Here is a 57,671-nt window from a genome sequence, read left to right as displayed (position 1 = left end):
CTCGGACTTTCTGTAGTGCATTCCATTGTCAATGATCTTTCCGGCAATATTCACATGGAAAGCGAGGTAGATCGCGGAACCACCTTTACCATTCATTTACCGATCAGCCTGCAGCCAAGCACAAAAAAGGCGGTCATTTCGGAAAAGATTCTCTACGGGAACGGTGAACATCTGATTTGGGTGGATGATGAGGAACCTCTCGTCTCCATGGGGTGTCAGATGCTCTCCTCACTCGGATATAAGACAACCGGGTTCACCGATCCGGAGCAGTGCCTGCAAGCCGTGCTGGAATATCCCGACCGGTACCAGTTGATCATCTCGGATTACAATATGCCCAAGCTCAACGGACTGGACCTCTTGGAGGCCATTCGTTCCCAAAAAATCAACATTCCTTTCATCCTTTGTTCGGGGTTCAGCGAAGGAATTACACCTGAGAGTGCACGGGAAAAAGGCCTGCACCAACACCTTATGAAACCTGTACGTAAGTACGATATAGCGTTGAGCGTTTATCAAGCTCTTCGAGATACATTCTCAGAACAATCTGCTTAGCATTCTTTTCAAAATCGTCACCTCCAATGGTTTATTGAAATGTGTTATTTGAGAGGTGGCTCCACTCCTCTTGCTGTATCCGTTGCTGGGCACTACTGTTCTTTTTATGAGAACAGATAAACTTTGTTGCACCTATTAGAGCCCAGGCAATGCATCTGCTTAAATTTCACATAATCGGTCACCAGAGCTTTCCCAACACCTCATGGATCGACGTCGGTGAGGGCGTAAATATCCTGGCGACCTCAACGATTCAACAGGCTCAGGTTTTACTGGAGGCACTGCAAGCCATCAACCCTCCCTACGATTGTCGACAGGTTGAACCGTTTGCCGATTTCCCTGCCTACAGCCAAATCCATCCCTATAAGCGCAAGATCATTCCCTCCAAAAAGACCGCGGCCATTGCTATTTATACGGCAGACCCGGCTCTGGTCCAAACCCTGGCCACCATCGATCCGCTTTACTTCGAAACTGACCGGATTGAGGTGGGACGCCGCCGGGATTACAGCCGTTGGATGAATTTCGTCGAGTTGCCTGCATCGGCCCGTTGGAAGGAGATTTACGAGGTCCTGCGCCCCCTTCTTTCCCACATTGCTCCAGAGGCAGGCCCCTGGCGAGACCGCTTTCAGGAGATGATCCGTTTGTGGCAGGAGACCGATCGGCTCCGGGGTGAACGGGCGCATCAGTTGAGTATTCACTTGCGGCGCCTGCGGCCCTTCTTGCCCCCACAATATCACGGCCAGCTTAATTGGTGCTGCCAACGGGTTGATCTTGCCGCCCATTTCCTCCAGGCCAAGACAGTGGTTGCGACTAGCTTACCAATTTTTTATGCCCTGCCGCCAACCAACCGGGCTCATACAGTCAGTGTTCCGCTTACCTTTCTCGCCAACAGGTTGGGCGAACGATTCCAGGAGAAATTAAAGCTGGAACGCACCGTTGGCAGGCTCAATCGTCAGTGGCAAGCTGGTCAAGCCGGGATTCGCCTGGAAGTGGACGCGGAAAGCGGAAGGCCTGTCATTCGTTCCAACAAATTCCATGAGTTTCATGATGGGGACGGGCCAATAGCTGAAGGCGTTCTCGCTTCGTTCATGCAGGGGGTTGCCCTGCTTCATCAGGTCGTCTATGGCTGTGATCCGATTTTTCTTCTAGACCTGCACCGTCTCCACCTCCCCATTCAAGAGCCCTCTTATAGGCTCGAGCAATTGCACCGGATCTGTGACCAGTTCCAGTGCCTCATCGTTCCGGATCAGGCCTTGCTTGATGTCTGCCACGATCCTCGTCGCTCAGCATGGGCGAACTTCCCCTGGTTGCATATTGCTGCTGCCCCATTTTGAATGGGGCATTGGGGTAGGGGCAATTCCTCTGTGAGTTGCCAATAAAAAGCCCCTGGCAGAAAATACGCAATTCCCTTCCCCCAGGAAAGGAGTGGAACGCCCCCCCTTCTCTCCTGTTTACTCCCCGTCAGGAAAACCGCTAGCCGTGCCGACATTCCCTCGCATTAAGATTTCGAATTTCCGCTTTAATTATCCTTTTCCCTGACTTTGAGTGGTTGACGAAATTTGATATTTCTGTGTTGTGCTGAAATCTTCAAAAATAGGGTACCAACTGGTAAAACCGAGGACATCGGAAGTTCAGTTGAAAAAAGCAGTTATTCGAGATTCCCGACAATAATACCGACAGCTAGAGACGTAATTGTTTCATTGCCAACAAAAATGCATCAACAAAACGGCAAACTTGCTTTCTGTTCGAGCCAGCAACCCCTCCTTCGATTTTTTTATCTACCGAATAAACCTATATAAATAGAACTCAACCTTCCACATGGTCTTGTTTTTGCTTTAGAAGCGTTGTTTTTTGTGATATATAACGCCTCGCTTCGATATGAACCACGTCATGATCTCACTTGAGATCGCACCAAGTACTCTATTTTGCCAGACGTTATCCCTGAAAAGAACAACGCGGCGCTACTGCTTGCTGGATATGGCATTCCATGTGCTTTTTTTTACTCGGCGTTATTCATTTTAAAAATAGCGATTTTCAGTATAATAAAAAACTTCACCAAGAGTAGGACGAATGAGAGAAAAGATGCAACATTTGAGGACGGCCACGGTTGCCATGATGGTTTGTTCCGGCACGCTGGCGGTTTCCTGTCAGGATATTCTGGCCGAAAGCAACACAACGGAGGGCAGCGAAACTTTAAATTTGGAAAAAGAAAAACAGCAGTCCCTTGACGTCGATACCGTGACGCTGCCTTCATTGTGGATTGAGGACCAAATCATCATGGCAGATCCCAATGTTGTGGACAAAGATGGCCTCGAGATATATGGCGGAGCAGCACAATTGAATCCCTATGCAGCCATTTCAATGTTGCCCGGTGTCGACATCAGAAGTGGCGACGCCTACGGCATGTCGCTCTCCCACCGTATCAGAGGCAAGGCGGACAGGAACATTGGCGAGACCTTGGAAGGGTTGCCGCTCAAGGGGATTGGGCCTGGCGGTGGTCTGAGTACCTTGATGGATTTGGAGAATCTCGAATCGATCACGGTTGAAAAAGGTGCGATCGACGTGGACAGCGGGCTGGGCTACGGTAGCGATAACGGCATGGTCGACATGCATATCCTTCAACCGAAGGAAATGGCGGGATTACTTGTTCAACAGTCCTTTGGCACAGAGGATTTTCAGCGCAGTTTCCTCCGGGTCGATACCGGCACCATCAAAGATATTGCCAAGCTTTTCGTCTCTGGATCGTATACCGATGCAGAAAAATGGAAAGGGGCCGGTGACGCGCCGGATGGGAGGGAAAACGGAGCCTTTGGCCTGGCAAGCCCTGATGATCACACGGTTAAGTGGAGCATCGACGGCGTCTATAACAAGCAAAAAAGCTACAACTACAGGTCGTTGACCTATGCCCAGTCCCAGAATTTATCTCAATATTATACCTACGACTACAACGAAACCATAACCGGAATTCCTTCGCAGGACTCTGCCTACTACGGCTTTAACTACTCCGATTTCACAACCTGGACCCTCATCGGCAAGCTCCAGACACCTGTATCTCTGTTGGGCGATGGGGTCCTGACCTTCAAGCCCTATTACTTGCATGACGAAGGGAATAGCTATTCCGGGAGCGGAACGACAGTGACCGATTGGTTGGTCGAACATGAAACCTTCGGGGGTGTGCTCGAATATGAACAGACCGTAGGCATTGCCGATATCAAACTCGGCTACTGGTACGGCGAGGACGAACCTCCAGGACCTCCTACTTCCCGCAAAACACGGACTATCAATAGCGATGGTTCGCTCTCCTTCAAAGCTTGGGAACGTCTGGTGGGAGTGCGGGATAACAGCCATTTCAACAGCCCTTACTTCGGTTCGGAATTTCACTTCGATCGTTTCAGCCTCAATGCAGGCATCCGCTACCTCTGGCTGACCACGCCGAGTCTTACCTTCTATGACGCCACGGGGATTGGCGATGTCAGCTACAACCAGGCACTCGCCCAAGCCACCAGCGAATATTTCCGTGTGGACGGAGATACCTATGGGGTGTTTCTCCCTAAAATAGGCGGCAACTATCGCTTAAGCGATACCCTGTCCCTGGATGCCGCCTATGGCAGAAACTACAACACGCCGCAGTACAGCGTCGGCAGCAGGCTTCTCAGTTACTACAAAAAAGGCAAGACTGAGGCCGAGTTGCAGGACATGTGGAGCAGGATGATCAAGCCCGAGGAATCGGATAATTTCGATTTCGGCATCAAATATGATTTGGGGCAATTCACCTGGGACACGACCTTGTTCTATTCAAAGACCAAGAATACGGCAGGCACCTACTATGATACCGATCTCGGAGAAGCCTACACCCAAAATGCCGGTAAGTCACAGTCCTACGGCATCGAAATGGCCCTTGCCTACCAAATCAACGAAAGGCTCAAGGCCAATCTTGCCCTGACTTATAACCGCAGTGAGTTTACCGAGGATTTTGTCGCGGCGGACGGGATCACAACGATCAACGCCGAGGGAAATCAGATCCCTGAGGTTCCCGAATTCATGGCCAATATGTCACTGCTTTGGGAAATCGGCGATTTTTCCATCTGTCCGCGGGTACGATATTTGGGGCCGCGGTATGCCGATGTCGAGAACAAGTACGATATGGATGACTTCTATCTGGTCGATCTGGACATTGCCTGGAAACTGGTTGAACGGGAAAATCGTAACATCACCCTGAAACTGGCAGCAACCAATCTCCTGGACAAGGAATACGTTGCCAAGTCTTCGGCCGGCGACCAGACCACAGAGATTTCCGGCCTCTCGTTTACTGTCGGCGCCCCAAGAACCGTGTTCGCCATGCTTCAGTTTGAATTGTGAGTACTTTGCACATGACAACGACAAACGACTGGAGAGTTTTTTTTCCCAGCAATAGCAAGCTATTCCTTTGGACCTTGGTTCTGGGCCTGATGCTGTTTGCCACCAATGCGCTCCCGGCGCATACAACACCAGTGGACAAAGTCATTGATCGCAGTGGAACAGAAGTCCTCTTACCACTGCATAGGAACAGAATTCTCGTGACTTGCTACGGTGGGGCGAGTCACGAGATAGCCATTTTGGGGGGTGCGCAACGTATTGTAGGCCACCCTTCGATGCATCGATTTCCTCTTTTGCTGGCCATGTATCCGCAACTTACGGACATGCCCGACGCGGGATCGTTTGACAACGTCAATATCGAGTTCGCCATGTCCCTCAAGCCCGATCTGGTGGTGGCGAGCATTGTCTCGGCAAGGACGAACAAAAGGATACAAAAACTGGGGATGCCGGTGGTAACGGTTGGCACCGGCTGGACCAATGTCGAGTTGCTGCTCAAGGAATTCGCCATGATGGGCGAGGTGCTGGGCGCGCAAGACCGGGCTGGTGAACTGGTCGCTTTTTGGCGAGCACGGCTTGATCTGATCCAGAAACGGACGGCGCATCTGGCGAGGGACAGGCGAAAAACAGTCTATTACTGCTCCGCAGGATCGCCCCTGAAAACTGAGGGCAGTATCGGTTGGGGCGAAAGCTTCATCAGCGCTGCCGGGGGCAAAAATGTTTCCACCGCCATGCGGCAAAGTGGGATCGTAACCGCGGAACAACTGATGTTGTGGAATCCAGACGTGATCGTAACAGGCATCAAAAAGATCGGTTCGTCGGGAGACAGAATGAACGACCTTCGTAAACTGACGGCACTAAAAGCTGTGCAAAACGATGCACTCCACTATTGCCCCATCGGTGCATTCTGGTGGGACAGACCATCGCCCGAGGCGATTCTGGGCATTTTATGGCTTTCGCAGATCCTCTATCCCGACCTGTTTGCCGATCTGGATTTGAAACGGGAAACCAAGGAATTTTATCGCACATTCTATCAATACAATTTGACCGATGCGGAATACGCATCGTTTGCAGAATAACCGGTTCCGCAGCCAGTGCGGAGCAACAGTGTCAATGAGGGCAAAACAATGATGATGTTAGATGATGCAGTACAGCTGATCATGGAAAATGTAGCGATAATGAGTGCGGAAACTCGCCCCTTGTCGCAGTGCCTGGGCTATGTGCTGGCAGAGGATATCTATTCGCCGCTTACCTTACCGATGGCTCCAACGGGTATGCCGGATGGTTATGCCCTGCGTGCTGAAGACGTTGCCGAAGCCACAGCGGACAACCCAGTGGCGTTACATATTCGCGGGACATCCAGAGCAGGTTGTCCGGCGAGAAAGGCGCTCAAACCGAAATCAGCGATTCGCATAATGACAGGTGCGGTGCTCCCCAAAGGTGCGGATTGCGTGATCCGTTTTGAGGATACCGACGAGCCTACTGATAAAAACGGCCCAAATCTCAATAAGCCCAAAAAGGTTAAAATTTTCAAGAGTGCCAAAGTCGGCGAGGGCATCCGGCCGGAGGGAAGCGCAATCAAGGAGGGTGATCTCCTGCTGGCAAAAGGCACACTCATCGCTCCGCACCAGATTTCCGCCCTTGCATCCATAGGTCTCACCCAAGTGCGGGTAATTAGGCGACCGGTCATTGCCATCATTCCAACAGGCGATGAACTGATGCAGCCAGGACGACCACTCACGGTGGGCAAGGTGTACAACAGCAACGGACCGGCGATTGTTGCCTATGTGCAACAGTACGGCGGTATTGCCAAGCCGCTGGGAATTGCACGCGACAAAGAGGGGTCGCTGGAGGCCAAACTTGAACGTGCGCTTGATGTCGATGCCATTATCACGAGCGGCGGCGTCTCCAAGGGAGATTACGATCTGGTGCGGCTGGTTCTGGCCAAACACGGTCACATTGTTTTTTCACGCGTCAAGATGGGACCAGGTGCCTCAGTGGCCTTTGCCATACTGAAACGACCGGTTGCACAGACCGGTCGTTCCGTTTCCATCCCGGTCTTTTCTCTGTCCGGTCCGCCGGTCGGTTGCCTGGTTAATCTGGAAACCTTGCTGCGTCCGGCTCTCTTGAAGATGCGCGGACTGAGCCAGCTTGAGCACCCGACCATAGCTGCTGCGGTGTCCAAGGACATCCCCAAGAGGATGCCTTTTCCTTTTGCCCGTTGGTCCAAGCTACAGACCTCTGATACTGGCTATAGCGTCGATCTCAACATGGGGGCCCCAATGGGAGATCTTGCCTCCGTGGCCAATGCCAATGCGATCACGGTCGTCCCCGGGAACAGTCCGCTGCAGGCAGGTGACACCATTGAAGTGCTGCCTTTTGACGGGTGGCTGAATCAGTAAAAAACGAAGGATACCATCGTGTTGATATCAACGCGATAACTTAACAACACCTTGTTTTTTTTATATTTTTTATCTTTTCCATGAGGGTGGTTATGAAGAAACAGACAATGAGTGAGGCGCAACAGCATTTGATGCATCTGCAGGTGCCGCCAGGCATCGAAACATTAAATCGATTCGCAGCGGGCTTTCAACAATTCACCATTTTGGAAGCGGCCATGGACCTAGGCATATTTGCCTTTCTTGCTGAACACGGCCCCTGTGAGCGAAAAGAAATAGCCGAAGGGTGTGGAATCCTGGGCATGTTGCTCAGGCCCCTGCTCTCCTGCCTGGAGGATATGGGACTGTTACTTCAGGACAATGATTTTTATAGCAACAGCAGTATTGCTGAAGATTTTCTCCTGACCACCAGCCCGCTTTATCAGGGAGAATGGCTTCACAATATCAGGCAGCATTCGCACTGGACCGACTTGGTCACCGCCTTGCAGCGAACAGAACCGAAGAAATCAGGAACCGGCGGTAATGGCCCCACTGCCTCATTTATCGATGGCCTCGGCCAGCGTGCCGTACGTGGCGAATTACAGGCGGTCGTCGAAAAAATAGCAGACTGGGAGGGCTTTGCCTCGGCTCGGAAGATGCTCGATATCGGCGGCGGACACGGTCTGTACTCAATCGCCTTGTGTCAGGAGAATCATGCTCTTCAGGCCACGATTCTTGATCGACCAAACGTGCTTGAGGTAACGGCGCGTAATATAGAGAACTTCCACCTGGAAGGCAGATGCAGCCTGATGGAAGGCGATATCTGCGCCGGAAATTTTGGACAGGGCTACGATATCGTCCTGATCTCTCACCTGCTATACAAGTTTCGCAAGAATCTCGAACCCATCTTCGCAATGGTTCGTCAATGCCTTAACCCTGGCGGATTATTGGTGACCAATCACTGGTTCTGTGCCAAAGGCTGTGTCCCGGAAAAGGACTCCGTCACCGAGCTGGCGAAAGCCCTGCAGAGTTTCGGCCATCCGCTCTGTCATGAGGAAGAATTTCATAAACTCCTCGCTGCCAACGGCATGAATCCACTGGCAATGCAGATCGTGCCCACACACTTCGGCCCGTCGCGACTGATCATGGCCGTTCGCACAGATGACAAGAAAGGTGTGCAAGAACAGCCACAAAGCTGTTCCTGTTGTTGCTAAATGGGGAAAGAGGAGCAGAAAAAAATGACAACAGCGCTACAAATGAAAGATGCAATCTTACAGGAAACCGTGACGCGGTTAGGTAATATTCTTGGAACCGAACTTGAGACCCTCACCGTGGAACGGGCAGTGGTCGGAATATTTTTCAGCGGCGTCAAGTTGTCCAACGGTATGGGCGGCATTTGTTTTACACCGATAAAGGCAATTCCTGAGGCGGTCTGCTGTCCGAGTTCGGCCCGCGCCATGCCACACTCGGGTAAATTGGCCGGCGAATCGGTTATGGCGTATATGAACCGGCTCTCGACCGGGGGGCCGCTGCAACGAGCCTTAAGTATTGCCGTATTGAATGCCCTGTCGGCAACCTGTTGGCACAAGCAGCCTCCGCAGGACTACGAGATCAGGCTGGGAGTAGACCCTGTTGATGAGGCCACCATTCCCACCGATGCCGAGGTTGTTATTGTCGGTGCCTTGGTTCCGTACATCAAGATGCTGAAACAGCAGCACAATCCTTTCCATATTCTGGAGATGGATCCGCGTACGCTCAAACAGGAAGAGATGCAATATTACTGTCCACCGGAAAAGGCCAGTGACTGCCTCGCCAAGGCCGATTTGGTCATCATAACCGGCACAACCTTGTTAACCAATACCCTGGAGGGGATCCTGGCCAGTATGAAGAAGGGGGCAGAGGCCATTCTGGTCGGACCTACGGCAAGCATGCTGCCAGAGAGTTTTTTTTCCAGAGGTATTAAGGCCATTGGCGGCATCATGGTGACCGATGCCGATCTGTTGCTGGCCACCTTGGCCGAGGCGGGTTCCGGCTATCATTTTTATGGGAAATCGGCCGAACGCCTGGTCATTGACCACCGTTAACCAGCGACGTGGGGTAATTCGTCAAAAATTTCCCCTATCACTATCACCTCTCTCACCACCTGTGAAGCACTCCAGGCCGCAAGTTTTGCTGAGGCGCTTCACAGGGATGTTTCAGAAAAGTCTAAGAGCAGGAGGCTCAAATACGCATGTCCAGTGTACTGAGCCGGTCGGTCTGGGCGAGAAAAATTAACTTCTAGCGGAATCTCCGCATAAATTGTTGATCTTACAGGCTGCGCAGGCTGCACCGAACCCGTTGTCTATGTTGACGACGGTCACACCACTTGCGCAGGAGGTGAGCATCCCCAGCAGGGCCGAGAGGCCTGACAGGGAGGCACCATAGCCAACGGAGGTCGGCACCGCCACGATGGGTTGCGCAACAAGTCCCCCAATAACGCTGGCCAGAGCTCCCTCCATACCGGCAACGACAATGATCACTCGAGCCTTACGCAACATTGGGAGGTGATTTAGGAGACGATGCAGCCCGGCCACTCCCACATCGGAGATAACCGTAGCCCGACTCCCCAGCATTTCGCAGGTGGCGCGCGCCTCTTCAGCCACGGGCAGATCCGAGGTTCCTGCTGTGACTATGGCTATTTCACCCTCCTGAAAATGAATCGGTTCTTTCACCAGGGTTAAAGTGCGCCCCAGAGTATTGTACCGAGCCTCAGGACAGACGGACTGCACCTGCGTGGCTTTCTCTAGAGAAACACGCGTGGCGAGGATATTGCCCCCCTTTTCCAAGGCAGAAAATATATCGCTGATCTGCTCCGGAGTTTTTCCTTCTCCATAAACGACCTCGGGAAATCCGTTTCGTAAGGGGCGATGCACATCAAATTTTGTGTGCCCCAAATCCCAAAACGGGAAATCCCGCAGTTGTTCAATTCCGTGCTCAACCGAGACGTTTCCATCCCGTATGTCGGTCAGCAGTTTGGTTAAAACCTCTGGTGTCATACCATCATCCTCAATCCAGAATCATTGCCCAGGTCTGCTTTCTGGCGACACCAGATTGAGACTGCCCATACGGTATCCAGCAAGGTCAACCGTCACATAGCGATAGCCCAATGCTTTGAGCTGGGTGTCTATCTTCTCTCGGAGCAGCGGATCCAGACAAGCAGCAATGGATTCAAGGGGTAACTCGATTCGAGCCAATGGGCCATGGCTGCGCAGACGAACGGCCGGGAAACCAAGCTCTTTTAAAAATTGCTCTCCCCTATCAATGCGCAAAAGCTCATCCATTTCAATCGGAGTATCATGGGGAATACGTGTCAACAGACAGGCTCCGGCCGGTTTGTTCCAGGTAGGCAGCCCCAGCTCACGGGACAAATCACGGATATCCTGTTTACTGAGCCCGGCATCAAGGAGTGGGCTCCGAATTCCAAGTTCCAGCACGGCTCGCATTCCAGGTCGATAGTCATCCAAATCGTCCTTGTTACTGCCATCAAGCACAGCCTCCAGCCCCTCCTCTTGTGCAATACCGGCGAGCGCACCAAAAAGAGCCTGTTTGCAGAGATAGCAGCGATTCGCTGGATTTGTTGCAATGGCATTGGGAATGGGCTGTTCAAGAATCATGTGGCGTACTTGCATGAATTCTGCCAACGAACGGGCATCATCACTATCAGCCTTGGGCGTGTAAGGCGTGACAACTGTAACCGCCAGCACCCGCTCGCAGAGGGCTTGTCTTGCGGCATGGAGAAGAAAGACGCTGTCTACCCCGCCGGAAAAGGCCACCACAGCGCCTTTCATGGCACTTAACCCGGCAAGCAGGTCATGATACCGCTTCAGTTGTCGTTGCAAGCGTGTCCTCCCCTGGCTCTTAGACATATTTGGCGATAAGGGCATAGACTTCAGCCAGGGAGATGTTCTTGCGGCGTGCGATTTCCCTGCACTCCTCAAATTCTGGTTTTGCATGGAGGACACGTCCCTCCAGTATAGCCTGTTTCACGGTTACCGGACCAAGCGGCGTTTCAAGTGTGACCAACCGCCTTTCCAGCTCCGTCTTTTCCAGTTGAAAGCTTTTTATCCCCAGGGTTGTGGTATGGCGAAAAAGCAGCCGTTTAAAACGTTCTTCTTCGTTCGCAGAGCAGAGGAGCGAAATCTGAACGGCCGGACGGTTCTTTTTCATTATGATAGGGGTGAAATGAACATCCATCGCTCCATGCTCCATCAACAGGTCTATCATGTCCCCCAGGTGTTCCCCGGTCATGTCGTCAATATTGCATTGCAACAGTCGGGCTTGTACCGTCTCTGTCTGCCTTGCGGGCGTTGTCTGCGCGAGATGTACCCGCAACACGTTTGGCTGCTGAGTTTCCCGGTGACCAATGCCGTAACCGGTCTTGGTGGTGCGCATAACTGGAGAGTCTATGAACTCATCGACCAATACAGCAAGAATAGCAGCCCCCGTAGGGGTGGTGGCTTCGTGGTTTGTGCCGCCGCGGCTGGTCGGTATATTGTGGAGTATTTCAACTGTCGCCGGGGCTGGAACCGGCATGACACCATGTGCGCAACGAACAAAGCCGCTCCCCAGTTCAATAGATGAGGCCCAGACCAGATCCACGTTCAACTGATGATAACAGATGGCCGCCCCCACAATATCGACAATGGAATCCGTGGCGCCCACCTCGTGAAAGTGGACTTCATTTATCGGCTTCCCATGTACGTTTGCCTCTGCCTCGGCGACTCGACGAAAGATGTCCAGGCTGGTTTTTTTGACTGATTCATCCAGTACACTGGACTGGATGAGAGTTTGAATATCGGCAAAATTGCGATGGTGGCAATGCGGGGCTGCTGCTGGTTCAGCCTTGTCGTGGTGGTGCGCGGTGCCCTCATGCAGATGCTCTACCTCATGGTCGTGAAGGCAGACATCAACACGTGTTCCCTGAATGCCGTTGCGGGCATCCCTGGAAACCTTCAAGGTAAACGCATGATCAAGGCCAAGTTTGGACAGTTCCCTGGAAAGAGACGCGGGTTCAACTCCAAGATCGATCAAAGCTGCCAGGTTCATGTCGCCGCTGATTCCGGCAAAACAGTCGTAGTAGAGGATGTTCATGAACAATACTAGATACCAATAAAATAATAAAAAAAGAAGCCCCCACCGTCGATTGAGGGAGTGACAGTGGGGGCAGCATGTGAGGGTCCAGGGAAATGGACTTGATGCGAGTCTATGGGCAAATGTCCCCAGTGTCAAACCGATCTGTAATATCAACTCATTCTAACCAATAAAAACACCTCTCTGTGACCCTGGTCACACTTCGCTTCCCTTTTCTGGGGTATCTTTCTAGCGCTTATTATTGGCGCCGCCGCCACGACGCCTCCAACGTCTTTTCAGGCATATTCGTACAAAGGAGGATAGTATGCGCATTCGAATTTTATTTCCCACCCTTATCTGCACTCTTGTGCTTTCTCTTGCAACCGCCGAGGCCTCCCCAGTCTATCTTGGAGCCGACAGCTCCCTGAGCGTTGACGGGAACAGCTACACCCTGGTCAGCGAAGCACCCGATACCAGCGGCCTGATGTGGGAGGAAAAAAGCCCCGGTAGTGGGGAGTACAAAATCTGCCTTTGCAGCATGTTTGCCTATCGGGCGATTCAAGCTTTTGGGCAATATCTTGGAATCTCCGACCTGGGGACAACAACAATAGATGCGGTGACCGGTTGGAGCACCGATGGCCCGGAGCACATCTTCACGACTCTGGGATGGGTGGTCGGCACCGGTTTCAATTACACTGACCCGATCACCGATTCAGCCCTGCTTACCTTGGGTGATGCCTGGATTTCTTTTACCATTGATACGACGACCTACAAATTCAGCTCACTTGCTGAGAATTATGCATTCACCGACGATATGTCCCATGCCGGCTACCAGACAGGCTGGGATTTTTTTAATTACCGGACTCACTTCAAAACTCATGCTGACATGGATGACATAAAAACCTACTTCCAGGAGGTGGTACGAGGCCAGGTGGTCAGTAACTTCAAAAACGGAGCAGCCTTTGAAGTCACTGCGGTTCCAGAGCCCTCAACCGGCCTTGTCCTGTTTTTTGGCCTTGCCGTTCTTGCTGGTGTAACACGTAGAATATCTTGATTATTCTGGGCAATGAATAATGAGTAATGGGAAGGCTGAAACGCCTTCCTCTTTAACAGAGGCGCCGACACAGGCCAATCCCATTTCTACTGCCCCAAAAGGGAACCCCATCGTTACTACCTATGCACAACTCTCTTTTCACAGGTACAACCTGTTTGATTCTCCTGCCCTGCTGTGATATTCAGGGAAACTATTATTTCTAATATCAGGAGAAAAACATGACAAAAATATGCTGCATCGTGTTCTCGACACTCTTTTTATTTACCTGCGCAATCTCTGCTCATGCAGGTGATCTTGACAGCTTCAAGGGACAGAAGGGTACCCTTAAGATTGCCGGTGGCACCGCCCATATTCCGGTCATGAAAGAGGCGGCTAAGTTGATCATGCAGGCAAATCCAGACCTCCGTATTACCATTGCCGGAGGCGGGTCCGGTGTCGGTATCAAACAGGTGGGGGAAGGCTTGATTGATATTGGCAACGCCGGTCGCAAGGCCACGGATAAAGAAGTCTCCACCTACGGTCTGACAATGTACAAGTGGGCCGTTGACGGTGTCGGGGTGGTGGTCAATCCGAAAAATACGGTCACCAAGCTGACGACCGCCCAGCTGCAAGATATCTTTTCAGGCAAGATCAGCAACTGGAAAGAGCTGGGGGGGGCAGACCGTGCCATAAACCTCTATGATCGTGACGCTGCCAGTGGTACCCGCTCGGTATTCTGGAAAAAAGGGTTACAGAAAGCAAATGTCTCCACTACTGCCAATATTGTTGCTTCAAACGGCGCGATGAAGACTGCTATCGCAGGCGACCCGTATGGCATTGGCTTTGTTTCTGTCGGACACATTGATGCATCCATTGCCCCGGTGACACTTGATGGAATAGCTCCCAGCCTGGAAAATGTAAAGAGTGGCGCTTTCAAAGTCTCCCGTGGTCTTTATTCGTTGACCAAAGGTGAGGCACAAGGTCTGGCGAAATTGTTCATCGACTTTATTTTCAGCCCCACCGGTCAGGACCTGGTCAAAGCAAAAGGTTTCGTGGCTGTGCAATAAAACCCTTTTAACTGTGTTGGATCGCGAAAAAAATTTTGAATTTTTTTGTCGGGCAATGGCAATGGGCAGCGGTCTGCTGCTCATTGCCATTTTATGTATGATGGCCGTTCTCGGCTGGCCGCTTGTAGAAAACGGACGTTTTTTCGCTCTCTTCTCCACCACCTGGTCTCCCCACGCCCAAGCCTATGGTATTCTGCCGATGATATTGGGGAGTCTGCGCATCACCGTACTCGCGCTGCTCTTCAGCCTGCCGATGAGTATTGGCACCGCCTGCCTGGCAGAGCTGCTCGCCCCGCGTCCCCTTCGTCGGCTGCTGCTTGTCACCATCCGCTTCATGGCAGGAGTCCCCACCGTGGTCTACGGTTTTGTCGCCGTCTTTCTGCTGGTACCGTTGATGCGGGAATATCTCATTTTCGGTTCCGGTTTTTCCATTCTTACGGCATCCCTGGTCCTGGCCGTGCTCATAGCCCCCACGATGATCATATTTTTTGTCAATGGACTGCAATCCGTGCCGCGCTCGTACTGTCATGCCGTGGACAGCCTCGGCGCCCGCCCAATGCAGAAGCTGATCTATCTGTTGCTCCCCCAGGCCTACCCTTCCCTTCTTATCGGCGTTATCCTCGGTCTTGGCCGGGCCATGGGCGACACCCTGATATCGTTAATGCTCGCAGGCAACAGCGTCGCATTGCCGGAATCAGTTGCCGAGTCAGGACGCACCCTCACCGCTCATATCGCTCTGGTGATTGCCGCAGATTTCTCTTCTATGGAGTTTACAACCATCTTTGCCTGTGGACTCATTTTGTCACTGTTTACCGTCTGCCTCATTGTCTCCATCAGATTGCTTGATCGTTTTGGTACCAGAGGGGCACAGCACAGAGAAATGAGCACGGAGAGCAGACCATGAATCGCGCAACCGAGCGAGGCCTGACCCTACTCTGCTGGCTCTGCGGCCTGCTGCCCCTGGCCATACTCTGCATCGTTATTTGCTATCTGCTGGTACGGGGTGGCAGCTCTCTTAACCTCGCGCTGATCTTTGACAGGGTTCCGGCCATGGATGCACTGCTTGGTCATCAACAGGTCTTTGATGGTCTGTTTCCAGCACTCTGCGGTACCACCATGCTCGTTCTCCTGACCTTGGCCCTGGCTCTGATTCCGGGACTTTGCGGAGGCATCTATCTGGCTGAATACGCCTCGCCCCTAGAAAGAAGAATACTTGGCCTGCTCTTTGACATTATCGCCGGGCTGCCATCGATCGTTATTGGCCTGGCAGGCTTTTCGCTATCCATCCTGCTCCACCGGCTCTTTCCAGGACGCTTCGGCCCTTGCATGCTCCTCTCAGCCATGGCCCTGGCCTTTCTTATCCTCCCCTATCTGGTCCGTTCGACGCAGGCAGCTCTGAACTCTATTCCGCAAAGTCTGCGGATCACCGGCCCTGCTTTAGGTGCAAGCAAGCTGCAAAATATTCTGCTTGTTCTGCTCCCATCCCGTATACAGGATATTATTGGCGGCATCATCCTGGCCATCGGCCGTGCCGCAGAGGACACAGCCGTCATCATGCTCACCGGGGCGGTTGCCTCGGCAGGCATGTTCCGCTCCCTGTTGGACCAGTACGAGGCCTTGCCCTTCTATATTTACTACATATCTTCACAGTACACTGACGCAGAAGAGCTGCAACGCGGATTCGGTGCAGCGCTTGTCCTCTTCACCCTCTGCGGGTTGATCTTCCTTCTCGCTCTCCTTGTAGAACAGGGCTTTTCACGCCGCTGGAAACGCTAGACCACCTCCCTATGCCAACATTCCCAACTGCAATTTCCACTCAACAACTCAGTTTTCGTTATGGCGGAGTCCCTATCCTCCACGAGGTAGATCTCGCCCTCTCGGCAGGAAAAATCATCGCCATCACCGGCCCCTCGGGCATCGGCAAGTCAACTCTGCTTTCCATCTTTAACCGGCTCTGGGAAGAAAACGGTGACGGACGGCTGCAGGGTCAGGTCAAGCTGCGGTTGGATGGCAGCATGGTGGACATCTACCAAGATGCCTACCCGCTTGACACCTTGCGCCGCAAAGTGGGCATGGTTTTTCAAACTCCCAACCCGCTCCCCATGTCCATTGCCAAAAACCTCGCCTTTCCCCTACGGCTGATGCATATCAAAGACAAGGGACTTATAACGACAAAGAGTGAAGAGATGTTGCGCAAGGTGCATCTGCTCGATGAAGTGGGAGATCGGCTCCAGGCAAACGCCACTCAGCTTTCAGGGGGCCAGCAACAACGCTTATGCATTGCCCGCAGCCTGATGCTTGAACAGGAGATCCTCCTGCTTGACGAGCCCACGTCCTCGCTTGACCGGCAAGGCTGTCTTCGCATCGAAGCCTTGCTTCATGAACTGCGTGGGACCACCACCATCCTCATGGTGACCCATTATCAGGATCAGGTTCAACGGATTGCCGACCTTTGCTATGAACTACGCGAAGGACGCCTGCATCAAACTCTTTGACCTGTCCTCTACGGCTCCCCGAATTTCTGTTTGCACATGAACTGAGCCATCCCGCCGGTTTCCCCCCCTCACTGCGCTGCTCGGCCCCTCTTATTCAAGGCAAGAAGCAGTCCATTGACTTTACCGATCAAGTTCATGGTTTCTGGATATTTCGGAGGCTGACCATTACGAATTGAGCCCTGGCCCGCATTCCAGGCGGCAACGACCAAATCAAGCCGCCCTTCATAGACCTGGTTGTATTTGGCAACGAGATAGCAGGTGAGTAAAATATTGACTGCCGGCTCAAACAAATCAGCGGGTTTCAGGGTCTGCAAGCGCTCACTGGAGACATAACGGACCCTCCCCCCTCTGGCGAGAAACTCATCTGCTGCCTCTCGTGCGGTTGGGTAAAGTAACTGACAGAGTCCCAGGGCCTTTTTTCCTGAGACGGCCAAGCAATTACCACCGGATTCCGCTAGCATCAGGGCGCGAATGAAATCCGGATTGACCGTATATCCAGGACGAAAATAACTCAACGAACTGAAGTAGAGGATCAGATGTTCGTGGGGCTGTATTGCCGCCCGCTGATGTTGAGACAGCTCGACATACAGATATTTCCTCAAATGAGGGTCAATTCCACTCCCCTGGCTGATACTTGGCAACAGGCATAGGACCATCAACAGCCATCCCTTTGCCGTGCTTCTCAGTCTATGCGGTAGTCGTGTTCCCCTTTTTCCCATTGGTCTTTCTTCCCCTCTTGTCAGTGGCCATCATATTCCAAAGATGCGTTGGGTGGGCAGAGCGCTATTTTCTGCCCACCGATCCTCAGCACAGTTGCAAAAAAAATTCAGTCCCCACCCTCCATCACGGATTCAGGTTGATTGCAGAAAGAGAGAGAGTATACGCACTTCCTTTTTGTTCGCAGAGACTAAAATCATTTTCCTGCCATCAATTGAATCTTCATCAGCAAAACAATACCTCATGATTTTCACCAAAACCGTGACTCTGGTCACAGTTCACTTTGAAAAACCATGTAACAGTGGCTGATCCGGAACGTTACTCCTGCTTTTTCTGACATGGGATGCCACCAACATTGGTCTAGTGGCCATGATCGCTTGGTCAACAGACCGTACATTACGACCGTTCATGTATCCTGCGGGTACCCCCGGAACCCTATGATGGCGCACAGGAAAAAATGAACAGAAATTCATTTTTCCTGCAAAACTGTGACCCAGGTCACAAAAGTTTTCCAGCGGGTGCAGTATCTTGGGATCAACATTAAGAATGTCTAACATTATATGGAAAATCTAAACCACAGTTGGAAAACACTGCCGGCGGGGGCTGGAATGGACAAACTATGAGCGCAACCAACGTGGACGTAAAAAACAGATTCAGTGAACTCTACGATGAACTGTTCAACCACGACGGCTACGGCCGGATGGAGGTGGAACTGAAGATACTTCGGCGGGGACAGAAGGAAGTAATCCTCCGCTGTGGCAAAGAATATCGTTTCGTGATCGACTTTCCCTCTGGCAGGCGGCGCGGCGGCACAGCAAGTGATTCGGCGCAGTCGACCCCTTTGGGAATGGTCAGAAACGGACGACGGTAAACCGCATGGGGCAGACGAGCACCCTGTCCCATGCGAAGCGGACAAACGGGGCAACCCGCTATCCCTACCACCTACCTGCCGGGCGCGGCGCCCGGAACGTTTTGTACCCTAAATACATTATTTTTCTCAGGGTGCCCGGAATCCGAGGGGGAGACGGCTCCGCATTCATGCCTGTAAGGAGGGCAACGACAATGCAACAGACAATGAAAGAAAAAATCCAGGCCAAACTGCAGAACAGCGAAGGCTTCACCCTGCTCGAGATCCTGGTCGTTCTTACCATCATGGGCTTCTTGATCGCCATGGTCGCCCCGCGGTTGGCCGGCATATCCGGGGACGCTGTGGATACAGTGTGCGACACCAACCAGAATCGAATGATCTCCATGATGTCTGGTTATTATGAGAAGACCAACCGCTACCCGGACAAGCTGACCAACATTGTTGAAGAGACCGCTGCCGGCGTGTATCAGATCCCGGCTATCTCCGATGATGATCCAGACAACGGAGCTGAGACCATCGCCTCCGAATTCAATGACCGCAACCATTTCCGCATTCATTATTTGACCTCTGATGAAGTCTTGGAATTGAAGGGCATGGGCATCGTTAACGTCTATAACCTGAATGCCTATGACGCGTACAACGATGATGGTACCGCTATTAAGGGTGACTACGATGAAACTGCAGCAACCGGCCCCAATGAGGTTGATTTGGCCGCTACAGCAACCAAGGCTCCGGCCATGGAGGAGTTTACCCTCGATACGGACGTTGCCACCAACCCCATTGCGGTGATGATGGTCGGTGCGGGGCATGACGGAACAAACTGGGATATTTCAACCGACGAACGTGGCTGGGGTGAAGCTGATTTCATGAGTCGTATCGTCTTTGGTTTTGGCCCTGAAAGCGGCCTGGTCACATCCGGTATCGTCTCCAATGCAGCCCATTGCCCAGGTGGCATCCAAAACGCCGACAACGTAACCTACAATGATTACAACCTGGTCCTCCCCCGGCTGGAAGCGACGGTTGATGAAACAAACACTGGTTATGAAACAGACTTAGCTGCACTTGATGCAGATAGTGACGATACCAGTATTCAGGTCGCAGCCGTCGGTTATGACGATGCCCCCACCGCCGCCTACGACTATGTGGGTAATGCAGACAACTACAAAACCCGCATTTATGACCTGGGCGCCCAAGAAAAATGGCAATATGCCACCATGTGCCCGGAAGGCCACAAGTTCCCGGCTGACGACGGTGAATTCTGGGGCATCGACCTGAACCCCACAGCAGGCCCTGGTGGACCTACCGCTGGAGCCCTCGACTAATCCCACCTGAAGCATACCCTCCCCGGCGGGGCAGCCTCTGCTCCGCCGGCCCCAGGCTCTTCGTTCGAGCCGGTGGCCACGCTACCTGCGGCCCCCGCCTGGACCGAATGGCCCGCACCAGGAGGCTTTGCCTCTCCTGGAACCAACCTGTATCGCCCGCGACAACGGCCAAGCCGCAGAGCACCCGGACACACGCCATATGTTCCCCCTGGCCAACGTCGCGGGCGATTAAGGGGAACAAGAACCATTCAATCGCCAGGTTGCAGCCTGAGCTGAACATGTATCAAGGAACCACAAAGCCCCATGCTCACTCCCTCCTGTCTCTGTCCATTGCGGCGGTGGCCACAATGCCCAACTGCCTGCTGCACCTCCACAGACCTCGAGCACACCACCCCGTCATCGCAACCACCGACGGAGGCAGATGCACGCAGATTGACAGAGGAGGGATTCTCACTGCTCGAACTTCTGGTAGTGGTGGCCCTGCTTGGTTTTGTGGTTTCCATGACCGCACCACGCCTGGCAGGCATCGTCGGCGAGGGGCTGCATACCGTGACCCGGACCAACATGACCCGACTAATCAACCTAATCTCCACGGAGCTGCAGAAGACCGGGAAATACCCCACCAACATGATCAATATTGTCACGGTGGAGGGCGGCACCGGAACCTATTACAAGCCCATGCTCTCGGACCAGGATCCGGAGACCGGGCCTGAAGTCCTCAGCCTGAAGATGGACAAGCGCCACCATTTTTTCCTGCACTACCTCAATGCGGCAGAGGCTGCGGAGCTACGTGGGCTAGGTGTGCTCCATGTGTACAACTACAACTCGCCTTATGACCGTAACGTGGTGCCCGGCATGCCTAATATGGAGGCGGTGACCACAGGGGTGGCTGTGCTGATGACCGGCGGCGGTGACAGTGACGGCGACGGCACCATAGCCTCCACGGAAATCGATGCCACCGAGGCAGACCGAGACCATCCCGGGGAAATGTTTCGCATGATCTTTGGTCTGGGCTCCGAAACCTCGCTCGTGAAAAAGGGTTTGATCCATGGGGCTTCCTCCTGTCCGGAAAGCGGCATGACCCCGATCAACTACGAGTGGAAATGGTACAGCCTGCTGCTGCCGCGTCTGGAGTCCACGGCCAAGCGGCTGGCAAACGATGATCCGCTGGGCATCGGCGACAAGGGATCGGTGATCGCCTATGCCGCCACCGGTACCCATTCCGCAGCAGAGCTAAGTGCCGTCACCCAAAGAAGAGAGAACACCTACGAGGCGCAAAACAGTGTCTTTTTCGCCATTATGGATAGCGAAGGCGAGGTCTTACCCACATTGGATATGACCGGATGGGGCATAGATTTCAGCGGTAATGGGGATATTGATTAAGCAACTCGATGGGCACAAACTACCGTGCTCACCCTATCGATTTTTAATGCGACTCAGGCTTAGCCAGCAACGAGCATTGGAGGGGGGCAGAGCTTTTTCTGCCTACCGGATGCAGCAGCACAATACTCCGATAGAACCAATGATCAAGACACATGCACAGGTAAACCAGGCCCCTCCCCAACTTCCTTCCGCAGGTTTCACCCTGATGGAAATGTTGATGGTATTGACCATCATGGGGATGCTGGCGGCAATGGTTTACCCGGTTCTAGGGCATCTCAATACGCGGGAACGGGAGCGTCTCACCCGGCAGAAGATGGAACAGATCCGACGGGCCCTGGTCGGCGATCCGGATCGATTCGATGCCAATGGCCGCCGAATCATCGGCGGCTATGTTGGCGACATGGAGTCCTGGCCGGACCTGTGGGAGGCCGCGCCCCAGGTGCGTGAGACGGTGATCGGCACGCCGCCGGACTTTGACCCGGAATCCGCATCCAATGACTCGATCTATTACTACCGCCCCATGGGCAGCTTTATAGCGGGTCGATGGGTCTGGGACCGGCCCTATCGCCAACTGACCAATGCAGCCAGCAACAGCGACCACATAGGCGGCCTGGAGACCGAGAACGAGGGACAGCCATGTGGGCTCTGGACCGATCAGCCCAGTAGCGAGAAGGCCTCCCAGCTTGATCCGGATCGCTGGAAGGGGCCCTACCTGGTGTATCCCACGGACAACAAGCCCGAGGATAGCAAACACCTGGCCAGCGACGATGGGGACTATGGACTGCTGAAACCGGTGTATAGCATGGTCCTTGGCGCCGAGGAATGGGAAGAAGGCGATTATGCCCCCAGTGATGGGGACCTAGGCGAACACTATGACAATAAGGAAGACTTCCGCCTGAAACAGACCGATGGTCGTCTGGCCGACGCCTGGGACCGGGCCTTTCGTTTTTTTATTTCCGAGGACCCGGACCACGCAGGGGAGACCCTGTTCTGGATCATCTCAGAGGGTGCAGATTTTGAGGGGACCTACCCCGCCAAGGGTACCTTGGGTTCCAGCGGTTGGAATGTAGATGCGGACGACCGTATGGGCACGAAATATGATGCCTCCGCCAGCGACCCAAAGGGCTATAATCCAAGCGATCCGTACAACGAGGATAACATCGTCATGGCCATCTCTTCCATTGAGTGGCGCACGGTGTTTGCCGAGCGTAACCTCTACAGGCGCCAGCAGACTGAAGCTTTGATGGAGCAGGTGCGCCGGTCCTTGATCGGTACGGCCACTGCAGGTGAAGACGGGTTCAACAGCGGCTATACCGGAGCGCTCTGCCGCTGGCCCGCCCTGTTCCGCTGGGAGGATAACGGCACCGCAGAGAACGAAACCGACGACTTCTGGGACGACCAGAACGAGGAGTCCACTCCGGTGAGCTACACCAAAGGCCAGCCGCGTGGGCTGTGGAGCGACGAACCCAACACCGGAGCGGACTCGGCCGAGGTCGACTTTGACCGCTTGCCTGCGCCGGCCCTGGTTATCACCGATCCTTCGGCAACGATCTCCACGGGCTCCGGCCCCGGAATCGGCTGGAATGGCCCCTACCTGCCTCCGATAATCGCCCAGGGCAAGGAGGAGCAGCTGGTCGATGGCTGGGGCCGGGAGCTGCTCTTCTTTCTGGACGACGGCAGTGACGATGTCCTGCACACGGAGGATGACCGCTTGCTGGTGCTCAGTCGTGGGCCGGACGGTCTCTTTGATTTCGGCGACAGCGACACCCTGCCCGAGGGTGCGGTGGACGGTAACAACGACTATCTGCAACCGGCTTCATTCACCGAGAGCGTGGATCTGAGTAGCTATGAGCCCAATAACAGCGGCGGCCATAACGCGGACAACCTGGTGATGATCCTGCGCGGATCGGACTGGCTGCCGGGTTGGCTAACCCTGGAGACCTTGGTGGTGGAGAATGCCACCAACGGAACCACCAAGGCACGGTTCGTTTACGGAATCGACGCTTCCGGTAACCTGCTCTCGGAACTGTTCACCGCTGGAACCGAAGGCAGCCTGATCGGTACCACCTGGACCTTGGGTCCCACGGCTCTCCAGTTTGACGACACGGGCACAGCCTGCACCGGCACCCGACAACTGGTGGTCTGGCAGGACAACGGCACAACCAACGATGCAGTGGACAGCGGCGAGCTGCACACCAGGCTCAACTACAACCTCTACCCGCACAACGGGCATGAACCGAGAACCAATCTGACTTTGGATACAAATTTATTTATCGCCGCACCTTAAATTTCTCAACACCAACGCGGCGGTGGGCGCCGGATCACGATGCGATTACCTTTCAGACTATCCCACATACCTCACCCCAGGCAACTGGGCAGACGAATCTTCGGACTGGGAGAGCGCCTTGAGCGACTTCTGCCCACCCGGCGTATGCTTGCTGTGGAGATCTGCGGTCACCAGATCATCGGTGCTGTTGCCGAAGGCAGGGGCCGTAAGCTGACGGTGCAGAACTTTGTCATTATCGAGCGCTCCAATCCCACCGATGACCTGCCGGATCCGGCTAACCTCAAAGAGCTGAGCGAGCGTTTGGACTATTCATCAGGCCCCATGGCGTTGGTGACACCAATGGCTCGCTCGGTCCAGGTCACCATGAACCGTGGTAAGGTCAAAAAGCTGCGCCAGTATCAGCTCTGCGATGCCCTGCGCTGGGAGGTGGAGCCCTATACGGGTATCTCTGGCACGCAGGCCCTGATAGGAGCCGAACGGGTCAATCCCGCAGAGCAGGAAGAGCTGGTCTTGCTGACCGAGGCCGACCCCGAGATGGATGTCAATGTTTCGGTGATCGAGCAAAACGTCTACCGGGCCATGCGCCAGATTTGCAAGCGGGCCAAGCTGCGGCTGATTCGCCTCTACCCCCCAGAGGTCTGCTTTTTCATACCCCTGTTTCTTGACCAACCGGATGTAGCTCAAGCAGTCTTCGACATCGGCCAGGACTATGCCAACTTCACGGTAATCAAGGGGAGGCAGCCCAAGCAGATCAATACCTACCCCCTGGGGCGAGAGGTCTTGCTGGAGATAATCGAGGGGGGAGAGGAAAGCGATCCCCTGCTGTCCCTTGATTTTCTCCTCAAACAGGTTCCAGGCCCTGTACCGCTGGCGCTGACCGGTGTGGGAGCCACCCAAAGAGAGATCGTCAACTTTTTAAACCAGCGTTGCGAGTACGGAGCACAACCCATGGAGTTGCACCGGGCCGACAAGTTGGGCCGGGCAAGCCATGACGGCCAGAATGCCCTCTACTGCGTTGCCGTGGGTGCGGCCCTGCGCGAGATATCAAGTGCGACCTGGCAACTGATCGGCATCACCGACGCCATCCCCCTGCCGGTGCGAATTCGCCAAAGCGGCCACCTGGTACCCATTGGTGCGGCAATCCTCATGGCCGGTGGTCTTCTGGCCCACTACGGGTACATGAAAAACTGCAAGGAACGCTACAAAAAACAGATCGTGGAACTGGAGAGTAAAACCGCTGTCCGCAAAACAAAGTTTGACCAGTATGACAAACTCGAAACCCAACTCAAGAACCTGGAGCGCAAGACCACGGAGCACAAGAAAAAAATTGCGTTTCTCAAGCAAGGCGCGGACGACAACCTGATTCACCTGGAGCAGGTTCTGGTGGCCTTTTTCAGCCTGCCCGAGGCAATGCGGTTGGAGTCGGTGAGTCAGCAGAAAGACGGCGGATACCTGGTGCAGGGAATTACCGAGGACTCGTCCCTGGTTGGCCGGTTCGCCGTGCAGCTGCAGAAGCACGCCTGGTGTCGGTCGGTACGTATAAAAGCTATGGAACAAAAGGGGGAAGAGGGGCTGCAGTTTACCCTCGAACTCAACACCAGTGAGACCCTGCATCAAACAACAACGAAGACCATAGCAGCCAATCAGGGAATGAGCAGAAAGGGAAAACAACGGCGATGAAAAAACTGACAAAGCTGGAGTCCTTTGGTCTGATCGCCGCCATCCTGGTGAGCGGCAGCTATTTTTACATGAAAAAGGTCTATGACCCCGAGGCCAAGGCCCTAAAAAAAACCATTTCCCGCCTCAATAAAAAGATCGGCGCTTATAACAGGCTCCAGGAGCCTCCCAATCCAGCCGGTTTAAAAAGACGGCTGGAACGACAACATGACGAAGAAAAAAAAATGGCCGCAGCCCTGCACGCAGCTGGCGGGCGGACCGATGCCGAATCCGAGGTCACGGAAATACTGGCCGAGATCAGCCTCATGGCCCAGCACGAAAACATGCAGGTGCTGAAGCTGATCCCCAAGGAGACTGAGGTTACGGATGTCTACAAGTGGAAAAAGGTCGATCTTCAGCTGCGCGGCCAATTTTATGATTTCGTGGTCCTGATTGAACGGCTCAAGCAGATGACCCGGCCACTTGAGCTCAGGCAGCTAAGGATCGAACTCGATCAGGGCGAATATGATGAAGTGCTTATCACAGCAACGTTGCGGGTTTAATTTAATGAAAAGAAAAAACATCTCTTATGGGCCCCTTGGGCTCATCCTGGTGTGCATGGCCACAACCTCTATCGCCTGGGGGGCCATTGAACAACCTGTACCATTGATGCCGGGCAGCCTGGTCGAATCAGGCCGTAATCCGTTCAGCACGCCGAAAAAAAGACTTTCCAACGCCAGCTACGGCAAGGTGGTCGAGGGCTGCCAGCTACGTGGCATCATCAAGGTAGGGGGGCAGCAGATCGCCCTGTTTGTGGTGCAGAGTGAAGAGGGGGCGCAGGCTAAAAAAGAGGAGATCCAGCTTCGGCGGGTACGGGTAGGCGACAAGATTCGCGTGCTGGGCAAAGACGAAGAACACCTCCTGACCCTGCGACAACTGGGGGAGCGGTCAGCGGTGATCGTGGGAGAAAACAATCAGCAGTACAAGGTCTGGCTATGAAAGGCTGGCGCACCATCACCTGGCTGGCAGCGATGCTGCTTGTACACGGCTGTGGCTACAAGGAGCGCCAGGGGGCCCTACTGGACGGACACCCCTTTTCTCAGCCCCCCCAAAAGGCCCGGCCAACGCAGAAAAAGCTTCTGCCACCTCCCCCTGCGGAAAAACCGATCGTGAAAATTATCTCCGGCAACCGGGTCTCGGGAATGGAGGAGGCTCAGGCTTTGATGCGTCAACATTATCGTAGCCCTCTGGGGTTGCGGACTGAGGTTGAACAGCTGGCTGTCAACGAGATACCACTGATTCAGGTGGCGGCCACCCTCTCGGAGATGTCGGGATTTAACATCGCGGTCTCGCGAAAGGCTGCGGACCTGCCCATCACAACCTACCTCCACCATATCCCACTGCGCCAGGCCCTGGAATCGATCTGCCGGCTCAACGACCTCTGGTACCGGGAGGATGAACGAATCATCACTCTCATGACCACCGAGGAGTATGCCAGTGAGATGGTCATCCGCCGCAATGAAAAGAGCCGGGCCTACTGGCTACGCTACACTAATGCCAATGACATGGCGAAGATCCTCCAGGCTGTGATGAGCGCCAAGATCCAATTCAATGATATCGGCAGTGAAGAGGTCTATGGGCATGTCAAGGAAGAAAAAGAAGCTGGAGAGAAGCTCTCCGTGGACGAGGAGACGAGCAAGCTGGCCAGCCTTGACAGCAAGGAGGTCAAGAAGCTGGTCAACCTGGGTGAGCTGGATCAGCACGGCAACAACGCCCTGGCGCTGAGCAAAAAAATAGACAAGTCCGTTCCCGCGGTGCTCACCGTGTTCAAGCGCAACAACTCAATCATCGCCCGATCCCTGGATGAATCCATCCTCGAGGACATCGGTCGTATCATCGAGTTGATGGACACCCCAACCAGCCAGGTGCTTCTGGAGATCGCCATCTTGCAGATCAATCTCACCGGCGGATTCGAGAGCTTTTTTCAGGTGGATTATAGCGGGGATCTGACCCAGTGGACAGACAATGGCATAGCACACCGGTTCCGCGATACCTGGAATACAATGGGCTCAACATCCGGCCCCCCCAGCCCCACCTCCACCCTGCTCTTCGGCAATGAGCATATCCAGGCAAGGCTGGCCCTCTATGCCCGAGATGATCGGGTCAAGGTACTGTCCACCCCCTATCTGATGAGCGCCAACAACTCCAAGGTGGAATTTTTTATCGGCCAGGAGGTTCCCCTGCGCGACGATGTGGAGAGCAAGGTGCTCTACAACGATGAGGGCGATGTCACCAGCACCATGTTTGAGGTGACGGTCAATCGGGAGGAGCTGGGAACGGATATAGAGATTTCCTCATTCATCAACGAGGACGGGACCATCACCATGGACCTGGAGGCCGAGATATCCTCGCCCCAATACAACATGACAACCATTGGTGTGGCCAACGAATCCACCGGCGAGGTGGTCCAATTTCCTCTGGACGGTAAGGAAACCAACGAGCTGACCTCAATTGTCACAGCTGCCTCAGGCCAGACCATCGCCCTGGGCGGCATTATTCGTGAGGAGCTGATGGAATATGAAAACAAGGTGCCGCTTTTGGGCGACATTCCGGGCCTGGGTTTCTTCTTTAAAGATATCAGTGACACCAAAGAAAAAACCGAGACCGTGATTCTACTCACCCCGCACATCATTCGCCACCCGGAACTGGCCGGAGCCGAAACCGAACGCTTTCTTGAGCGCCGCAGTTCCCACCCGTTGGCAACCCATGGGGTGGACACTATTCTCGACTTTCCGACCAAGGACAAGAACGAACAGGAGAAAATTGATGCAGCCGCTGGAACAGGTACATCAGGTTCATCCACTCCCACAAAGTAAACCCGACTCCATGGAGGAACTGTTGCGGCTGACCGCCGAACTGGGGGCGACTGATCTCCATCTCTCGGGCAACATGCCCCCTTCCTACCGGATTAGGGGGAAGATCACCCCCTACCCCTGCCCGCCGTTTACCCCTAGAGAACTGGAAGACAGGCTGGGGGAGATCATGTCATCGCGCCATATGGAGCTGTTGAAGAGCAAATACTCGGTGGATCTGGGGCTGAACAAACCAGGAGTAGGCCGATTTCGCGTGATCATTTTTTACCAGCGCGGCTGCATGTCCGCTGCCATCCGCATGCTGGCAGACGGCATGCCGGGATTCAAGGAGCTAGGCCTGCCGACGAGCCTTGCCCAGCTACCCAAATTCCATGATGGTCTGGTCTTGGTGACCGGGGCCACCGGCTCGGGTAAGTCCACAACCCTGGCCACCATTATTGACGAGATCAACCGGACCAGCCAACGCAACATCATTACCATTGAGGACCCGATCGAGTACGAGCACGCCAATATCAACTGCATCGTCTCCCAGCGGGAACTGTACACGGATGTGGCCTCCTTTGCCGATGCCATCCGCGATAGTCTGCGCCAGGATCCCGACGTAATCTTGGTGGGTGAGATGCGCGACCCGGAAACCATCCGTACCGCGATTACTGCGGCTGAAACTGGGCATCTGGTCTTCTCGACCCTGCACTCCCGGGACGCGACCAGTTCAATCAACCGTATTGTCGGTACCTTTCCGGCGGGTGAGCAGAGCCAGATCCGGCAACAGTTGTCGACCTCGCTACGCACGGTGGTCTCTCAGCGGCTGCTGCCCAACACCGGTGGGACCGGCCGGGTCCCGGCAGTTGAGATCATGTTCATCAACACCGGCATCTCCAACCTGATTCGCAACGGTAAGGACGAGATGATCTACTCCTCGATCGAAACCGGGCTCAAGGAAGGAATGCAGACCATGGAGCAATCCCTGGTGCGGTTGGTTTACGAGGGCAAGATCTCGGTGGAGACGGCGCTCGGTGCGGCCCGGCGGCCGGATCTGCTGCAGAAACGGTTGTCGGTGATGCGTTGTGTCTGACCAATGATGAGAAACCGAGACTGAACGTTAACCGGTGGGCACGATACAGCTATGCTCCCTTGAAATACCTTTGAATGTTAGGGGTCGTCTCTCACCACCAAACACACACCAAAAAACACCTGAAAATAACGGAATAACAGATCGTACATGGCACGACAGCGATTCGGCGAATATCTGATTCAACATAACATTCTAAACAAAGAGGCCGTCTCCTCGATCCTGGATGAGCAGCGGGTGCTCCAGGACGAATTCGGCCAGCTGGCGGTACGGCGCGGGCTGATGGATGAAACGGAACTGGTTGGGCATCTTTCCAGTTTTCTTGGCATTCCTCTGTTCGATGCCGGGGCGGTCAAGCCCGACCCGGAGCTGACCGGCAAGGTTCCCAAAAAACTTGCCCTCAAGCTTGGCCTCTTTCCTGCCGGGTTTGGCGCGGGAGGAGAGCTTGTCTGCGCCTGTGCCGGTCCTATCAATATTGCCGCTCTACAGTCGGTGGGACGGCTGGTCAACCGCACGGTGAGCCTGCAGCTGGTTTCACGGAGGAGTCTGCGCAAAATGCAGACCGAGCTCTACAGTCGTCAGTACGACACCTCGATCAAGATCAGCGCCGTGGCCTCCGCATCTGATGACGAAGTGCACCTGATCAGTGAGCTGCTGGAGAAGCTGCTCCTGCGGGCCATTAACCTGGACGCCTCGGATATTCATGTGGAGCCGGTCTTTAACGACCTGATCATCCGTTTTCGCGTTGACGGCATGCTGATGGTGGCCGAAACCCTGCCGATCAATCTGGCTGGTAAGCTGCTGACACGTATCAAAGTTCTTTCCAGGCTCAATATCGCGGAAAAACGTATGCCTCAGGATGGGGCGTTTTTCTTCAAGCCGGAACGGCTGGATGTGGATATCGAAGGAACCAATATTCGAACATCAATCCTGCCGGTGGTGCATGGGGAAAAGGCGGTTATGCGTATTCTCCCCCCACACGACTCGGCCATTGACCTGGAGACCATCGGTATGCAGGCCGACACCCTGGATCTGTTTCGCCAGATAGTCACCACCCCATACGGCATCGTTCTGGTCACCGGCCCCACGGGCAGCGGTAAATCCACCACCCTCTATTCGGTGCTGCGGATGCTGCGTTCGGACACGATTAACCTGACCACCCTGGAAGACCCGGTGGAGGTCAAGATGGGCGGAGGCATCAACCAGACCCAAATTGACCCCGGCCCCAAGATCACCTTTGCCGGGGCCCTGCGTGCCATTCTCCGCCAGGACCCGGACGTAATCATGGTGGGCGAAATCCGCGACGGCGAGACCGTACGTGTGGCGCTGCAGGCGGCTATCACCGGCCATCTGGTGCTCTCCACCCTACACACCAACGACGCCCCTTCGGCCTTTACCCGACTGATGGATATGGGGGCAGAACCCTTTCTGGTGGCGAATTCAATCCGGGGCGTGCTTGCCCAGCGCCTGGTCCGCAGGGTCTGCCCGAAATGCGCCAAAGAGGAACCGATCACCCAGAGTGAACTGAGCATGCTCGGGCTTCCTGAAAACGAAGCTCTGATGGTCAACCGGGGACAGGGCTGTGAGGGATGCAGCTTTAAAGGCTATCGGGGCCGCAGCGGCCTCTATGAACTGCTGGCCGTGGATGATGAGCTCCAAAAAATGGTGGCCGCCCAGGAGACCACGGACCGAATCAGGGACTACGCAATGACCGAACTGGGTTTTCGTACCCTGCGCGATGAAGGGATTATCAAAATTCGTCAGGGCTTGACCACTCCCGAAGAGGTCATGCGCGTGACCATGGGTTGAACAGGAGACCAAAGACTATGCCCATGTACGCCTATACAGCTATTGATGCCAAGGGGGAACTGACACGCTCGACCTTGGTGGCCGCAAGCCCGACGGCTGCGGCCAACGCCATCCTTGCCAAAGGTCTGACACCTATGGAGATCCGCGAGGCTGAAGAAGGCAGCGGCGGCGATCTCAACAGTCTCCTCCTCCAATTCGGCCGGATCAGGCTCCAGGAGATCCTGCTCTTTCTGCAGATGATGGCAGCTCTGCTCGGCTCCGGCATCACCATCACCGAGTCCATTGCCGTTCTCCACGAGCAGATGATCAACCGGCGTTTCAAATACGTGCTCGGCGAGGTCAAGATGCAGATAGAGGGCGGCGTTTCTTTCAGCGAATCCCTCGGCCGTTTTCCCTCGGTTTTTCCCGAGGTGGTAGTCAATATGCTCAAAGCCGGTGAGGCAGGTGGTATTTTGGAGCGGGTCCTGAGCGATTTGGTGATCTACCTGGAAAAAAAGGCGGCCCTGCGCAAGATGCTCATCCGCAGTTTGCTGTATCCCTCGGTGGTGCTGGTTGTGGCTATTGGCGTGGTCATCTTCCTGGTGGTTTTTGTCATCCCCAAATTCACGGTATTACTCCAGGGGTCAAAACTACCCTGGAACACTCAGTTGATGCTGGATATTTCCGACTTCATGATAGCAAATGCCAAAACGTTGATCATGGGCGCCCTGGCCACCATTGCCTTGCTCATCACCCTCTTCAACCTGGAGCAGACCCGGCAACTGATAGACCGCTACAAAGTATTTCTCCCGGTACTCGGCCCGATTGCCCGCATGGGGGTGATCGTCCAGTTTGCCCGGACCCTGGGTTCCCTGCTCAACAGCGGCATTCCTCTGGTGGAGGCCTTGAGCATTACCCGTGATACGCTGACCAACAAGGCGGCGCGAACGGATGTGGACCAGGTGGCGGACAAGGTGGCAGAGGGGGAACAGCTATCCGTGGTGCTGGCCAAGGGCTCCCTGTTCACCAGTCTGATGATTGCTATGGTTCGCATTGGGGAACAGTCGGGTAATCTGGATAAGCAGGTAACCCTGGTGGCTGATCTCTACGAGCAACAACTGGAAGACCGCATCAAATGGATGAGCAGCCTGATCGAGCCGATGCTGATCATATTTCTTGGCGGGGTGGTCGGCTTTGTAGCCTGGTCTCTGGTTGCGGGCATGCTCGCCCTCTACAAGGCCTGAGCACCCAATCGATATAAAAAATTTCAACAAAATCATAAGGAGTTCCCCTCATGAAGCGAGTTACCATTACCCTCGCCTGCACTCTTGCCCTATTGGTGAGCAACGGTTGCGATCGACAGCCGGACAATGCTCTGGTCCAATACAAGGGAGGGGTTCTGACTAGCGAGGACCTGCGGGCCCATTACGAGGGTCTGAAACGCAAAAGCCAGTTCCGCTCTAAACCGGAGCTGCTGACGCCGGAGTTTGTCTTTGATCACGCCCTGAACATGGAGATGATCATAGCTAAAGGTCTTGCCGAGGGGCTGCACCACGATCCGCGTGTCCGGGCCATACTCCACGAACAGATGAGCGATCTCTTCCTCAAAATCATGGAGGAAAAGCTGATTACCCCTGTTGACCGGAATTCGATCACCGAGGAAGAGATGCTGACATTCTACGAGCAGCACAAAGACCAGTACCAGGAGAAATCCCGGTATACCCTTTCTGCCTTCAGCGTGGACCCGAACAAGGCTACAGAAGCTGCCAACGCCATACAAAAAGGCCAGCTCGACTTCGCAACGGCCGCCGCCAGCTACGCCCTTGACAAAGAGGAGCGGAAAAACGGTGGAAAAACGGGCACCCGCCCCCTACGCCGGTTTCAACCCGCCTGGCAGCCGGTTGTCGAGCAACTCGAGCTCGGGGTGGTCTCCGGACCGATCCAATTGGACGGCAAGGCCTGGATCATGCGGCTGGAGGGGAAAACCCCTCCGCACCAGTACAGTTTTGAAGAAAAAAGACCCTATATCCGCAACGATGTCCTCTACGCTCGTTACCGTGATCAATGGCAAAGTGTCTATGATGGCCTGAAAAAGCAGTTTAATGTCCGGATTGATCAGAAGTTGCTGGACGACTTCTATCAGCAGGCAAAATCCCCTGAGCAGCAGGTGCATCCACCGATACAATCAGAGGAGACGAAGAAAACAGCCCAGGTCAATCAAGGGGGCACTCCATGAAGCGATCATTCCTGCTGGCTATCGTCCTGCTACTCCTGTTACTGAGCATGACCGAAGCCGTCCTGGCCCATTCGACCAAGGGGCGCAAAAAGATAAATCTGGACTTGGACCAGCCCACTGCTGACAATTTTGCCTATTTCATGGAAAGCTATGTCCACCGGGAACTGTACCGAGGAAGGAATGCAAAATGGGAGAATCGCTACTATGTGCGCAAATTCAAAGAAGTCGAACTTAAAGGTAACTGGGCTGTGGTCAATTTTATCACACTGGATGCCAAGTCCAACGACATCTTTGACGACTCCATGGTTTTTGAACGGGGAGCAGATGGTGTCTGGCAGTACCAGGCAGCCGATGGCTCCAGGGTCAGGGTCTACACCTATGTGACCAATATCATGTACTATTCAAAAAAATTTTCCCGTATTGGCCCCATTGTCGGGGTGACGGGGGCGACTGCGGGAATCTTCTTTCTGGTTGTTCTGCGACGACGGCGCAGGGCGCTGGGCACCGCCTTGGATCAGGGGGGGGCTACTGCCAAAAAACTCACGGGATCAGCCCTGGGATCAGAGCCGGAGACAGCGACCGGCAACACGGACTCGACCGAAAAAATCAGCTGATAATGGGATGCTCTCTTCATGGATAAATTCAGCCTGGCAGGTGTACTCATCATTGGCTCATTGATGGCCTTTACCGATGCACCGGAACAGATTCGAACCGTTATCGACGAATCCATCCGCACAGGACAACAACTGGCCACTGCTGGGGATCTGCGCTCCATGTCGACCATGCTTGATGCCCATTTTTTCAAGCATGGGCGCTATCCCCGCGCTGATCGTTTTGCAACCTGGCTGGCTGCAAATTTCAAGGAAAATCATGTGAAAGACCTTGCCAAGGACCACTGGGGCAATTCCTACCTCTATACCGACAACCAGGGGCGGTCCTATATTCTCAGCAGCCTCGGCGAAGACGGCCTTCCGGGCACAGAAGACGATATGACGGTGACCGGTCCATGAATATTTTGCATTCTCTTCAAAACAGCTCCATCGCTCCCCTGCTGCTGAGCACCATCTTTGGCCTTGTATTGGGGAGTTTTCTTAACGTGGTGATACTCCGACTTCCAGGAGGCTGGCAGGTCTTTTTTGGTTCGATGTTTTCACGCTGCCCTCAATGTGAACGGCGTATCGGATGGTACGACAATATCCCGGTCCTCAGCTACCTGCTTCTGCGTGGGTGTTGCCGGTCATGTGGCAAGCGAATTTCCCTCCAGTACCCGCTGGTGGAACTGATCATGGCGGTCATAACGACCTGGCTGTTTCACAACTATGGCCCCACCCCCTACTTTTTTCTGTATACGCTCTTTTTTGCTCTTCTTCTGGCGGTGGCGGTGATTGACCTTCGCCTGGGGACTATTCCAGACTCCCTTGTTATTTTCGGATGTTTGGCTGGCATGACGGCAAGCGTTTTGACCCCATTTCCCGGTTGGATCAATGCGCTGATCGGTATGATTCTGGGGTGCATGGTGCCGCTGGTAGTCGCCACGATCTACGAGTGGCTGCGCAACAAAACTCTGATCGGTGGTGGAGATATAAAGCTTCTGGGTATGATCGGAGCCTTTGTTGGCTGGCAGCCTCTGGGGAGTATTCTCTTTTACAGCGCTTTCCTGGGGCTTCTCGTTGCGGTGGGATGTAGATTTATAGGCAAATCCGACCGGTTGCCCTTTGGCCCCTTTCTTGCGATAGGCACAGTTCTCACTTTGTTTGCGCCACATTCTTCTTAACTCGTTTCTGAACGGACACTAACTCTTCAGGTATTGCCATGAAACTGCTTCAGACCTTGAAAAAACTCAAACGGCTGCGTCTTAAAAAAATCACCGGAAAATCAGCCACCCTGTTTCTGCTGAACCGCAGAATCCCCAAACTTGATGGAGGCAAGGCCCGTTTCGGCTCTGTCACCGATCTTCACCTTGACCGCAAAAACAAAACTATTGCCTTTGAAATAACACGGGCAGAGGAGACCAACACCGTCACCGTTCAAGGGTACGGATTTGCCGCCCATAAGGGGCAGTCCGCGCTCCAGTGGAAATCAATGGAATTCAATGGTCCCTCCGGCAATATCTACCGCCAGGCCCTTGGTGACCTCAAGCGTATTGAGATCCCCCGCACCTATATCACGCTTATGGAGGCTATGCTGTGAGCACAAGAAGACAGCGGCGACGGTTATTGATCGACACTCGCTATCAACTGCGGCATATGCTGGTTGTCTTGACCATAAATCTGGTTCTCATTCTGCTGAGCGCGATCGTTGTCTCCTGGTTTTATCTGTTTTTTTACAAAGGAAACATGGTCTGTGACCTGAACCGCATGTTCCCCTGGTACATGGGAGGTGTTGCGCTTGCCGTGCTCCTCCTCCTCAGCCTGTGGTGCCTGAACCGCAGCCGCTCTGTGGCGGGAATGATGCGGAAAGTAGAAACTGTACTCGTCAAAGCTGCCCATGGCCACCTGCCGCAAGAACCTCTCGTCTTCAGGAAGCAGGACTATTTCTGCGCACTGGCCGCCCCAATCAATGGGTGTATAGCCCGAATCCGGTTGCAGGACCAGCAGCGGCATGCAACGGTTCTGGCGCTTGAGCGACTCCAACAGGAAATCGCCGAGCAGCCACAGGACCACGCAATGGTCCAACAGAAGGTCGCTACAATTGTCTCCCTGCTAAAAGGCCCCCATGTCCAGGAGAAATAACATGCGCCACCCATGGACCATTGTCGTGCTTTGCCTGCTTGCAGCCTGCCTTCTTTTCCCTGGTTGCAAAAACCAGGGTGCGGGAAGCCTCACCGGCTTTCCTGCGCCGGAATGCACCATGACCATGCTTGATGGCACCACACTTAGCCTCGAGGATTTACGAGGAAGGCCCGTGCTTCTGGAATTTTGGGCTCCCTGGTGCGCTGGTTGTCTAAAAAACATTGCACCGCTCAAAGAACTGCACAAACGGTTTGGAACAGGACTCGCTGTAATCGCAGCCTCATCAGAAACCGGGCCTGTAACCGTGCGCCGTTTCGTCCATGAATACTCCATTCCCTACCCCATTGCCCTTTCCAGTCAACGACTGCTTGATCTGTTTCAAGTGCGAGCCATACCGATGACCGTGCTCATTGATCGCCAGGGTATTATCCGCTATCACCATGCAGGTCAGTTCACGGAAGGTACCCTGGAAAAGCAGATCCGTGGGCTTCCCTGAAATTCTGCACCCCTCAAAAAATGGCATCTTGAAAAGATGCATACTTTTTTCCTGTGTCCTTTTCCCTTACACAACGGCTGCACCTGCGCTGATGTACGCGCCCCAATGCTAATTACGTAAAATCAAAACTTTTTATTAATTGACAACTTTTTAAGGATAGTCTAAAAAATTAGCTGTTAAGGCTCTTCCAAAGGGGGCAAACGTTGGGGGAGAGGCCCTCACCACCAACCTAACATATTTCTACACACCACAAAAAATATGAAATCGTCTCTAGCGCAGCTTCACACCAGCACAATGACGGAACGCTCGACCATAAAAGAACGCACAGGGTTGCTCTATAGCCCTCTTTTACTGCGCTTATCTCCAGAACTGCAGCAACAACTGCAAACCATGGCTATCTTTCGACCGCTCAGGCGTGGAGAGCACCTGTTTTTTGAAGGTGAACCAATCCGTCAATTTCACTACCTGCTCAGTGGCCGCATCAAGGAATACTACCCCACCAGCGAAGGGGAACAGTGCCTGCGGCATATAGCATTGCCTGGCCATTACCTCAGCCTGCACCAACTGCTTTCCAGACATATCAATTATAGCTACTCAGCCATGGCCATCGCAGCCTCCCATTGCTGGTCCTGGCCCATTGATTTTTTTTCGGACCTGATGCACCGAGATCCAGCGGTCTCGATGCAGGTGGTCCGCCTGCTCTCTGAAAACGTTGAACATTCATGCCGACACACCTGCCTCTGCCGCAAATCGCGGGCTCTGGCAAAAGTAGCAGGCTATCTGTTGAGCAAGAGCCGCCAGTTAACCCGGCAGGCCAGACTCATCGGCAGCAAAACGCCCTCAGTTCAAATTGATCTCCGCCCCCTGGAACTGGCTGCCGATGAGATCTGCCTGGCCAGAGAAACCTTTTCCCGAGCCCTCAGCTGCCTGACAGAACAGGGACTGGTGCATGTCAGGCATGGCGTGGTCGAGTTGCTCAACGAGGAAGGGCTGATACAGGTGAGCAAGGTGGTGAATGGCCATGGCTGGGAAAAAGGGAGAAGAAGAGGAAAACAGAGCCGTAAAGCGTACGTCGATTGATCTGAAATCCTGCTGACCGGCCTGGGCCTGGGCGGGGAGGATCTGAGACCCGGGAAAATAACTCCTTTCCGTCCTGGGGCTCTCGTCCCGCCCAGCCCCAAGCCGTTCAGCAGCAGGAGACAGGGAATAAAATAATTCTTCGGTACCCTGATCAATACCTTAATCCGTGACGGGGAGTGATCACTAAACAAGGTGTTCTATTGCAGATACGAAGATTTTTTTAACTCATTCATTGGTAGTTCAGTTTCAGCCGCCGCCCCTTGGGGCATCCATCAGCACGCCACCTCCATTGTTTGTGACATGCCGATGAATGCTCACGGATTCAAGCAATATTTCGAAAAATAGAGATGTGCATCATCTGTCCCGTGATCTTGTCCACACGCGTACCGAAACCTTGGGTGTACTCTTCGGGATTTGCGGCGTCGGGGTGGCCTGGATCAGACCTCCTGACCACCTCCAAGGTCTTCGCCTTTGGCTCAAAAAAGACCATGGGTCCACCGGGTTTTATCACTCTGAAGGCTTCATGAAAAACGGCTTGCCGCTGGACTTCATCGATGTGGTGCAGAACGCCAAAAAAGAAAACCGCATCAAATGATCTTTCAGGAAAGGGCATGTCGTGTGCGGCGAAAGGCTGAAACGTTATACGCTCAGCAACACCCAAACGCTTTGCTTTGTCATACCAATCCTTGCCAGCATATATGGACGTATCGGTCGCCGGCTCCCCGGTCACGACGTCGACCCCCTGCAGCGCAAGAGAAAGGGCACATTGCGCGGCCCCCGTTCCCACATCGAGAACGATAGCCTCTGGTTTGAGTTCGAGTACCTTTAGAGCCAGAGAAACATCTCCCGATACCGCAGTAAATATTGGCCCCATTATCTCTAAAGAAATATCGCCATTCAATTGTAGCACCTCTGTGGAAATTTTGTTTTTCGAATCCCTTGCCTCCTTTCCCAGACATGTTGCAAGGGGTACTCCGGCTATGATTTCGATCAAGTATATTTTGTTTGTGCAACAGGATGGATCAATGAAAACATTGAATCTCTTGTTACCCTCACCATCCTTTTTAATCCGTTTCCTTCCTTTCTTGCAATAAACGAATTCAGCCAATCCGTTGTTTATTAGCCTTAGCTAATTTTAGCCTTGACAGGACTCCCTAGTAAAGTTAGGTTCGCTTTAATCAAATAATAACCTTCGACAACTCTCCGAAACACAAATGAATGCTTTGCTACTTAAATAAAATTTTGTGCGCTTAACATTTTAGACTTGATACGAGGAGGCCAGATATGTTTGCATTCATTCCAATAGCCTGTAGTGTCGCCACAGCCCTGACATGCGTCCTTGCCCTACAGACCGGCAAAGGGACCATGCGAACCATAGAACGACGAAAGAGACGAAATGTCAGAAAAGCTCGATCGTGAGACGAAAAAAGAAATTGCCAAAATTGGAATGACAGCCACCCTTGGCATAACGGTGATAACTGCACCCTTTTTAAAACGCAATCGTTTGATGAAAAACCTGCACACAGGTGCCGGTGTAGCCCTGGTTGCCTTCAGTCTCTGGCACCAGTTTCTCTACCAGCCTGAAAAACGAACGACCAAGGTGAAATCGCAAGCTTCGAATACAGCATTGTCCCCTGCTCCGGCTGCTGCATCAGATTCAGCGGCCGACCTGCCCCCTTCTGCTTAGTCCTTATTTTTCCGCCATACACAACACCACTCACTATATGGTCAATGGTGGGTGGTGTCTCTTGTTCTGCATTCGTAGCGGCGGGTGGTCGCTCAATTATAGTGAATCTTGAATAATTGCTTTTTCTGCCAATCTCTGCGTTATGCTCAAGATTTTATCCTCGGAATATCAGGTATATGCCTGCGGTAAAATTTTTCACATGCCTTGACCTTGATTGAAAAATCTAATTATTCAAGACACCCTATAGTTCTGCTCCCCCCCGCATCAATGAATGCTTGCTGATTCAGGTTAATCTTTGACTCTGCTTTTCTAAGGAGCCAAGCGCCCATTATAAGGACATCGCCTGATCATGGAACTGCACGGCAGTAGTCCGCAGGTTAATGGCATCGGATTCCACTGCGCCCTGATCGGGAAACAAGTAATAAAAGATTCTCGCAAACAGCTTCTGTTCTTGGGGGAGATAAAGTACGGCCTCCGCTCTTTGGCGGATGTGATCAGCAAGCTGCGCTGAGCCGAAGCGACTCTTGGCAACAGCCTGAGCCAGTATGGCGAACTCTCCTCCATTTCGGCAAAGCTGAAGGGCTCTTCGAAAGAGAGATTGTACCCAGCCGCCATCACCGAGCTCATCTTCGATGGATTGGGTCAACATGAGAAGCTCCATCTGAGTGCAAGCGGCTTCCTCGGCTCGACGGTACAGCGTTCGCCCCAACTGCTGATCCCCAAGAGAAACCAGGACGCTGTGCGCCAAACGAAGATAACAGCGACAACCAACACAGTTTTTCTCCAGGCCAGTGTAAACCTTCCTCGCACGCTTTTTCCCACCGGGAAGATACGCCATCATCAGGGCGACTGCCGCATCGACTTTGACGATGTCTTCACACTCTCTGAGAAGTTCATGCAGCATCACCTCAAGCCATTGCAGATCTTTCAGGTAACGCGCGACTCCTTCCACGACCTTGATCTTCTGCTGAAATGTCTGTGCACGCGTATACGCCTTTTGGTAGAGACAGCGACAATAGTCGTGATCCTGAACCGACTGATAGACTTCCTGTGCGAGAATAACAAAGCAGTAACAGGATTTTGCCCGTTTTTCCTTTTGATAAAAATGAGCATACTGTTCACTGCAACGGGAACGGATCTCAATTTTCCGGGCAAGCTTCTCGTGCCATGCCTCATCGTCAAGCAGGGTCAACACGGCCAGCATGAGCATTTTCAGGCTTTCCCGGGTTGTGGCGGTTTCTTCTGCGCGCCGCAGGCATACCCAGGCACCGGCTCGATTGTTGATCTTGGTGACAAGCTCGGTTGCCGTGACAATCATTTCCTCTGGCGCAGTGGCCAGATCGCCGGCTCGCAGCAGCAACAAGTCTGCCAGCACCGTATCCCCGGTGATGGCAAGCACTTTGCGAGCGAGAAAAATACAACTGCCATGATCGGTAGCTCGCCTTCTTGCCCGCTGCAAAATTTCTCGCCCGGCCTCTAAATCGCCAAGCTCATGTACAACCATCTCTGCAACCCCTGCCAACTCTTCCACACACTCGCAAAAATTGGCCGCAGACCGATAGAGTTGCAAGGCAAGAGATCTATCCCTGAGATATCTATGACAGTAGTCGGCCATCTGTGCCTGATCACCGCTTGACTTGAGCGTGAACATCGTTTCAAAGGCGAGGATCGTCGCTACCTCAGGATCATTGAGCAAGCTGACAACCGCACTGATCAAGACCTGGTAATCCTTAAGGGTGGCACAAACGCACCTTGCTCTTTCCAGCGCCTTCAACACCCCCGCACGATTGTCTGCCAAAGCAAACTCCGCAGCTAGTTTGGCGAAGTCCACAGTGGTACGACACTGCACCAAAGTGAGTCTCTCCCTCTTCAGGCCATCGCCTGCTTCGCTGTATGCTTGAGATAACGCCATTGTGCTCTGTTCCTCTTACGGGTTCAGGATTGATTCGTGCTGATAGATCTACGTCAATAAAAAGTTAGACATATCTAAAAATATTGTCAAACAAAAAATTATCCTGACTTTACTTTCTAACCCGCTTGCATCCCAATTTAAAAAGTCAATTATTTATAGTGCACTACAACTCAATTCATGCTTTTTAGGACCAACTAATAAAATTGTTGACATTTTGGGTCACAACCGGCATGATAGTCTAAAGTTAGCGAACGCTAAAAAAGTAAATCGTATTTAAACCTGTCTAGTCGAGTCTTGAGGTATGCTTTATGAAAACGATCACCGTAGCTTCACGAACCCTGGCGAAGCGAACAATCTGGGAGATTGAACCCTGCTTCAAATGTGCCCTTATCGGCACCTGTCTGAGCCGGGCGGAATTACGAAAATTAAGCAAGGAGAAGGTGTATAAGACCCAGGCGAAGCTCGATGACTATCAGCTCCACACGCATTTCATACAAATCTCCGACACCTCTGATGCCTCAGGACGTGCGCTGCAGAAATACCTCAATAAAAAATACCGCACTCATTTTAAAAAATATCACCTGGTCAAGGAAGAGTCAGAGATCATGGCTCTATGGAAAGAGGATCTGAGCAAGGGAAACATTGACGCAGGCTGGTGGAGTCTGCTGGTGCATCCCTACGCATCGGCAAGTCTTGTCAGCCGATGCTATGGTGAGCTTCATATGCTCAGTCATGACTGGACCAACAGCATGTTCCGGACACGCAAACTCATCGCAGACCTGCGCTCAAAACTCGCCATGCTTGAAGAGGTCATGGGGTCTGAGCGGCAACAATTTAGAAAAGACAGAAAAAAATTATTGTCGGAAAACAGCGGACTACACCAGGAACTCGCCGCAGCCAAGGCCGCGTTGAGCAGGGAGGAGTCAACGAATGAGCTACCCCAAGACACCAGCGGAACCTTCAATAAAAAGCTGGAACAGAAGCAGGAGATAATAGAGAGCATACGCCAGGAGAACAATCTTCTGGTGGGCCAGCTCGATGCACTAAGCGAGGAATCAGAAAACCTGCGAAGGCAGGTGGCCCATAAGGACAATCAGTTGCAGACGCTGCAGCAGGTAAACAAAACTCTGGAGCAACGCAGCCAGGAGCAGGCGCGGGAACTCTCCATCCTGGAAAACCAATTTTTTGATCGATTGAGTGAGGAGCAAAGCCCCTGCTCCATCTGCGCAGATAAGGACACTTCAAACTGCCCGGGGCTGAACCTGTGTGGGAAAACCGTGCTCTATGTCGGTGGTCTGCACAAAATGGTCCCCCATTATCGCCAGCTGGTCGAACAGTCAGGGGGACGGTTTCTCCATCATGATGGGGGCAAAGAGGCCTCCCGCAACATACTGCCTAAATTGCTGAATACAGCGGATGCGGTCCTTTGCCCCATAGATTGCGTCAGCCATGACGCCTGCAAATGCGTCAAAAAAATGTGTAAACGATACCAGAAACCCTTTGTTCCCATGCGCAGCTCAGGTCTTTCCTCACTGGCACGGGGACTAAGCGATATTGTTCAATAATAAAACTAAAAAACATATAGGACCCCCCAATGAACGTGCAAGCTCTCCAGACAGTGTATCGGGACGGAAATCTCCATATCAGCCTGGATGGTCCCTTCACCTCCGAGATGGCCCTGCAGCTCTCCAACACTATCGCCACTGATTATTGCGGAGAGGGAATTATCTTTGTGCATACCGGCAGAATAACGGCCATTTCGCCCCAAAGTCGCACCACCTTTGAAAAGATGACGGAGATACTCGATCTGCCCCGTAAAAAAATTTACCTTACCGGGCAAAACGGGCTGAAGATAGGACCCAATAAGGTTCGAGTCATAGTCTATGACCCTTTGGATAAGGGGTGCTGTGGCAACTGTCATGATGGTGAACATTCGACCGATACCTGAATTGTGATCAGGAGGCATCAACGTTCACCTCAGTACAACCAGTTACAACATACGAAAAAGCAACTTTTAAGGAGACATCTACCATGGCAAAAACATTGATCGTCTATGGATCAACCACAGGGAACACCGAAACCACCGCCATTGAAATCGGCAACGTTCTCGGGAAAGAGGGGCATGAGGTCGTGCTTCAGGATGTCAGCAAAAGCAAGGTGGAAGACCTGGGAAACGGGTATGATCTCACGCTGCTTGGCTCGTCGACCTGGGGAGATGACGAGATTGAATTTCAGGAGGATTTTGCCTCCTTTTTTGAGGAAATGGATAACGCCGATCTGAAAGATAAAAAAGTGGCTGTTTTTGGATGTGGTGATTCAACCTATACCTATTTCTGCGGCGCAGTTGATGAACTCCAGGCCAAAGTTGAAAGCCTGGGGGGCAAGGTGGTCGTGGAATCATTGAAAATTGATGGCGATCCGGGTGATGTGACCGATGAAATAGTCGGCTGGGCACAGGAGGTGGCAGCGGCGCTTTAATCCGTTTTTTCCGGCGGGGAGTTATTCTCAATTCTTCTGAGAACACTCCCCTTCAAGCTCCCCCCATCCAGGAAACGCCATGAACAAGGGTGAACTCATCACCAGACTTGCCAGCGAATGCGGCATGAGTAAAGAGGCCACCGGCAAGGTGGTCAATTCTTTGCTGACAATTATCTCTCAGGCGCTGGCTGCAGAGGATACGGTCAAATTAGTAGGCTTTGGGACATTTTCAGTCACCCGACGCCCCTCACGCAGGGTTCGTTTGCCACAAACGGGAAAACTGATCAATATTCCAGCAAGAAAGGCGGTTCGTTTTAAGGCTGGTGTCCATATTCGAGCAACCGTTCAGGATTACCTTCAGACTTTGCCCCGCTGAATCTGTAACAAAGAGCTGGTGGCAGAACAGCATCACTGCGGTCTCATGCAAGATCAATAAAAGGCGGCTCCCCCCTGCTTTGCTATAATATTTTTTTGGGAAAAAATTAGAGCAAACAAGGATATCCGAGCATGATTTATGGGCATCTTGAATACTTGCTTTTTCTGCCAATTTCGGCGTCATGCGAAAAATTTTATCGCATAACGCCGAAATTGGGCAGGAAAGCGCAGACTCCGAAAAGACCGTTTCTGGATGGATACTCACGGATTCAAGGAGTGTTAAAAGAAAATGGTCAATTATTCATCATTAGTTTTACGAGAGGGGATGACATCACTGAACAAAATTTTCATGATATATCGCTACCTGAAAACGTATAGAAAGCCCTCTCCTTTCGCACGACCTCTAACAATAAAGACCACTCGTGAGATGCTTGAGAAGCACGGATTTAAAGTCGAAGAATCGACCTTACTAGGAAACAAAATGAAAGCTATCTTTACAAAAAGCTACTCTCGATAAAGAGCACATAATCATGACCGCCATGGCTTAACCTGACGGCCAGAACTGCGGGCAAGAGTGGAAGCGTTAGCCACAGCGACCACCGTGGTCATATTATGCAATAAGGCGCCGCCAACAGGAGAGAGCACCCCGAAGGTCGTCAAAGCCAGAATGCCCCCGTTCGTCCCCAGGGCAATGGCGTAGCTCTGCCGAATAGTCTGCCGTGTGCGTCTGCCTAAATCAAGGGCTTCTGCCGCCTGGTCCAGGCCGCCACGCTGAAGGACGATGTCCGCATATTCAACGGTCACATCAGCTCCCCCCTGGCCAATGGCCAGGCTGAGATCTGCGGCGGCGAATGCGGGGGTATCGTTGATACCATCGCCGACCATGGCCACCACATCCTCTGGGTGTGTTCGCTTCCAGTTGGTGATCCAGGCGGCCTTTGCCTCGGGTGACTGGCAGGAAAGCACCTCATCAAATGCCTGCTCAATATCTGGGGCCACCCCAACCCGACTGTCCCCGGTCAGGACAACCAAGCGCCGAACGCCCAAGCCTCGAAGGCGGGCCAGGGCCTCAGCCGTCCCTGCGCGTTGCCTGTGTTGAATCCCCAGAGCCGCTATCAGTCGGCCGTTACAGGCAACCAACATCTGCTGGCAACCTGTTGGCAATGCTTCGTCCATGGAAACAGCTTGCTGTATCCCGTTGGCTTCAAGAAAGCCTGCATGTCCGAGAACAAGGGTATCAGCCCCGATTTGTGCGCGCACCCCTTGGGCCACAACCAATTCTGCATCTACAACCGGCAGCAAGGGAATCTGGCGCTGTTTCGCCTCCTCGACAAGCGCTCGGCTCAAAGGATGCGACCAAGCCTGTTGGGCACTGGCGGCAAGCCGTATAACAGTGTCCTCCAGGTATCTGCGGTCAAACAGGGTGACGTTCGTTACCTCTGCCAAACGGTCGGTGAGGGTGCCGGTTTTGTCGACCACAACCACATCAACCTGTCCGGCGATTTCTACATAACGTCCGCCCTTGATCAGAATACCACTGCGGGCAGCGTTGCTCATGGCTGCGCTGACAGCCACAGAGGTGGATAAACGCAAAGCGCAGGGGCAGGTAATAATGAGCACGGCCATGGCCTGCATCAGGCTGCCTGTAAAAAAGAAGGCAGTGCCAGCCAGTCCTAAGGAGACCGGAACGATGGCCTGAGAGAACTGGCGGGTGGAGAGCTGTAAGGCTCCAGGATCGTGCTCAGCCTGTTCAATCAGACGAATAATCGCCGCCAGGCGCGTGTCCTCACCAGCCTGCTCGACCCGGACCTGTAAAAAACCATCCACCATCACTGTTCCAGCAAGTACCCCTTCGTCTGCGCTGCGGGAAACCGGCTCTGCTTCTCCTGTGAGCGCAGCCTCATCAATCAAAGCCTGCCCCGAGAGCACCACGCCATCGGCCGGTATGACATTTCCCTTGCGCAGGACCACAACATCGCCCCGTCGAAGATCAGCGACCTCCACCTCTATCTCTGCACCATCGCTCAGGAGCCAAGCCTGTCGGCAGTCCTTGGAGAGCATATCTCGCACGGCCTGTCGGGTCCGAATCCGAATTCGATCCTCAAGCCAACTGGAGAGATTGAAGAGCCAAAAGACGGTCAAAGCGGCCAACGTGTTGCCGGTAAGCAAAGAAAAATAGAGGATCCCCGTAGAGATAAGCCCCATATCAGGTTTGCCCGTCCTGCGTAAATTTTCCACAGCCTGCTGTTGAACAGGCAGGGAGATTGCTAGGGTAACCAGGGCAGGCAGGGTGAGAAGACGGGAGGTGGGAGTAAGAGCCGGGCTCAGGGCTCCCACCATCCGCTTGGCGTAGAGATAGAGCAGATAGATGCCTGAAAGCAGTAGGACAGGACCGGGTACATGCCCCACACGTTCCGGCATACGCCTGGGAGCAGCCAGGCAACCACACTCCAAGCGGGAGGGAAACCTTCCTGAAACGGACTGCTCCAGGGTGGAAGCAACCAGACCAAGAACCTGCGACAGCGCAATCCTCTTCTTCGGATGAAGCAGGATCACAGAGCCGGAACGTGAACGGACCTGGGTTGCCTCCACCCCTTCAAGGTGTCTGAGAGAGCGCTGCAGTTCCCGACAGAGCCCTGGCTGATCCTTCAGGGCCGGAACGTGAACACGGGTACGATAGCTGGTCCGATGACGGATACTGTGTTGCAATGGTTGGCTCATGTTGTTGGCACAAAAATGCCCCGGAAGTCGTCTTCCGATTCCGGGGCGATGCTCTTATTCGCTCTCGCTCTCTGCTATTGCCTCTGCGCGGGCGTCCTCAAATTTTTCCTTCATCTCTTCGACCCCCCCCTGGGCGGCGGCAGAGACCTTGGCAATGGCCTTGACCACGCCTTTTTGCACACTTTCGTTGGTCACCAGGAGGGTGACGGCGGCCCCAAGGAGTGCGCCCTTCCAGAACTGGTTATTTTGGAGTTCAAGCCCAAGGAAACTGGTTGCCGGGGCGGTGGGATATACCTGAGGGGTGACGGGTTGATAGTACACCTGATTCGGATTATTCTGATCCATGGATCTTCTCCTTTCTTTCTTCGTTTCTTCTATAGATTGTAAGTTATTACGTCAGGGTTTGGTCAAAAGATAGTTCACACCCGTTGCCGTAGCCACGGTTACCGCCAGGCCAAACAGGCCACCGCTGGTCAACGACGAGGAGGCCGCTGTAGCGGCAGCGGTGGCAAGACCGCCGACCGCCCCCTTGGAGACACTCTGGCCGAGGGCATCCCCCATACTCATCTCGCCCTCGTTGACCTTATGCAGATTTGCCCCCAAGGTGCCGGTTCCAACCACAACCATGCCAAAAAGACCGGCTGCCAGCATCTGCGAACTCTGCACAGGGGCGGTGGGCAATTGATGCACCGGCATCACAGTCGCCTGGGGGCCTGTGCCATCGTAGGTGGGATTATTCTGGTTCTGGGCCATGGCTGTCCCCTGGTCCATACCGGGCTGCCCGGCGACCATGCCATTTGTATTGAGGTGCTGTTCCATATATCTCACTCCTTCCCGGTTTTGGTGGGATCAACCGTGGCGGCAGCCTCTGCGGCCTCGGCATTTTTTGGTTTTACCCCTGGAAATACGCTGCCAAAGGTCTTACCCATGGCCTCACGTGCTGGCCTACTGGTTAACAGAAAGGTGGCCGCAGCCCCGACCAGCGCCCCTTTCCAGAGCTGGTCGTACTGGGCGGTATTGGTGTACAGGGTTTTCACCACATCCGAGACAGTGGCTTCTCCTTGCATGAACTGCTCAAAAGAGTGCATAATCTGGCCGTAGCGCTGCTGTTCCAAGGCTTGCCTCGCCGCAGCCTGTTCCGGCGTCTCGCCCTGCACATAGACAACACCGGGCTGCCCCATGGCGGGATTAACCGGCTGCTGATAGATAGGTTGCTGGTAGGGCTGGCCGACAAAGACTATCTGACCGGTCGTCGGATCCACAGCATACCCGGGTGGCAGCGGCTGCTGTGTATATTGAGGTTGTTGCGCGTATTGGTGATGGGGTTGCTGACCGGCACCTTCAGCGGTTTCAACCGTTGTTTCATCACCTGTCAGACCTTCTCCTGATTCCTGCTGCGGGGCAGCGGCCTCGGCTCCCCTCTGCTCTCCAGCGGGTTCCGCCCTTCCCTGTTCTTCGGGGGAAGGTCCCGTATCGGCAGGAACGGTTGTGTTTCGCTGAACACTCTGGTCCTGATTATCCTGTTCCATGTTGTTCTCCTTTCCTTAAAACCACTTTTCACGTCGGTGGGTGTCTTGAATAATGAGATTTTTCAATCAAGGCCAAGTGAGCGCAGACTCCGAGAATAAAATTGGAACCTACCCTTCCATGGTCTGGAGGTTGGCATGTTCCGGGATGGTATCAGCGTTTGTATCGAGCAAGGTCAAAAGCTGATCACGAACCGCATCACGTTTCCCCGGATACTGACCAACAGAGGCAACCTCTTCCCAAAGCTGTGGGGAGAAAACATCGGTGTCATATTCAATGATCACGGAAAGAGCCTTTTTATTTATGCGATACCCAACTATTCCCGGGATGGAGGCCACAATAATGGTCAGCTCCTGCTCATCCACGCTTCCCAGCTTGGTTGCACCACTCCAGCTGGCCTTGACACGAATACGGCCGGGAACATGATGGGCAATATGGAGGTAAAGCATATGGTCGAGCAGACCATCGACAAGTTCTTCACTGGTGTACATTCTCTTGATCCTTTTCTTCCTGGTAAATAAATTCAAGGCGGGCTGATATATCAACGATATCCCGGACAGTGAGCATCAACAAACGGGGCGCCTTCAGGCCATAGGCTTTAAAAGACCATTTGCATTGCAACTCCCAGATCAACCGCTCGTTCTCCAGCCGTAGCTTGCCTATAACCGGCAGTAGCCGGTGAATATCCACAAATGAGAGGATACCGGGCATTTTGGTGCTCCAGCAGTCTTTCCCCGCGGGACGCAGGGAAATCTGCTGGCCGATCTTGAAGGTCGCGTAGGGGTGCTCGCTCAAATTAAAGAATTGGCTCATGGCCCGGGTGCGCTCCTGATCTGGAGTCTGAAAACAGCGGGTCTCCACCTCGGCGTGCAGGCTGGAGACCATGCCGTGCTCCAGATCGATATCGAGCCCCCCAGACAACCCTTCCTCGGCCCATCCTTTGAATTTGTGCAGGGGGGCATGGGCGACAAAATTGACCCGACTCCTGTCGGTCAACACATACTTCAAAATACGCTCCTTTCTTCAATTAACGCTTCTTCAGCTCATGGGCTTAATCAGCTTGAGTGGGGTACTCTTTCTCTCCGGCAGAACAAAGAGGGAATCTTGACGATGATCACTCACCGTACAGGTGTGATCGGTGCGTTCGCACCGCTTACAGCAGTCCAGCGGGTCCACGGGAGGTTCCCAACTGAGCAACCTTCCCGAGTTCAACAAAATTCCCCCGGTGTGGGCGATGTGTATCAGACCGGCCAGGACAGGGGAAAGAAAGCCGAGCATGGCCAAGGCCGCGCCGATCAGGTCGGTGGAAACCGCAAGATAATGATTTTGGTCGATGGTGCGCATGGTCCGGTGGCTGAGATTACGCACCTTCATCAATCCTTCCAGATCTGAATCCGCCAGGGCAATATCCGCAGCCTCCATGGCGACCTCGGCACCGGCGGCGCCCATGGCGACTCCAATATCCGCTCGGGCGAGAGCCAGTGCATCGTTGACGCCATCGCCCACCATGACCACAGAAGCATTTCGGCGCAGCTCATCCACCCGCTGAGCCTTTTCCTCAGGCATCAGCTCGGCTCGGCACTCGTCAAAGGGGAACACCCCCATCAAACTCTCGGCGATCTCCTGACTGTCGCCGGTCACCAGACTAAGCGACTGCACCCCATCGCGGCGCAAACAGTTGAGCACCCGCACCGCTTCGGGGCGCACAGGATTGGCAACTCCGAGCATCCCCTGGACACTGCCGTTTCTGGCCACATAGACCACGGTATTGCCCAAGGCGCGCTGAGACTCCGCCTTCTTCTCAAACCAGCGGATATCTACCTCATGCTCATCCATGAACTGACGGTTGCCGACAAGAACCACCGAATCGCCGCCAACGGTGCAGAGCACCCCGCGACCGGCCTTGAAATCGCAGACCGCATGCGGCTCCGGGCTCAGGTTTCGCTCCCGTGCCGCTGCGAGAATGGCCTTTGCCATGGGATGATGATTATGCGACTCCGCAGTTGCTGCCATGGCGAGGATCGTCTCTTCGGAAATGGAAGGCGTGCGCCCAAAGACGGCGATAACCTCGGGTTGGTCCATGGTCAGGGTCCCGGTTTTGTCAAAGCAATAGATATCCGCCTTGCCCACGGTCTCCAGATACAGGCCGCCTTTGATCAGAATCGAATGTTTTGCCGCGTTGGCCAAGGCCGCGGTAATGGCCGAAGAGGCGGCAAGAACCGTTGCACAAGGACAACTCATGACCAGCATCACGGTGAGGGCTCGCATGGGGTCCAGGGTCAGCAGCAGAGTCAGTGCTGTAGCCGCGAAACCGATCTTCATCAGTCTTCCGGCCAGCTCATCGGCCTTCTGTTCCACCGGTGCCTTGTTGGCCAGAGAGTCCTCAACCATTTTCATGATATGCGCCAGGTAGGTGTCTTCACCTGTTTTCACGGTTTTGATAAAGAGCACCCCCTGACTGAGGATGGTTCCGGCAAACACCTGATCGCCCCGCTGCCGCAGCATGGCCTCGGAGCGACCATTGATGGAGGACTCATCCACCAGGGCCTCTCCCTCGTCAACCGCACCATCAACAGGAATGCGTTCGCCGGTATGGACAGCGACCACATCTCCAGGCCGAATCTGCCCAACCGGTGTTTCCACCTCCATCCCATCCACCATGACAAAGGCGTTGGCCGGAGCGACCTCAAGAATATCGCGGATGGCCTGGCGGGAACGTTGAGCCACATATTCCTCAGTCAGCTCCGCCACGTTGTAAATCCAGAGTATCTGCAGCGCGGAGAAGGCCTGGCCCATGGCAATGGTGATCAGAGATCCGGCGGCAAGAAACGGCGAGACCGTGACCTTTTTTTTGACCGTAATATCCTCATAGGCCTCGCGAGCCAGGGGCAGGGCCCCCAGGAAGGCCACAGCGCCCAGAAAGCTGATCGGGGTCTGGATAAGCGGCAGTTTAAAAACCCATAATCGAAGGGCGGCATAAGCCATACAGCCGCTGAGCCAGATAACCCGGCGCAGTTTGGTGCTGAAACTCGTAGGGGTGGAGCAGTCGCAGGAAGTGCAGGTCGGCCAGGGCTCCTGAGAGGTGACGACCGTTTTTGCATGAGCCTGGTATTTCAAAGGGTGAATCACCTGTTGAACGACCACTGCAAGAAGTGCCCGAGAGGTGATAAGAGCTGAATCGTACAAGATAATGACAGCCCCACTCTTCGTTCTCGCCTCTGCGCTGCGCACTCCTTTTGTTGCACCGAGATGTGCCTGCATCCACCCTGCCTCTCTCTGCTTGCCTCGCAGGGAGCGCACCTTGATTCGTATTCGTCCCGGCATGGACTGCTTAACCTTCACTCCGGCCTTTTTCAGCAAACCGGTACTGAGACAAAAGGATGGAGTGGTTCTTTTGTGAGCGTGTTGTTGCGTTGCCTGCATAAGATTTCCACCTGGATAACGGCCCTGGGAGCCAAATTTTCTTCTATAGGGTGTCTGGAGTAATTAGATTTTTCAATCAAGGTCAAGGATTGCTGATAATTTTACCGCAGGCATATGACGGATATTCCGAGGATAAAATTCTCAGCAAGACGAGGTAGTCACCACCGAAGACCAGTTACAAAAATGTTCCGCCGGTATCCCATATGAAAAAGGACGATAATTCAATCCATCCAGCTCCATCTTCGGGACAAGAAACTTCTTTCAACATAACAAAAAAACAACATAAATTTAGGCAGTTGACAGCATAGCCACAAGAGTTTATTATCTAACTGTAACTTATTTCGTTTAATGAAAACGAAATTGCACATTAAGCAAGGAGGCTATTCCATGTTCTATATTCCTCTCACCACCACGCCGGTTGGCTGGCTTGTGCTTGGCCTTGGTGGATATGCCCTGTACAAATCAGGCAAAAAAAGAGGCGAGGAAGAGGCAGCAGCAGCTCAGATCACCGCAGTTCCCGCACCTGTGGAAGTTCATGAAGAATCCGCGGAAAAAGAAGGAGAGCAGTAATGTCAAATCCCATTCTCGGAGTACCCCTGTTGACCAGCAACCCTGTGGGCTGGGCCGTTCTGGGCGTTGCCGGCTACCTGACCTACAAGGCAGGTAAAAAGGCCGGGAAACGCAGTATCGAGCAGGTTGATCAGGAATGCCTGGCCGATCGTGCCGTGAAAGGAGTGATGAAATCGGCGTACAAGGCTAAAATGAAAACCGACTCCATGTTCAGCTCCACCAAAGACAAATACAGTGAAATGTGGAAAGAGGCGCAAACCGAGGCAACACAACAGGCCTAGCCCTGATTTTCAGGCCTCCCCCAAAGTTTCACTCGTCTTCCTCTCCTCCGGCACCGGCAGCGTCCTGTCCGTGCCGGAGTTCACTTTTTACGATTACCTGGGCCGCCTGTTTGCGGTTGAGGTAGCACCGTAAGCCACCGGGGCTTGAAATGGTAATCGGTTCCACACCGGCAGTATGCGCCTCACGTGCCTGCTCAATGGCTTCCAGAGTCAGACTGCACCCCGGTCCAATCCCATGGGTTTGCAGGTGCTCACGGACCTTGCGCCCCCCAATTATTTCGCTGACAGCAAAAGGCTGATTTCTTGTTGCAAAATAAAACTGGTGCTCCGTTTCATCCCCGCCTTTTCCCCACACCCTGGCGGCCTCGCCTTCTGTGAGGCGGGTTCGTTCATGCCCATTGATTAATGTCACATAATCCATATGCGGCAGGAGCCGGATGAAGGTAATGCGTGCTTCTTCCGCCAGGCCGAGGTGTCGCAGGGCCAGGTTGCAGCCACGGCCGCAGGACATGGTTTCCACGTGCCCCTGCTCCTTTCGCTCCATTTCCACCAAAGGCTTACGCTCTCCGGAGTCCGCATGCACAAAAAGCCGTATTGCCAGTCCGGCCGGAACGACCACATCTCCCACCGCAGTACGGACCCTTGCAGGGAAATAGTTGACGTCTTCGTCATGGCGGATGACCTGGCTTCCAACATACAGTCCCAGGCGCTGCAGCCATTGGCTCAAGCCAGGATGGGTAATATCAAGTAAGGTCAGAACGGTATGTGCGGGCGCATCCAGCAGGGAAGAATACATGCTTATTGGCCCTCCTGATTGGTGGTGGCCGGTGGTAATTGACTGGGAACTGCTCGACCACGTATCCCTGCGTAGCTGAGAATTCCAACAGTGCTCAGGTTATGGAGCAGGGCTGCGGCCACAGGCTGCACCAGGCCCAGGGTGGCCAGGAAAAGAAAACTTGAATTGAGGCCAATTGCCGCAGCAAAGGCCTGATGCATGGTCTGTTGGCTGCGCATGGCAACCAGGCGGGCAGTGAGCAGACATTCCAGATCTTCCCGCAGGAGAATGACCTGCGCCGATTCCTTGGCCAGGTCGGCTCCCTGGGGTAGACAGATGCCCACATCCGCCGACACCAGAGCCGGAGCGTCGTTGACCCCGTCACCGATAAAGCCAACCCTGTGTCCATCCTCCTGCAGCTGCCCAACGATGGCGGCTTTCCCCTCTGGCTTCAGTTCCCAATGCACTGCATCTACAGCGGGCAACTGAGCCGCAATGGCCTTGGCGGTCAGCTCGGCATCTCCGGTCAGAATGACAATCTTCTTTATGCCTGCGGACTTCAGTCCGCCAAGGACTGTTTCCGCCTCGGTTCGCAACTCATCGCGCAAACCAATAACGCCGACCAGGTGCTCTTCGCAGGCGACATACAGAAGGCTCTTGCCTTCTCTTTGCAGTTGCTCGGCTACCTCATCAACTGCACCGCAGGGAATGCACTCATCCTCCTCGATAAAATGCCTACTTCCCACCAGGACATTTTTTCCGTGGATATAGGCAGAAACCCCGTGAGCCACAATGAAGTCGACCTGACTTGTCGGCGGCAATTCCAGTCCTCGATCCTGGGCCGCGTTCACCACCGAGGTCGCCACAGGATGGGAGTAATGTTCTTCCGCTCCAGCTGCCAATTGCAGCAGGGTCTCACCATCGTAGCCGTTGATACCGTGCAGGTCGGTCACCACCAGCTCGCCTCTGGTCAGGGTGCCGGTCTTATCAAAGATCAGGGTATCGATCTTTGATAAGGCATCCATGGCCTGGGCACCTTTTAACAACACACCTTCCTTGGCCGCGGTGAACATGGCAACACGCACAGTGACCGGATTGGCAAGCGAGATAACGCAGGAGTAATCCACCGTGAGCACAGCAGCAGCCTTGCTCAGATCACGGGTGATGGCCAACAGCCCCAAGCCCAGACCAAAGGTTACCGGAACAAGTCGATCGGCGAGCCGATCGCTTTCTCGTTGTGATTCGGACTGGCTGCTCAATGACTGTTCAAGAAAGGTGGCAATACGGGCCATGGAGGTTTCACCGCCCACATGACTGGCTACAAAAACTATGCGGCCGTTTTCCACCACAGATCCACTGAGAACCTGGACACCTGGATGGACATGGACCGGAACAGACTCACCGGTAATTGAACTGGTATTGACCGAGGCCTCTCCCTCGACCACCTCACCATCCAAAGGAATCAACTCACCCGCACCGCAGATGACACGATCTCCGATACGGGCCTCTTCCAGGGGGATTTCCAGTTCGCGCCCATCCAGCTCAATCCAGATTTTTTCCACCTGGGGCTTGAGCAGACTCTTAAGCAGACCATTGGTCTTGCTTTCACTCATGGCCTCAAGGTACTCACCGGTTGAAAGGAGAAAAACGATGCTGGCTGCGGTGAAATAATCCTGGCGGATGAGGCAAAAGAGTACGGCCGAACCATCCAGCACTTCAACCTTGACGCCCCGCTTCCACAGCGTGACAACACCTTCAATCAGGGTGGGCAGGGCAAAGATGACAGCAACGGGAGCGGCAAAGAGCTTGGGCAAGACCAGCAGCGAGAGGGTCAGCCCGCCTCGCGTGATCAAGGATAACGGTGAATGCAGAGTGCGTAGCTGTCCCCTCCCCTGCAGGGATTGCTGAGGCAGGTTCGCCAGATAGGCAAGAATAGAGGCTCGAGTGGCTTCCTGGCCATCATGTTCGATAACCACTGAGACGGCACGGCTGTTCAGCCGTACATGCCTGACCCCGGCAATGGATTCGAGGCCAGCCTCAAAAAAATCTGGATCAAGCTCCGGGCTGCCGATCAGGGGACTGCGCAGACGAACACGCCCCTTGATTTCATGGGCTATCGTAATAGGCTTACTTTGAAAAAGGTTCACTTCTCCCCCTGAACCTCAACCTGGCAGAGTTCGTCTTTGCTTTTTTTCATGGTCGCGTCGATCAGGTACCCAGCCCCGGCAAGAACCGAGGCAGCCAGAGCAACCTGGAGAGGAGTACTTCTACTGGTCGCCTGGATGATTAGGGTCGCGGCAACTCCTTTAGCCAGACCGTTGACCACGGCCTGCCCTGGAGTGAGAGCACCTCTGCGGACATCCACCCAGTTGGAACCGACGGACATGGCGCTGGCAATGCCTAGCACGCCAACCATAGAGGTTCCCGTCTGAAGAGGAACAACCATTCCAGTGTCGTTTTGCCCAGAAAAGGGGGCGGGGACAACGGGGATATTATTGAGACTCTGAACCATTTTTATCCTGTATCTTGCTGCGGCAGGTGTTTTTTTCTCTCTGCTCTACAAACTGTTTGAATCGGGCAACAACGCCCTGTGGATCATCACAGAGATTTTTCTGGACAAAACTCGTGTACAAAACCAGCCTGTAAACAAGGTCCGGGCTGGCGACATGTTCCATCTCACAGGCGCCTTTTTCAGCATCCGCCTCGTCAATCCCAAGAATCTCGATAAAAAACCGTTTGAGCGTTTTATGCCGGTGATACACCCCCTGGGCCACTGATTTCCCAGCATCTGTCAGGGTGACGGCCCCATAGGGAACGTAATGGATGAGATCTTTATCGCTCAAGAGGCGCAGAGCCTCGGTCACCGAAGGTCCGGTTACCCCCATGCGGGCAATTATCTCTTTGGGTCGGACTTCAGTCTCGTCTCCTCCCAATAGATAGATGGCCTCGATGTAATCTTCCAGGCTGGCGCTCAACTTTTGCGCGGCTGTCATGGCATGGCTCCCAAGCCTCTTCTGGCTATTGGAATACTCACTTCATTGCAATCAACTTTCCCTTTGACCAGAAAAAGAAATTTTAATGACTGTCTCCTCTTGGACGCTTACGTTGATTACGTATCTCAAAGCTCAGTGTGGTAGTTCTCTTTTCGGTCAGGTACTGGCCTGTATTTTCCTTTGGAGGATCGGTTTTCGTAAAAAATCGTACAAACCAACGTCCGCTCGCCTCAATGGGCAGGGTAAATTCACCAGCGCCAACGTCCGTTTTGGGAAAATACATATCCTCCGCCTCTGTAGAGAATCCGGCATAGGTCGCATCCCATGTCCCCTGGCCATCATAGGGCTTTCCATCGTAGTGCACCTTAAAGGTAATGGAGTCCCCTTGTTTCAGGGTGGAGGGATCCTTTTGGGGCACCAGCTCCAGGGGGAGCCCCACCTCTGCGGGAAACGGACTGGAGGGGTGCTCACAGGTAACATAGGTCTTGGCCCACTGACTCGAACGCATACTGGACTCGACACTCTGCGCCTTCTCAACAAAGGTGTTTAACGGTTTGAGGGAGTGGCGTTTACGCCCTTTTTTATCGGTGTACATGGCGAAATAGCCAGGATTGGTTTCCGCCACCAGAACATAGGTCCCAGGCTGCTCATAGTCGACCACATAGGAGTGCAGTGATTTTTCATCACGCAGGGCAATATCAAAGGCCTTCCCTTGTGGATCGATGACCCGAACGAAATTCAATTTGCTCCTGCGAACCGCCTCATCGACCGGAAAATGGTGTCCAAAGCAAAAGAACAGAGGGGAGCCCTTTCCCTCGCTGAGAGAGTAACGCCCGGACTGAATGAAGAGAGAATGCGCTGCTCCCAGTGAGGGAAACAGGAGGAGAAACAGCAAGACGGCAACTATTGAATGGGCCTGTGACCATTCCTGAAGAGTATATACTTTTGGCATATTCATTCCATTGGTTAAATCCTGAATCAATGACGACGTGTGAGCCCTAAACGACCTAGCCTTTTAATGCGGCGAAGATTTTTAAACAAATTCATCTATTGTTCAGCTTCATCCGCCGGCACGCATGCAGGTAAATATTCAGAGGATTTGGATTTCTTTCAATCTACTCCCTGCCGCCCTGTTCCTTCTCCGCAGCCGCAACCAATACAGGGGGTAGTGTTTTCCAGCGACCTGCATGATGCCGCCGCGCCCTGCCGGGAGCAGCAGGAGCTTGAGCCGCAGCTGCAGCCTTTTGTTGTTGTAAAACGCCGATAGAGATACCCCACGGCACAAGCGACAACAGCGAGAGTGGCCAAGATGTCCCAAAATGGCATTTTCTCCTCCTCTTCTTGCGTTAGCGCAACGATGATCGCACGGGAACAGTCCTGCAGGCAGGAGGAAACCCAGCCCGAATTTCTTGCTCGACGACAACTCCGGGCGAGGCTT

57 protein-coding genes (1 of these 57 running past the window's edge) are annotated in these 57,671 nt (G+C 53.7%); 38 read left to right on the top strand and 19 right to left on the bottom strand.

Going from position 1 to position 57,671, the window contains the following annotated elements; translation table 11 throughout:
- From JWJ90_RS01090 to JWJ90_RS01060, 7 genes are all read left to right on the top strand, one after another.
- On the top strand, nt 1–549 hold the final stretch of the coding sequence (locus tag JWJ90_RS01090; RefSeq protein ID WP_205225333.1) for a hybrid sensor histidine kinase/response regulator. Its footprint begins 2,247 nt before the window's first position; only the last 549 of its 2,796 coding nucleotides appear in the window; its start codon lies beyond the left edge, outside the window; the stop codon is at nt 547–549.
- Between the two features lie 149 nt (nt 550–698).
- Nucleotides 699–1,880 (top strand): hypothetical protein, encoded by a 1,182-nt coding sequence (locus tag JWJ90_RS01085; protein WP_205225332.1) that lies wholly within the window; start codon nt 699–701, stop codon nt 1,878–1,880.
- A 748-nt stretch (nt 1,881–2,628) separates the two neighbouring features.
- Nucleotides 2,629–4,905 carry a TonB-dependent receptor gene (locus JWJ90_RS01080; RefSeq protein WP_205225331.1) on the top strand — a complete coding sequence of 759 codons (2,277 nt, stop codon included), beginning with the start codon at nt 2,629–2,631 and terminating at the stop codon, nt 4,903–4,905.
- Nucleotides 4,906–4,916: 11 nt separating this feature from the next.
- Nucleotides 4,917–5,978, top strand: a complete 1,062-nt coding sequence (locus JWJ90_RS01075) for an ABC transporter substrate-binding protein (protein ID WP_205225330.1) — start codon at nt 4,917–4,919, stop codon at nt 5,976–5,978.
- A 48-nt stretch (nt 5,979–6,026) separates the two neighbouring features.
- The gene (locus tag JWJ90_RS01070) at nt 6,027–7,301 is read left to right on the top strand and encodes a molybdopterin molybdotransferase MoeA (RefSeq protein WP_205225329.1); all 1,275 of its coding nucleotides are present in this window, start codon (nt 6,027–6,029) and stop codon (nt 7,299–7,301) included.
- Nucleotides 7,302–7,393: 92 nt separating this feature from the next.
- A complete protein-coding gene (locus tag JWJ90_RS01065; protein WP_205225328.1) occupies nt 7,394–8,491 on the top strand; it encodes a methyltransferase in 1,098 nt (365 codons plus the stop codon).
- A gap of 24 nt (nt 8,492–8,515) precedes the next feature.
- Nucleotides 8,516–9,361: a DUF364 domain-containing protein gene (locus JWJ90_RS01060; protein ID WP_205225327.1), complete on the top strand. Its 846-nt coding sequence runs from the start codon at nt 8,516–8,518 to the stop codon at nt 9,359–9,361.
- A 186-nt stretch (nt 9,362–9,547) separates the two neighbouring features.
- Here the strand turns inward: JWJ90_RS01060 and larB are convergent, their stop codons facing one another.
- The 3 genes from larB to larC are packed head-to-tail and all read right to left on the bottom strand — an operon-like array spanning nt 9,548 to nt 12,407.
- Nucleotides 9,548–10,312: a nickel pincer cofactor biosynthesis protein LarB gene (larB, locus tag JWJ90_RS01055; RefSeq protein ID WP_205225326.1), complete on the bottom strand. Its 765-nt coding sequence runs from the start codon at nt 10,310–10,312 to the stop codon at nt 9,548–9,550.
- 21 nt (nt 10,313–10,333) lie between these two features.
- On the bottom strand, nt 10,334–11,155 hold the full coding sequence (gene larE, locus JWJ90_RS01050) for an ATP-dependent sacrificial sulfur transferase LarE (RefSeq protein WP_205225325.1): 822 nt from the start codon (nt 11,153–11,155) through the stop codon (nt 10,334–10,336).
- Nucleotides 11,156–11,174: 19 nt separating this feature from the next.
- Nucleotides 11,175–12,407 carry a nickel pincer cofactor biosynthesis protein LarC gene (gene larC, locus JWJ90_RS01045; protein WP_205225324.1) on the bottom strand — a complete coding sequence of 411 codons (1,233 nt, stop codon included), beginning with the start codon at nt 12,405–12,407 and terminating at the stop codon, nt 11,175–11,177.
- A 304-nt stretch (nt 12,408–12,711) separates the two neighbouring features.
- On the opposite strand from larC, the gene JWJ90_RS01040 reads away from it, so the two are divergent.
- The 5 genes from JWJ90_RS01040 to JWJ90_RS01020 all read left to right on the top strand — a co-directional run bounded on the left by JWJ90_RS01040 (nt 12,712) and on the right by JWJ90_RS01020 (nt 16,981).
- Complete coding sequence (locus tag JWJ90_RS01040) at nt 12,712–13,440, top strand: PEP-CTERM sorting domain-containing protein (RefSeq protein ID WP_205225323.1); 729 nt, start codon at nt 12,712–12,714, stop codon at nt 13,438–13,440.
- Nucleotides 13,441–13,658: 218 nt separating this feature from the next.
- Nucleotides 13,659–14,486, top strand: a complete 828-nt coding sequence (locus JWJ90_RS01035) for a phosphate ABC transporter substrate-binding protein (protein WP_205225322.1) — start codon at nt 13,659–13,661, stop codon at nt 14,484–14,486.
- A gap of 55 nt (nt 14,487–14,541) precedes the next feature.
- On the top strand, nt 14,542–15,390 hold the full coding sequence (locus JWJ90_RS01030) for a PstC family ABC transporter permease (protein ID WP_205225321.1): 849 nt from the start codon (nt 14,542–14,544) through the stop codon (nt 15,388–15,390).
- Nucleotides 15,387–16,262 (top strand): PstA family ABC transporter permease, encoded by an 876-nt coding sequence (locus tag JWJ90_RS01025; protein WP_205225320.1) that lies wholly within the window; start codon nt 15,387–15,389, stop codon nt 16,260–16,262. The genes JWJ90_RS01030 and JWJ90_RS01025 overlap by 4 nt, the downstream gene beginning before the upstream one ends.
- Nucleotides 16,263–16,273: 11 nt before the next feature.
- Nucleotides 16,274–16,981: a phosphate ABC transporter ATP-binding protein gene (locus JWJ90_RS01020; RefSeq protein WP_205225319.1), complete on the top strand. Its 708-nt coding sequence runs from the start codon at nt 16,274–16,276 to the stop codon at nt 16,979–16,981.
- 68 nt (nt 16,982–17,049) lie between these two features.
- On the opposite strand, the gene JWJ90_RS01015 is transcribed toward JWJ90_RS01020, so the two are convergent.
- Nucleotides 17,050–17,583 carry a lytic transglycosylase domain-containing protein gene (locus tag JWJ90_RS01015; protein WP_205225318.1) on the bottom strand — a complete coding sequence of 178 codons (534 nt, stop codon included), beginning with the start codon at nt 17,581–17,583 and terminating at the stop codon, nt 17,050–17,052.
- Nucleotides 17,584–18,317: 734 nt separating this feature from the next.
- Here JWJ90_RS01015 and JWJ90_RS01010 point away from each other — a divergent pair.
- The 19 genes from JWJ90_RS01010 (at nt 18,318) to JWJ90_RS00920 (ending at nt 37,491) form a co-directional block, all read left to right on the top strand.
- Entirely contained in the window at nt 18,318–18,569 is a 252-nt protein-coding gene (locus JWJ90_RS01010; protein WP_205225317.1) for a hypothetical protein, read from the top strand.
- Between the two features lie 191 nt (nt 18,570–18,760).
- Nucleotides 18,761–19,888, top strand: coding sequence for a type II secretion system protein (locus JWJ90_RS01005; protein ID WP_205225316.1), 1,128 nt, complete (start codon nt 18,761–18,763; stop codon nt 19,886–19,888).
- Between the two features lie 303 nt (nt 19,889–20,191).
- Nucleotides 20,192–21,271 (top strand): prepilin-type N-terminal cleavage/methylation domain-containing protein, encoded by a 1,080-nt coding sequence (locus JWJ90_RS01000; protein WP_205225315.1) that lies wholly within the window; start codon nt 20,192–20,194, stop codon nt 21,269–21,271.
- Nucleotides 21,272–21,410: 139 nt separating this feature from the next.
- Nucleotides 21,411–23,558 carry a type II secretion system protein gene (locus JWJ90_RS00995; protein ID WP_205225314.1) on the top strand — a complete coding sequence of 716 codons (2,148 nt, stop codon included), beginning with the start codon at nt 21,411–21,413 and terminating at the stop codon, nt 23,556–23,558.
- A 39-nt stretch (nt 23,559–23,597) separates the two neighbouring features.
- Nucleotides 23,598–25,238, top strand: a complete 1,641-nt coding sequence (locus tag JWJ90_RS00990; RefSeq protein WP_205225313.1) for a PilN domain-containing protein — start codon at nt 23,598–23,600, stop codon at nt 25,236–25,238.
- Nucleotides 25,235–25,777: a type 4a pilus biogenesis protein PilO gene (pilO, locus tag JWJ90_RS00985; RefSeq protein WP_205225312.1), complete on the top strand. Its 543-nt coding sequence runs from the start codon at nt 25,235–25,237 to the stop codon at nt 25,775–25,777. The genes JWJ90_RS00990 and pilO overlap by 4 nt, the downstream gene beginning before the upstream one ends.
- Before the next feature lie 55 nt (nt 25,778–25,832).
- Nucleotides 25,833–26,213 (top strand): hypothetical protein, encoded by a 381-nt coding sequence (locus JWJ90_RS00980; RefSeq protein ID WP_205225311.1) that lies wholly within the window; start codon nt 25,833–25,835, stop codon nt 26,211–26,213.
- On the top strand, nt 26,210–28,090 hold the full coding sequence (locus JWJ90_RS00975; RefSeq protein ID WP_205225310.1) for a type II secretion system protein GspD: 1,881 nt from the start codon (nt 26,210–26,212) through the stop codon (nt 28,088–28,090). The genes JWJ90_RS00980 and JWJ90_RS00975 overlap by 4 nt, the downstream gene beginning before the upstream one ends.
- Complete coding sequence (locus JWJ90_RS00970; protein ID WP_205225309.1) at nt 28,041–29,162, top strand: type IV pilus twitching motility protein PilT; 1,122 nt, start codon at nt 28,041–28,043, stop codon at nt 29,160–29,162. The genes JWJ90_RS00975 and JWJ90_RS00970 overlap by 50 nt, the downstream gene beginning before the upstream one ends.
- Nucleotides 29,163–29,309: 147 nt before the next feature.
- Complete coding sequence (locus JWJ90_RS00965; protein ID WP_205225308.1) at nt 29,310–30,968, top strand: GspE/PulE family protein; 1,659 nt, start codon at nt 29,310–29,312, stop codon at nt 30,966–30,968.
- Nucleotides 30,969–30,985: 17 nt separating this feature from the next.
- Complete coding sequence (locus JWJ90_RS00960; RefSeq protein ID WP_205225307.1) at nt 30,986–32,191, top strand: type II secretion system F family protein; 1,206 nt, start codon at nt 30,986–30,988, stop codon at nt 32,189–32,191.
- Nucleotides 32,192–32,241: 50 nt separating this feature from the next.
- Entirely contained in the window at nt 32,242–33,183 is a 942-nt protein-coding gene (locus JWJ90_RS00955; protein ID WP_205225306.1) for a peptidyl-prolyl cis-trans isomerase, read from the top strand.
- The gene (locus tag JWJ90_RS00950) at nt 33,180–33,797 is read left to right on the top strand and encodes a hypothetical protein (protein WP_205225305.1); all 618 of its coding nucleotides are present in this window, start codon (nt 33,180–33,182) and stop codon (nt 33,795–33,797) included. Before JWJ90_RS00955 ends, JWJ90_RS00950 begins: the two co-directional genes overlap by 4 nt.
- 18 nt (nt 33,798–33,815) lie before the next feature.
- Nucleotides 33,816–34,193: a type II secretion system protein GspG gene (locus JWJ90_RS00945; RefSeq protein ID WP_205225304.1), complete on the top strand. Its 378-nt coding sequence runs from the start codon at nt 33,816–33,818 to the stop codon at nt 34,191–34,193.
- Nucleotides 34,190–34,957 carry a prepilin peptidase gene (locus JWJ90_RS00940; protein ID WP_205225303.1) on the top strand — a complete coding sequence of 256 codons (768 nt, stop codon included), beginning with the start codon at nt 34,190–34,192 and terminating at the stop codon, nt 34,955–34,957. The genes JWJ90_RS00945 and JWJ90_RS00940 overlap by 4 nt, the downstream gene beginning before the upstream one ends.
- A gap of 38 nt (nt 34,958–34,995) precedes the next feature.
- Nucleotides 34,996–35,373, top strand: coding sequence for a hypothetical protein (locus tag JWJ90_RS00935; protein WP_205225302.1), 378 nt, complete (start codon nt 34,996–34,998; stop codon nt 35,371–35,373).
- The gene (locus JWJ90_RS00930; protein ID WP_205225301.1) at nt 35,370–35,915 is read left to right on the top strand and encodes a hypothetical protein; all 546 of its coding nucleotides are present in this window, start codon (nt 35,370–35,372) and stop codon (nt 35,913–35,915) included. The genes JWJ90_RS00935 and JWJ90_RS00930 overlap by 4 nt, the downstream gene beginning before the upstream one ends.
- Before the next feature lies 1 nt (nt 35,916).
- The gene (locus tag JWJ90_RS00925) at nt 35,917–36,411 is read left to right on the top strand and encodes a TlpA family protein disulfide reductase (RefSeq protein ID WP_205225300.1); all 495 of its coding nucleotides are present in this window, start codon (nt 35,917–35,919) and stop codon (nt 36,409–36,411) included.
- Nucleotides 36,412–36,669: 258 nt separating this feature from the next.
- Entirely contained in the window at nt 36,670–37,491 is an 822-nt protein-coding gene (locus tag JWJ90_RS00920) for a Crp/Fnr family transcriptional regulator (protein ID WP_205225299.1), read from the top strand.
- A gap of 322 nt (nt 37,492–37,813) precedes the next feature.
- Here JWJ90_RS00920 and JWJ90_RS00915 read toward each other — a convergent pair whose 3' ends face one another.
- Nucleotides 37,814–38,392: a class I SAM-dependent methyltransferase gene (locus JWJ90_RS00915; RefSeq protein ID WP_205225298.1), complete on the bottom strand. Its 579-nt coding sequence runs from the start codon at nt 38,390–38,392 to the stop codon at nt 37,814–37,816.
- Between the two features lie 495 nt (nt 38,393–38,887).
- On the opposite strand from JWJ90_RS00915, the gene JWJ90_RS00910 reads away from it, so the two are divergent.
- Entirely contained in the window at nt 38,888–39,178 is a 291-nt protein-coding gene (locus JWJ90_RS00910; protein WP_205225297.1) for a hypothetical protein, read from the top strand.
- Nucleotides 39,179–39,506: 328 nt separating this feature from the next.
- Here the strand turns inward: JWJ90_RS00910 and JWJ90_RS00905 are convergent, their stop codons facing one another.
- Nucleotides 39,507–41,090, bottom strand: coding sequence for a hypothetical protein (locus JWJ90_RS00905; protein WP_205225296.1), 1,584 nt, complete (start codon nt 41,088–41,090; stop codon nt 39,507–39,509).
- 308 nt (nt 41,091–41,398) lie between these two features.
- On the opposite strand from JWJ90_RS00905, the gene JWJ90_RS00900 reads away from it, so the two are divergent.
- From JWJ90_RS00900 to JWJ90_RS00885, 4 genes are all read left to right on the top strand, one after another.
- Entirely contained in the window at nt 41,399–42,655 is a 1,257-nt protein-coding gene (locus JWJ90_RS00900; RefSeq protein ID WP_205225295.1) for a DUF2325 domain-containing protein, read from the top strand.
- A 29-nt stretch (nt 42,656–42,684) separates the two neighbouring features.
- A complete protein-coding gene (locus JWJ90_RS00895; RefSeq protein ID WP_205225294.1) occupies nt 42,685–43,038 on the top strand; it encodes a hypothetical protein in 354 nt (117 codons plus the stop codon).
- A gap of 83 nt (nt 43,039–43,121) precedes the next feature.
- Complete coding sequence (locus JWJ90_RS00890) at nt 43,122–43,568, top strand: flavodoxin (protein WP_205225293.1); 447 nt, start codon at nt 43,122–43,124, stop codon at nt 43,566–43,568.
- 79 nt (nt 43,569–43,647) lie between these two features.
- A complete protein-coding gene (locus JWJ90_RS00885; protein WP_205225292.1) occupies nt 43,648–43,944 on the top strand; it encodes an HU family DNA-binding protein in 297 nt (98 codons plus the stop codon).
- 527 nt (nt 43,945–44,471) lie between these two features.
- Here the strand turns inward: JWJ90_RS00885 and JWJ90_RS00880 are convergent.
- The 7 genes from JWJ90_RS00880 to JWJ90_RS00850 form a co-directional block, all read right to left on the bottom strand.
- Complete coding sequence (locus tag JWJ90_RS00880) at nt 44,472–46,664, bottom strand: heavy metal translocating P-type ATPase (protein WP_205225291.1); 2,193 nt, start codon at nt 46,662–46,664, stop codon at nt 44,472–44,474.
- A gap of 54 nt (nt 46,665–46,718) precedes the next feature.
- Nucleotides 46,719–47,009 carry a YtxH domain-containing protein gene (locus JWJ90_RS00875; protein WP_205225290.1) on the bottom strand — a complete coding sequence of 97 codons (291 nt, stop codon included), beginning with the start codon at nt 47,007–47,009 and terminating at the stop codon, nt 46,719–46,721.
- 51 nt (nt 47,010–47,060) lie between these two features.
- Nucleotides 47,061–47,483 carry a magnetosome protein MamC family protein gene (locus tag JWJ90_RS00870; RefSeq protein WP_205225289.1) on the bottom strand — a complete coding sequence of 141 codons (423 nt, stop codon included), beginning with the start codon at nt 47,481–47,483 and terminating at the stop codon, nt 47,061–47,063.
- Between the two features lie 5 nt (nt 47,484–47,488).
- Nucleotides 47,489–48,193, bottom strand: coding sequence for a hypothetical protein (locus JWJ90_RS00865; RefSeq protein WP_205225288.1), 705 nt, complete (start codon nt 48,191–48,193; stop codon nt 47,489–47,491).
- Between the two features lie 108 nt (nt 48,194–48,301).
- Nucleotides 48,302–48,682: a hypothetical protein gene (locus tag JWJ90_RS00860; RefSeq protein WP_205225287.1), complete on the bottom strand. Its 381-nt coding sequence runs from the start codon at nt 48,680–48,682 to the stop codon at nt 48,302–48,304.
- Entirely contained in the window at nt 48,669–49,190 is a 522-nt protein-coding gene (locus JWJ90_RS00855; RefSeq protein WP_338032269.1) for a YceI family protein, read from the bottom strand. The genes JWJ90_RS00860 and JWJ90_RS00855 overlap by 14 nt, the downstream gene beginning before the upstream one ends.
- A 39-nt stretch (nt 49,191–49,229) precedes the next feature.
- Nucleotides 49,230–51,614, bottom strand: a complete 2,385-nt coding sequence (locus JWJ90_RS00850; protein ID WP_205225285.1) for a heavy metal translocating P-type ATPase — start codon at nt 51,612–51,614, stop codon at nt 49,230–49,232.
- 387 nt (nt 51,615–52,001) lie between these two features.
- Here JWJ90_RS00850 and JWJ90_RS00845 point away from each other — a divergent pair, with 387 nt between their 5' ends.
- Both JWJ90_RS00845 and JWJ90_RS00840 read left to right on the top strand, forming a co-directional pair.
- The gene (locus tag JWJ90_RS00845; protein ID WP_205225284.1) at nt 52,002–52,184 is read left to right on the top strand and encodes a hypothetical protein; all 183 of its coding nucleotides are present in this window, start codon (nt 52,002–52,004) and stop codon (nt 52,182–52,184) included.
- Entirely contained in the window at nt 52,184–52,465 is a 282-nt protein-coding gene (locus tag JWJ90_RS00840) for a hypothetical protein (protein ID WP_205225283.1), read from the top strand. Before JWJ90_RS00845 ends, JWJ90_RS00840 begins: the two co-directional genes overlap by 1 nt.
- A 28-nt stretch (nt 52,466–52,493) precedes the next feature.
- Here JWJ90_RS00840 and JWJ90_RS00835 read toward each other — a convergent pair whose 3' ends face one another.
- The 6 genes from JWJ90_RS00835 to JWJ90_RS00810 form a co-directional block, all read right to left on the bottom strand.
- Nucleotides 52,494–53,261, bottom strand: a complete 768-nt coding sequence (locus tag JWJ90_RS00835) for a hypothetical protein (RefSeq protein ID WP_205225282.1) — start codon at nt 53,259–53,261, stop codon at nt 52,494–52,496.
- 2 nt (nt 53,262–53,263) lie between these two features.
- Nucleotides 53,264–55,387: a heavy metal translocating P-type ATPase gene (locus JWJ90_RS00830; protein ID WP_205225281.1), complete on the bottom strand. Its 2,124-nt coding sequence runs from the start codon at nt 55,385–55,387 to the stop codon at nt 53,264–53,266.
- Nucleotides 55,384–55,686, bottom strand: a complete 303-nt coding sequence (locus JWJ90_RS00825; RefSeq protein ID WP_205225280.1) for a hypothetical protein — start codon at nt 55,684–55,686, stop codon at nt 55,384–55,386. The genes JWJ90_RS00830 and JWJ90_RS00825 overlap by 4 nt, the downstream gene beginning before the upstream one ends.
- Before the next feature lie 46 nt (nt 55,687–55,732).
- Nucleotides 55,733–56,233 carry a metal-dependent transcriptional regulator gene (locus JWJ90_RS00820; protein ID WP_205225279.1) on the bottom strand — a complete coding sequence of 167 codons (501 nt, stop codon included), beginning with the start codon at nt 56,231–56,233 and terminating at the stop codon, nt 55,733–55,735.
- Nucleotides 56,234–56,315: 82 nt separating this feature from the next.
- Complete coding sequence (locus tag JWJ90_RS00815) at nt 56,316–57,185, bottom strand: DUF4198 domain-containing protein (RefSeq protein WP_205225278.1); 870 nt, start codon at nt 57,183–57,185, stop codon at nt 56,316–56,318.
- Between the two features lie 158 nt (nt 57,186–57,343).
- Nucleotides 57,344–57,559, bottom strand: coding sequence for a hypothetical protein (locus JWJ90_RS00810; protein WP_205225277.1), 216 nt, complete (start codon nt 57,557–57,559; stop codon nt 57,344–57,346).
- Nucleotides 57,560–57,671: the final 112 nt, after the last annotated feature.

The sequence above is a fragment of the Desulfobulbus rhabdoformis genome, from assembly GCF_016919065.1.
In the GTDB taxonomy this organism is placed as follows: Bacteria; Desulfobacterota; Desulfobulbia; order Desulfobulbales; family Desulfobulbaceae; genus Desulfobulbus; species Desulfobulbus rhabdoformis.
Note: the sequence above shows the minus strand (reverse complement) of the source record. Positions and strands in the feature narration are given on the sequence as shown.

Coding starts and splice junctions, on each gene's coding strand:
- JWJ90_RS00890 (WP_205225293.1), top strand. CDS start 43,122: ATGGCAAAAACATTGATCGTCTATGGATCAACCACAGGGAACACCGAA.
- JWJ90_RS01000 (WP_205225315.1), top strand. CDS start 20,192: ATGCTCACTCCCTCCTGTCTCTGTCCATTGCGGCGGTGGCCACAATGC.
- JWJ90_RS00880 (WP_205225291.1), bottom strand. CDS start 46,664: ATGAGCCAACCATTGCAACACAGTATCCGTCATCGGACCAGCTATCGT.
- JWJ90_RS00970 (WP_205225309.1), top strand. CDS start 28,041: ATGCAGCCGCTGGAACAGGTACATCAGGTTCATCCACTCCCACAAAGT.
- JWJ90_RS00975 (WP_205225310.1), top strand. CDS start 26,210: ATGAAAGGCTGGCGCACCATCACCTGGCTGGCAGCGATGCTGCTTGTA.
- JWJ90_RS01040 (WP_205225323.1), top strand. CDS start 12,712: ATGCGCATTCGAATTTTATTTCCCACCCTTATCTGCACTCTTGTGCTT.
- JWJ90_RS00925 (WP_205225300.1), top strand. CDS start 35,917: ATGCGCCACCCATGGACCATTGTCGTGCTTTGCCTGCTTGCAGCCTGC.
- JWJ90_RS00950 (WP_205225305.1), top strand. CDS start 33,180: ATGAAGCGATCATTCCTGCTGGCTATCGTCCTGCTACTCCTGTTACTG.
- JWJ90_RS01075 (WP_205225330.1), top strand. CDS start 4,917: ATGACAACGACAAACGACTGGAGAGTTTTTTTTCCCAGCAATAGCAAG.
- JWJ90_RS00885 (WP_205225292.1), top strand. CDS start 43,648: ATGAACAAGGGTGAACTCATCACCAGACTTGCCAGCGAATGCGGCATG.
- JWJ90_RS00865 (WP_205225288.1), bottom strand. CDS start 48,193: ATGGAACAGGATAATCAGGACCAGAGTGTTCAGCGAAACACAACCGTT.
- JWJ90_RS00810 (WP_205225277.1), bottom strand. CDS start 57,559: ATGCCATTTTGGGACATCTTGGCCACTCTCGCTGTTGTCGCTTGTGCC.
- JWJ90_RS01035 (WP_205225322.1), top strand. CDS start 13,659: ATGACAAAAATATGCTGCATCGTGTTCTCGACACTCTTTTTATTTACC.
- JWJ90_RS01025 (WP_205225320.1), top strand. CDS start 15,387: ATGAATCGCGCAACCGAGCGAGGCCTGACCCTACTCTGCTGGCTCTGC.
- JWJ90_RS00850 (WP_205225285.1), bottom strand. CDS start 51,614: ATGCAGGCAACGCAACAACACGCTCACAAAAGAACCACTCCATCCTTT.
- larB (WP_205225326.1), bottom strand. CDS start 10,312: ATGACACCAGAGGTTTTAACCAAACTGCTGACCGACATACGGGATGGA.
- JWJ90_RS01080 (WP_205225331.1), top strand. CDS start 2,629: ATGCAACATTTGAGGACGGCCACGGTTGCCATGATGGTTTGTTCCGGC.
- JWJ90_RS00980 (WP_205225311.1), top strand. CDS start 25,833: ATGGCCACAACCTCTATCGCCTGGGGGGCCATTGAACAACCTGTACCA.
- JWJ90_RS00910 (WP_205225297.1), top strand. CDS start 38,888: ATGTCAGAAAAGCTCGATCGTGAGACGAAAAAAGAAATTGCCAAAATT.
- JWJ90_RS01020 (WP_205225319.1), top strand. CDS start 16,274: ATGCCAACATTCCCAACTGCAATTTCCACTCAACAACTCAGTTTTCGT.
- JWJ90_RS00960 (WP_205225307.1), top strand. CDS start 30,986: ATGCCCATGTACGCCTATACAGCTATTGATGCCAAGGGGGAACTGACA.
- JWJ90_RS00920 (WP_205225299.1), top strand. CDS start 36,670: ATGAAATCGTCTCTAGCGCAGCTTCACACCAGCACAATGACGGAACGC.
- JWJ90_RS00845 (WP_205225284.1), top strand. CDS start 52,002: ATGTTCTATATTCCTCTCACCACCACGCCGGTTGGCTGGCTTGTGCTT.
- JWJ90_RS01070 (WP_205225329.1), top strand. CDS start 6,027: ATGATGATGTTAGATGATGCAGTACAGCTGATCATGGAAAATGTAGCG.
- JWJ90_RS00840 (WP_205225283.1), top strand. CDS start 52,184: ATGTCAAATCCCATTCTCGGAGTACCCCTGTTGACCAGCAACCCTGTG.
- JWJ90_RS00895 (WP_205225294.1), top strand. CDS start 42,685: ATGAACGTGCAAGCTCTCCAGACAGTGTATCGGGACGGAAATCTCCAT.
- JWJ90_RS00815 (WP_205225278.1), bottom strand. CDS start 57,185: ATGCCAAAAGTATATACTCTTCAGGAATGGTCACAGGCCCATTCAATA.
- JWJ90_RS00870 (WP_205225289.1), bottom strand. CDS start 47,483: ATGGAACAGCACCTCAATACAAATGGCATGGTCGCCGGGCAGCCCGGT.
- larC (WP_205225324.1), bottom strand. CDS start 12,407: ATGAACATCCTCTACTACGACTGTTTTGCCGGAATCAGCGGCGACATG.
- JWJ90_RS00860 (WP_205225287.1), bottom strand. CDS start 48,682: ATGTACACCAGTGAAGAACTTGTCGATGGTCTGCTCGACCATATGCTT.
- JWJ90_RS01005 (WP_205225316.1), top strand. CDS start 18,761: ATGCAACAGACAATGAAAGAAAAAATCCAGGCCAAACTGCAGAACAGC.
- JWJ90_RS00905 (WP_205225296.1), bottom strand. CDS start 41,090: ATGGCGTTATCTCAAGCATACAGCGAAGCAGGCGATGGCCTGAAGAGG.
- JWJ90_RS01065 (WP_205225328.1), top strand. CDS start 7,394: ATGAAGAAACAGACAATGAGTGAGGCGCAACAGCATTTGATGCATCTG.
- JWJ90_RS00875 (WP_205225290.1), bottom strand. CDS start 47,009: ATGGATCAGAATAATCCGAATCAGGTGTACTATCAACCCGTCACCCCT.
- JWJ90_RS01060 (WP_205225327.1), top strand. CDS start 8,516: ATGACAACAGCGCTACAAATGAAAGATGCAATCTTACAGGAAACCGTG.
- JWJ90_RS01085 (WP_205225332.1), top strand. CDS start 699: ATGCATCTGCTTAAATTTCACATAATCGGTCACCAGAGCTTTCCCAAC.
- JWJ90_RS00955 (WP_205225306.1), top strand. CDS start 32,242: ATGAAGCGAGTTACCATTACCCTCGCCTGCACTCTTGCCCTATTGGTG.
- JWJ90_RS00945 (WP_205225304.1), top strand. CDS start 33,816: ATGGATAAATTCAGCCTGGCAGGTGTACTCATCATTGGCTCATTGATG.
- JWJ90_RS00965 (WP_205225308.1), top strand. CDS start 29,310: ATGGCACGACAGCGATTCGGCGAATATCTGATTCAACATAACATTCTA.
- JWJ90_RS00835 (WP_205225282.1), bottom strand. CDS start 53,261: ATGTATTCTTCCCTGCTGGATGCGCCCGCACATACCGTTCTGACCTTA.
- JWJ90_RS01010 (WP_205225317.1), top strand. CDS start 18,318: ATGAGCGCAACCAACGTGGACGTAAAAAACAGATTCAGTGAACTCTAC.
- JWJ90_RS00935 (WP_205225302.1), top strand. CDS start 34,996: ATGAAACTGCTTCAGACCTTGAAAAAACTCAAACGGCTGCGTCTTAAA.
- JWJ90_RS00820 (WP_205225279.1), bottom strand. CDS start 56,233: ATGACAGCCGCGCAAAAGTTGAGCGCCAGCCTGGAAGATTACATCGAG.
- pilO (WP_205225312.1), top strand. CDS start 25,235: ATGAAAAAACTGACAAAGCTGGAGTCCTTTGGTCTGATCGCCGCCATC.
- JWJ90_RS00940 (WP_205225303.1), top strand. CDS start 34,190: ATGAATATTTTGCATTCTCTTCAAAACAGCTCCATCGCTCCCCTGCTG.
- JWJ90_RS00995 (WP_205225314.1), top strand. CDS start 21,411: ATGATCAAGACACATGCACAGGTAAACCAGGCCCCTCCCCAACTTCCT.
- JWJ90_RS01030 (WP_205225321.1), top strand. CDS start 14,542: ATGGCAATGGGCAGCGGTCTGCTGCTCATTGCCATTTTATGTATGATG.
- JWJ90_RS00990 (WP_205225313.1), top strand. CDS start 23,598: ATGCGATTACCTTTCAGACTATCCCACATACCTCACCCCAGGCAACTG.
- JWJ90_RS00825 (WP_205225280.1), bottom strand. CDS start 55,686: ATGGTTGTTCCTCTTCAGACGGGAACCTCTATGGTTGGCGTGCTAGGC.
- JWJ90_RS00900 (WP_205225295.1), top strand. CDS start 41,399: ATGAAAACGATCACCGTAGCTTCACGAACCCTGGCGAAGCGAACAATC.